Here is a 56332-nt window from a genome sequence, read left to right as displayed (position 1 = left end):
CAGCTCCATGACCCTCTTCAAGGGCAGCGTGACCTCGTGGAGCACGGCGCGCATCGAGACGTCCGCCTGCCAGACCTCGGTGGCGAGGTGGCTCTCCCAGATGTGGTCGCGGCCGAGCTTCTCGCCCATGAAGCTCTGCATGAGCAGTTCACGGATCGGCTCGATGGTCGCGTAGGGGAAGGCGATCTGGAGTAGGCCGCCGCGGCCGTCCATGTCGAGGCGCAGCCCGATCAGGATGGCGGCGTTGGCGGGCCGGGTGATGGTGGCGAAGCGCGGGTTCGTCTCGATGCGGTCGATGCCGAAGCGCACCGGCGAGATCGGCTGGAAGGACAGCTCGAGGTCGCCGAGGATGATCTCCACGAGGCGGCGCACGAGCTGCATCTCGATCGTGGTGAAGGGGCGCCCGTCGAGGCGGCTCGAGGAGCCGCCGCGCTTGCCCCCGAGCAGCAGGTCGAGGGTCGAGTAGGCGAGGTTCGACTCGACGGTGACGAGGCCCGAGTTCTCCCAGGCGTCCGCGCGGAACACGCCGAGCAGCGTCGGCAGCGGGATCGAGTTGAGGTAGTCGCCGAAGCGGACCGAGGTGATGTTGTCGAGGGTGACCTCGACGTTGTCCTGGAAGAAGTTGCGCAGCGAGGTCGACAGCAACCGGGTCATCCGGTCGAAGACGATCTCCAGCATCGGGAGGCGTTCGTACTGGACGACGCCCGAATCGACGATGGCGCGCACGCCGCCCGCGCCCGAGGCCGACAGCTCGCGCAGCGAGAAGCCGAGGACCCCGTCGATCTCCTCCTGGTTGAGGATGCGGTCGTTGCCGGCGAGCTCGGGGAGGTTCTCGGTCTCCCCGTCCTCGATCATCGTCGCCCATTCGGCGGCGACGTCGCTGGCGTTGCGCGTGGTGCCCTGCTCGGCGAGCGCCGCGCCCCACTCCTCGGCGAGCGACGCGTCGCCGCCCTCCGCCCCCTGCTCCAGCAGGGCGGCGGACCAGTCGTCCTCCATGTTCGGATCGTCGGGTTCCATGCCGGCCTCGCGTCCTTTTCCCCGCAGGGCGGCTACTGGACGATGACGTCCTTGAAGAGCACCGCCTCGACCTTGGCGGGGTAGAGGGCGACGTTGACGCGCTTCAAAAGCTCCTCGCGCAGGCGGTAGAGGCCGACGGAGCCCGCGAAGTCGCTGGCGCGCAGGTCGCGCAGGTAGACCTGCACCGCGTCCTCGACGCGGGGCATCAGGGGCTTCACCTCGCCCTCGACCTTCGCGTCCTTGAGCTCGAGCGTGATGCGGAGCTTGGCGAAACGGGCCTTCTCCTGCCCGAGGTCGGGCGTGAGGTTGAGGACCATCTCGCGCACGTCGAGGAATACGGATGGCTTCTTGACCTCGGCGACGGCGTGCTCGCCGTGCCCGTCTCCGGCGGCCGCCTTCTTCTTCATGAAGACGTAGCCGCCGCCCCCGCCCGCCGCGAGCAGCACCACGGCGGCGATGATGATGAGCTTCTTCTTGCTCTTGGGGGCCTCGCCTTCGGCGGCGCCCTCCTCGCCCTCGGCCTGCGCTTTCTTCTTGGCCATGTCTCGCGGTCCGTGCGCGTCGTCGGATGGCTCCGGGCAGGGCCGCGGAGCCGGCCTCCCAGATATCGGCCGACAGGGTTAACGGCCCGTTAAGCCGGCAATTCCTGCCGGGCCGGGATTGCCGACGGGCGCGAGCCTGCCGTGGCCGGCCATCGCAATCCCTCGGCCTATCGCATTGATCGAGAACGATGTTTCCGATCTCCGACGACTGGCACGGCCGATGCGCCAGGGTTAACGCCGCGCAGTCCAGCCGGCCGGGACCCGGGTGCGATGCAGAACGCCCTCTTCGTCGGAACGTCGAGCCAGATCGCGCTTCAGCGCGAGCTCGAGGTGATCGCCAACAACGTGGCCAACGCCTCGACCACCGGTTTCAAGGCGCGCAACAGCCGCTTCGAGGAGTACCTGATGCCGACGGCGAGCGCGGACTCGTTCCAGTCGCCCGACCGGCGCCTCTCCTACGTCATCGACAAGGGCACCACCCTCGACCTGACGCAGGGCTCCATCGAGCAGACGGGCAACCCGCTCCACGTCGCCGTGCGGGGCGAGGCCTTCCTCGCCGTGCAGACGCCGCAAGGGCCCCGCTACACCCGCAACGGCGCCTTCGAGATCGACGCGCAGGGCAACCTCGTGACGAGCGACGGCCACCAGGTCCAGGGCGAGGCGGGGCCGATCACCCTCAACCCGCAGGAGACCGGCGTCTCCATCGGGCCCGACGGCACGGTCTCGACGAATGTCGGCATCCGCGGCCGGCTTCGGCTCGTCACCTTCGCCCGGCCGCAGGCGCTGCGGAACGAGGGCGGCAACCTCTACTCGTCGCAGGACCAGCCGCAGCCCGCCGGGCTCGCCGGCCGCGTCGAATCCGGGGCGCTGGAGCGCTCCAACGTCCGCCCCGTTGTCGAGATGACCCGGCTGATGGACGTGAACCGCACCTACGCGATGGTCTCCAGCGTGATCTCGCGGCTCGACGACCTGCGGGGCACGGCGATCCGCCGCCTCGCCGACGTCGCCTGACGGATAGGAGGCGAACGATGCGCGCGCTCTACGCCGCCGCCACCGGCATGGCGGCCCAGGAACTCAACGTCCAGGTCATCTCCAACAACATCGCGAACCTTCGCACCAACGGCTACAAGCGCCAGCAGCCGCATTTCCAGGACCTGCTCTACCAGAACCTGCGCCGGGCCGGCTCCTCGACCTCCGACCAGAACACGCAGCTCCCCGCCGGGCTCGCCATCGGCTCGGGCGTGAAGACCACCTCGACCGCCCGCATCATGTCGCAGGGCACGCTGACCTCGACGCAGAAGGACTACGACGTCGCCATCCGCGGCGAGGGCTTCTTCCGCGTGACGCTGCCGGACGGGCGCACCGCCTACAGCCGCGACGGCTCCTTCGACCTGAGCGCCACGGGCCAGCTCGTGACCCGCGACGGCTACCTCGTCGATCCCGGCATCACCGTGCCGAACACCGCGACCCAGGTGACGATCAGCGCCACCGGCGCCGTGCAGGCGACGATCCCCGGCCAGACCGCCCCGCAGGCGCTCGGGCAGATGCAACTCTCCCGCTTCGTCAACAAGGTCGGCCTCGAGTCGATCGGCGACAACCTGTTCATGGAGACCGCGGCGTCCGGCGCCGCCATCACCGGCAATCCCGGCGCGGAGGGCTTCGGCAGCCTCCAGCAATCCTATCTCGAGGAGGCGAACGTGAACGCCGTCACCGAGATCTCGTCCCTGATCGCCGCGCAGCGCGCCTACGAGATGAACTCGAAGGTCGTGACCGCCGCCGACCAGATGCTCTCCACCACCTCGCAGATGTTCCGTAGCTGAGGGCCGCCATCGTGAGCGCGTACCGCCCCCTTCCCGGCCGCGACTTCGCCGACGGCCTCGAGGATTTCGACCCGATCGACATCGGGGGCGCCTTCGGGCCGCCCGCCCCGCGCCGGATCGCCCCGCTCGGGCCCGGCGCCATCCTGCGCACGCTCGCGGCGCTCTGCGTCGTGGTGGCGATCGGCTTCGCGGCCTATCCCGCCTTCGCCTCCGGCCTGCGCCTGAAGGGCGACGTCACGGCCCGCGGCGACGTGCTGACGCTGGGCGAGCTCGTGGAGGGGGCCGAGCCGGCGCTCGCCGGGCGGGCCCTGTTCCGCGCTCCCGCGCTCGGCGCCACCGGCACCATCCAGGCCCGGCGCATCGCGGAAGCGGTGGCGGCGCTCGGCCTCGGCACGGTCGAGACCGGCGGGCGCGTGCAGGTCGCCGTGCAGCGGGCCGCCCGCCGGGTCGGCCCGCCGGAGATCGAGGCCGCGCTCAAGCGATCGCTGGAGACCGGCTACGGCCTCGACGCGAGGACCCTCAGCGTGCGCCTCGACGGCGAGGGGCAGGCGCTGCTCGCGCCCCTCGACCTCAACGGTCAGGCGACCGCGCTCGACGTCACCTACGATCCGCGCTCGCGGCGGATCACGGGCCTGATCAGCCTCGGCGAGCGGCAGGCCTCCCTGCGGGTCTCCGGCGTCGTCCTCGAGATGCGGGAGGTGGCGGTGCTCGCCCGCACCCTCAACCGGGGCGAGCGGATCGAGGCCACCGACATCGCGATCGAGCGCCGTCCCCGCGAGGGCGTGCCGCCGGACGCGCAGGCCGCGGCCCCGGCGCCCGGCGAGGTCGCGCAGCGGACGCTCGGCGCCGGCTCGATGCTGCGCGCCGGCGACACCGCGCCGCCGGAGGTGGTGCTGCGCGGCGAGACCGTGACCATCGTCTACGAGACCCCCGGCGTCAGCCTCTCGATGCGCGGCCAGGCCAACGAGAGCGGCCGGCTCGGCGCCACGGTCTCCGTCCTCAACGTCGCCTCGAAGAAGGCCCTCCAGGCGACGGTGATCGGCCCGGGCCGCGTCTCCGTCGGGCCCGCCGCCCCGGTGCGGCAGGCGAGCGCCGCCCTCGACACCCCCTGACGCGCCTCCCGATCCGCCCCGAAACGCACCCTGCGGACTGAGCCATGACCTTCGCCCCCTTCGCGACGCGCCCTCTCCTCCTCGCCGTGCTCTGCGCGGGGCTCGGCGCCTGCAACACCGCCGACCGGCTCTCGCAGGTCGGGCTCCAGCCGAACCTCGCGGCGATCCAGGACCCGACCGCGCAGCCGGGCTACAAGCCGGTGCGGCTGCCGATGCCGGAGGTGCAGCCCGTCTCCTACGCGCCGAACTCCCTGTGGCGGACGGGCTCGCGCGCCTTCTTTAAGGACCAGCGCGCCGCCCGCGTCGGCGACCTCGTGACCGTGAAGGTCAACGTCACCGACAAGGCCAACCTCAACAACGAGACCAAGCGCTCCCGCTCGAACTCGGAGGGGTTCGGGCTGCCGAACGCCTTCGGCCTGGAGAACAACGCCGGGGTGAAGGCCGCCGGCATCACCCCCGACAAGCTCCTCAACGCCACCTCGACCAGCAGCAACGACGGCATCGGCTCGGTGCAGCGGGCCGAGCAGGTGACGACGAACGTCGCCGCCATCGTCACGCAGGTCCTGCCGAACGGGAACCTCGTGATCGAGGGCAAGCAGGAGATCCGGGTGAACTTCGAGATCCGCGAGCTGATCGTGGCCGGCGTGCTGCGGCCGGAGGACATCGAGTCCGACAACACCGTGGACTCGACCAAGATCGCCGAGGCCCGCATCGCCTATGGCGGCCGCGGCCAGATCACTGACGTGCAGCAGCCCCGCTACGGCCAGCAGCTCGTGGACATCCTGCTGCCGTTCTGAGCGCAGGCTCCGGCGCGGACGATCGGGTCCGCGCCAGGTTCCTCAATCGTCGCGGTAGACCCGCTCGCGGCGCTCGTGGCGCTCCTGCGCCTCCAGCGACAAGGTTGCGATGGGGCGGGCGTCGAGGCGCTTGAGGGAGATCGGCTCGCCGGTCTCCTCGCAGAAGCCGTAGGAGCCATCCTCGATCCGGGCCAGCGCCGCGTCGATCTTGCTCGTCAGCTTGCGCTGGCGGTCGCGGGCGCGGAGCTCGATGGCGCGGTCGGTCTCCGAGGAGGCGCGGTCGGCGATGTCGGGGTGGTTCTCGTTCTCGCTCTGGAGGGCGACGAGGGTGTCCTGTGCCTCGCGCAGGATCTCGCTCTTCCAGCCGATGAGCTTGCGGCGAAAGTATTCGCGCTGCCGCTCGTTCATGAAGGGCTCGCCGTCGGTCGGGACGTAACCGTCCTCGAGCGTTACTTTCGCCATCCCTGCCCTCGCGCGTCGTTACGGTCGGCGGCCCTGTCGGCGCCCGTATAGTCGAGGGCGGGGGCCGCTTCAACGCAGCCGTGAAACACCGCCGCAGCGGCCGTCGCCATGCGATAATTCCGCAACGTGCGCAATCGTTTGCTGGCATGCCAGAAGCGTCACGGGCGCGCTCCGAGCCCGGCGAGCGCGGCGGCGATGTCGGCCGTCACCCGGGCCGCGAGCGGGTGACGGTAATGCGTCTGGTCGAAGAACAGGCCGGATTCCGCGAGCTCTGGCCGGGACCGGCGCCAGTCGAGGGCCGCCGCCCGGGGCCGGCCGTCGAGGGCGCCGGCGATCGCCGCCTTGCAGGCCGCCTCCGCCGCCGCCCGGGGCGTACCCGGTGCGGGGAGGCCGGCGGCGTAGATCGGCGGGAAGACGAGGATCACCGGCGTCGCCTCGGGCACGTCCCGCAGCGCCCGCGCGAAGGCAACCGCCGCCGGGAACGGCCCGCCGCGATGGGGATCGGGCGTCGCGGGCGGCCGCTTCTCCCGGTCGGCGACGAGGCGGGGATCGTCGGCGTAGCCGAGGCGCAGGTAGTCGGGCTCATAGTCCCACCAGCCGTCCGGCCGCGCGGTCTTACGGTTCTTTCGCAGGAGCCAGCCGATGCGCTCCACCACCTCCTGCGCCACCGAGAAGGAGAGGAGTCCGCGCAGATATTCGGGCGTGCGATCGGCCAGCAGCCAGTAGGGGAAGGGCTTGGCGTTCGGCAGGGCCGGATCGTCGGTGCACCAGTACTCGTCGGCGGCGATCACCAGAGCCTCCGGGGCCGGATGGTGGCGCAGGAACCAGGCGAGCACCCGCATCTGCTCCCCGGGACCCGTCGCCGGCACGGAGAGCTGGACGAAGCGCAGGCCGGTCGCCTCCGAGAGCTTGTCCGGCGCGATGAGCTGGATGTGGGAGTTGCCGATCAGCGCCGCCGCGAAGGCCGGGTCGCGCCCCCGGCTCGCCAGGGCCGTACGCGGCCCCTGCGGACGCACGGCGCCGGCCGAGAACAGCGTCGAGCGGCCACTGTCGTAGGGGTCGAGCGCGTAGGCGAGGCCGAGATAGGCGGCGAGCACCGCGAGGCCCGCGCCGAGGAAGAGGCGCGCGAAGCGGCCCCAGGCATCGTTCGTCCTTGTCGAGGGGGAGACGGCCACGGGCTCAGTAGTATTTAGCGCCGAATGGGCTGCCAACTGTGTGTGTGAAACCACTCCAGCGTAACACGATTCGCCCCTGGCCGCCCAACGCGCCGTCAATTTCGCCTCTTCACCAGCCTCGGCGACCGCGCTTGCCTGCGACATCATCAACCAGGAACAGCGGCCGATGCCATGGCACATCCGAGCCCCGTCAGACGCCGATGGGCACTCGCCTCGGACTTCACCGCCTCCCCGAAAGCCTTGCGGTCGCCGAGCAGGACCACCTGCTCCCGTCCGCGCGTGACGGCGGTATAGATCAGCGAGCGGTCGAGCAACCGCGTCGGGGCAATTGGGACGACGACCCGACGGAATGCGGATCCCTGCGCTTTGTGCACGGTCACGGCGTAGGACAGCACGGTATCGTCTAGGTCCCTTCCCGTGAGTGCGTGGCGGACACCGTCGAACTCGGCTTCCAGAATATCGCTGGCGAACCCCGTGACGTGACCGAGGGAGCCGTTGCGCAAGCCGAGACGGTAGTCATTGCGCAAGAACATGACGGGCTCGCCCACGGCGAAGCCTGCCCCGGCCATACGGTCCTGGCCATGGGTCAGGTACTGATGGAAGCACTCGTTGATCGCGTCTGTGCCGACTGGGCCGCCCTTGGTTGGACAAAGGATGCGCATGTCATCGCTCCAGCCTCCGCATGTTGCGACCGCGTTCACGACGTCGTCGAGGGTGGCCTGACCACGCGCCGACCCATCGAGGAAAGCGACACCAACATCCGCCCCCGCCACCGTTCTCGCCATGACCGGCAGCGTCCCGGCACGAATGGCTGCGGCGACCTGCGGTATGCCTGTAGCGGCCGCCTGCCTATGCACCCGGACCAGGGTGACCTTCGGGATGAAGGGCGCCGCGACGAGCTCGTGGAAGACCAACCCGAAGCCGATGGGTGGCAGCTGGGCGTCATCGCCGACAAGCAGCAGACGGCAGCCCAACGGCATCCTCCGAAGCATGCGGTAAAATGTCGGCAGATCGACCATCGACGCCTCGTCGATGACCACCAGGACTTGCGGTCCCAGCGCGATCTCCCCCGATTCGAGGCGGCCGAGGAAGGCCGCGATGGTGGAGGCAGGGTATCCCGTCGCCTCGCTCATCCGGACGGCTGCCCGCCCGGCTAGGGCAATCAGATGGACTACGTGTCCATGGGTCATGGCCGCGTCGCAGACGGCCTTCAGCGCGGTCGTCTTTCCGACCCCTCCTCCGCCGACAAGCAGGCCCAAGGGCGCCTGCACGCCCATCCTCACGGCCTGCCGCTGCTCGGGATCAAGCACGAGCCCTTCGCCGTCCGCGTTCCTCCGGAGCCATGCGTCGATCTCGACATCCGTCACGGGCCGAGCGACGAGATCGCCGGTCGGCCCAGCACCCGCCATCGCCCGTAGGCGCTCGGCGACGTATCCCTCCATCATAAAGGCCCCGGCGGGCTGGTATCCGCCGAAGGCCTCAAACACGGCACCCTCCGCCAGGGCGAGCCGAACCGCCCGCACCGCCACGTCGACGTCGCCGTCGATCCGCGCCGCGACCTCGTCGATGAGGTCTTCGGGGCCGACCCAGGTATGGTGGTCGCCGAAGCGGTCGTAGAGGACACCCTCCACCGCCGCCACGAGCCGCGCCGGGTCGTCGACGGCCACGCCGAGACGTCGAGCAGCCGCATCGACCGTCTTCCAGGGCGCTAGGGCCATGAGGTCGTAGGGCCGCTCCCGAAGCCGCCGGGCAGCGCCGACGCCCCATAGGGCGAGGATGCGACCGGCGAGGCGGATGTCAAACTGGGCCTCGCCGAGCCAAACCACGATATCTCCGTGGGCCTGCCTTTCCCGCCAGGCGACCACCAGTGCGGCGGCGCGCTCCTCCCCGACGACGTCCGAGAAGACGCCGGCGTCTCCGTCGGCCAGGACCCTCGGGAGTTCGTCCCCGAACCTCTCCCACAGGCGTGCGGCGGAAGCAGGCCCGATCCCGACGAAGGCCGGATCCTGGGCGAGATGGCGCACGAGGGCTTCACCGACGAGGTTCAGCATAGGGAGCTTATCCGGACCCGCGGCGCCTGCCCCGCCGACCAGCTACCATCATGCCACCGTGCTCGGTCCGGGGAAGGGACGAGCGCAAGCGTCGCACTCCGCGCGATCCCTTCCCCTACCCTGCGCGCGATGCCCTGCTGTACGCAGGTCGGCTCCGAGGGACGGTCAGTCTTCGATCTCACCAAGGGACTGGACCTCACGGCGCGACGCGGCGCCCGGCCATCATCACCGCCTCGACGTGTTCCAGGCGACGCAGCCGTTCGCGCAGGCCGTAGTTCTCGGCACGAAGGGCGGCGTTGGCCTGTTCGAGCTGGTGGATGCGCCTGTCCCGCTTGTCGGAACGGGCGACGGGTTTGTCGTCGTCATCCTCTGCGCGCTCCAGGCCCACCATCAAGCCGGCCCCGGCGACGGCCTCGTCGAGTAGAGCCTTGGCTCCCTCGTTCACGTAGAGCACCTGCCGGTTGAAGCCGCAGGCCAGGGCGATGGCGGATCGGTTGACCTCACCGCCGCGCATCGGCAGCGGCACGCCCCTTTCCCGCAGATCGTCGAGGTAGGCGCGTAGCTTTTCAACATTCTCGGCGCCGGCCAGGGGACCCGACTTGCCGCCACCGCTCACTTGACGCCGCCCTTGAGCTTGGGGTCGGTCTGCCCGCGGTCCGTGGGCAGGAGCTTGGCGTCGAGTTCCCCTTCGGTCAGGCCTTTGAGCAGGAAGGCGTTGACCGCCCAGCGGGCGAACCGTTGCTCATAGGCCGCCAGCTTCTCCGCCAGCAGGCGGTTCTCCTCCTTGAGAGCCTCGACCTGTTTGGCGTAGAGCGCCATGGCGGCATCGCGAGGCGCCCGGCGGGCCTTGCGTGGGCCCTCCTCCTGGCGCTTCTGGAACGACTTCTTGATCGCGTCGTGGCCTTCGAGGGTCTGGCGTCTCCACCTGTGGCCGAACAGGCCTTCCGCGAAATTGATGACGGCGTCCCACGTCAGGGGCTCCCTGGCATAGTCCCACGTCCGGATCTCGCGGACGAGGTCGGCGATCTCTTCCGGCCTGAGCCGGCGGCGCCCGACGACCCGCTTTCGTCCAGGGCCAGTCGCCGTCCCCCGCGCCATGCCTAAGCGCCTCCTCGACCGATCCCGGCTGCCGGCGACGCGCATGGCGCGCCCCCCCCGTGCAGCCACCCTTGCGAGCAGCATGACCGTTCTCCGTTGGTGTTCGGTTAAGGATGTCGGGAGGACCTATCCGCCGGCTTCGCGTTGGCTAGGCCGGATCTGGCTCGCCGAGCATGCGTAGCGGGCCTCGCAGCGCCCCCCGCGGGTTCGCCTGGACCAACGTCCCGTCGGCGACGGCTGGGTCGTCATGTGCGGTTAGGACGGCCCTCAGGCCGGCCTGCATTCGCTCCTGGTGGGCGACCCAGTTGGATGCACCGAACGATTCCTCGGCCATCTCCTCCCGCGCCTTGCCGAGGAGGAACTCCGTCTCGGCGAGCAGTGTCTCCGCCCGGCCCCGTTGGATCGCATCTCCCTTCACGACCAGATGGTCGCAGCAGTCCGCGCAGGAGCCGTGGTGATGGCAGGGCGCAAGGGACCAATCGTTCACGCACACGCCGAGGTCGGTGGTATGGGCCGTGGCGATGCCCGCCTTCAGGAAGTCGGCCCTATCCATCGGCGGCAAACGGTCCGCCATGTCCGAGATGGGCCCCTTGACCGATCCAGCCTCCATCAGCTCGCGCGCCTTCTCGGCCAGTACGATCCCGCTGAGGTGGTTGTAGGCCGCGTTCTGCTCGACGCTCTTACGGCCCGACCAGCGCGCGATGTCGACCTGCGACGCCCCGCCGTCCTGAGCCAGGGTGTTCAGCCAATGGCGTAGGGCATGCGACGTCATGCGCAGCGGGGCACCCTCGGCATCGACGTGCCCAAAACGCTCGAAAATCGACGCGACGTTGGCACGCCCCGTCAGGCAGTTCTGGATCTCGTAGTACGCTAGGAAGCGCACGACCGTCGGACGCCGGAGCCATCGCGTTCCGAAGAACCCCGCGGGAAGGATCAAGAGATGATCCTCGCGCTGGACGCCCTCGTGGCCTTCGGGGATCTCGCCCATGCGGCTCAGGAGTTCAGCCTCGACGTCGCCCAAGCGAACCTCGTAGGCGACCCCGGACCGACGGTGGGGCAAGCGGTTCTTGACGATGAAGTCGCGGCCAGCGATGGGGTCCTTCTCGCCCTTGACGATGAGCGAGACCTCGTTCGTGCCGAGGATCATGTCCGGATCGGCGCCGGTCCAGGGTTCCGGCACCCAGGCCCGTCCTGGGTTCGCCGCGAGCCAGCGAGCGACGGCGCGAGAGGGCTCGGTGATGCGGCGCAGGTCGGCGATGGCGCGCTTCGCCACATCCACCATGGCGGTCGGGATCCACTTGATGTCCCAGCCGTGCCCCTTGCCCCCATGATAGCGCAGGCCGTATCCGACCACGGGCTTCCCGGAGGCGTCGATCAGGGGCTCGCCCTTCTCGGTGAGCGCCCGCGTCACCTCGCAGTCGGCGGGCATCGTAAGGACCTCGTGGATGCGCCAGGGGGCGCAGACCATCAGCTCGATGGTCCGCATCAGGACGACGTCGGTGTCGTCCACGACCCTGCTGGCGATGTCCGCCAACGCGTCCAACACGGCGTCGCTCGGAAGCTTGGCCGCTCGGACGGCCTCCATGTCCGCGCCGCCCTTCCCCTGGCCCGCCAAGACCTTGCCGGAAACCGGGTTCGGGAAATCGATGGGGACCAGTGAAATGCCGCGTCGCGTTACGAAGTTCGCGAGCCGCGAGAGGTGCGATCCCATCGCGTACCTCGCCGTGTCCCTTGCGCCTCCGGCCTCGAAGGCGGCGAAGGCCGCGGCGAAGTCTTCCGTGGTGAGGCGGCAGGGGTCGTGGTCCTTCGGCTCCAACACGTCGTGCAGCCAGCGGCCGGCGCGGATCATGTTGCCGTAGTCGCCGAGCATCTTGCGCGCCTTGTTCGCGTCGGCGAGCCTGACGTAAGCCTTCAGAAGGTCGCTGAACGGTTGCGCCAGGGGGCGATCCGTATCCGCACGCTTGGTGTGATGGACATGGGTACGCTTCCCGCCGGGCGGGTTGCGGCTGAAGTACAGCGCCCGCGCGTTGTTCATCGAGGGGTGCCGACCACGGTCGCGCGGCAAGGCCCAGATCATCGCGTCGAAGTCGAGGTCGGGCCCGAACGCTTGGCTGGCTCGGGCCTCCTCGATCACGTGCGCGAGGTTCGCCGCCGCGGTCCGCTGGCGGGCCGTGACAAGGACATGGACCGTCATGCGGCGTCTCCCTGCCTGAACTCGGCGACCTGTCGCACAACGGCGGCCACGGCGAGGATCGTGCGGTCCATGGTTCGGACCTGACCCTCGTCGACGCCCCGATCCATCATGTCCTGTCGACGGGCCACGTACGTCCGAAGTACCTCGTCGTGGGGCCCGTCCAGCCACGGCTGGAAGCGGACGCACTCGTAGCAGGCGGTCGGGGCGGTCAGGCCGCAGAAAGCGAACGAACCGCAGGTGCCCACCGGCTCGATGGCCCCACGGTCGCGCGCATGGTGGTAGACGCGGCTCGGCGCGCCAACGTCGCCCCGGACGGCCTCCGCCTCGGACCGTACCACCATGCCCATGAACGCCATGCCCATCGGCGCCATCTGCAAGGCGAGGGCCTCGTCCAGACGGGGCACCAGATCCCCCCGCAGGTTGACGTAGGTGATGACGGTCTGCGTGTCCGAATGGTCGGCCGCCTCGGCCGCCGCCTTTAGGCTGCCTCCCTCCCGCAGGAACCGGGTGATGAACGTGTAGCGCAGGCGCCGGGGGACCACGCGCAGCGGCTCCCCGGTCCGAGGGGAGATCACCCCGAGCTTGTCCACGGTGTTGATCAGGAGCGTCCGGACCTCGGTCGAATCGAGATGCATCGCGAAGGCCCGGTGGTCAGACTCCGCGACCGTCGATCGGGGCGACGCCCTCACGAACAGCGGCATTGCGAAGTCCCCATGGGGCCACCCGTCGCGCCGCGCCCGCTCCTCATTGGCCGCGACCAGGGCGGCGACCTTGGCGCCGATCTCCGGGTTCAGCTTCCGGGTCTTGAACGCGGTCCGGTACTTGGCGTGGCGCTTCTTGATACGGGGCACCTTCAGCCGATGGACGATGGCCCCCGTGCCCGGGTCGGACAAGGGCTGGTAATCGTCGGCGCGAAGCAATGCCAGGTTCAGGGGGTTTGAGCCGAGCGCCAGGAACAGCCACACGGCGACCGACTCCATCGGGCTCAACGTCCCGAGCTCATCGGCGGCGCGCAGAGCGTTTGCGAGCGCAGTGGTCTCCAGGTCCGTGAGCGGGCCGTCCCGGGGGTCGTCCGACAGGACCGCGCGGCCCTTTGGATCGTTGCCAATGGATACCTCGTCCAGGCGGTCGGCGACCGCGCGGTCGAAGCCGGGATAGTCGCGGCGGGCGCACCAGACGTACCACATCCGGTAATGGTGGAGGTACGTCGCACTCCAGCGACGGAGGATACGGATTTCCTCGAACGGCTCGAAGCCGATGGTCGTGCCCGGCATCGCCACCTGCCGTGGGAACGCGTCCGTGCCCATCATCCGCGACAACACGCCGAACGCCGTCGGCGCGTACACGGGCGCATGCGTGCGGATGAGCTCGACCAGATAGTCGGCCGTCGCCGAACGCACCTCGTCCCGAACGCCGGGCAGCCGCCCCCAGTCGATGCGGCTGCCCGCGCTCGCCAGGTCGTTCATCCGCCAGATCGGGCCGGTGCAGTCGACCTTCAGGCCTGCACGGTCGATCACGATGCCCCGCCCCTGCGTAAAGGGTTCGTTCGGGGAAGCTGTCGGAGCCGGACGTGTCACGCCTGCCATCGTCAGGCTTCCGGTACGAGGTCGTTCTGCATGGTAAGCATCAGTCGGTCGGCCTCCTCTTGTGTCGCTCTGCGGGCGTAGGACGCCCCCTGCTCGGAGGTTTCCTTCCAGCCCATAAGGAAGTTGCGCAGTTGCTTCTCGACCGCGTCCCGCAACTCCGCCTCGTCGGCCAGTCGTGAGAACCGGTCGTTCCAGGTATGCCGGAGCAGATGCGCGCTCATGTTCCCTGGAACGCCCTCGCACTTGCGCAACGTGCGGAAGATCGCCTCCACAGAACTTTTCGAGAGGCCTACCCCGCGGCGGGACACGAACACGTATTGGGATTTGCTGGCTTTCCCGTAGCGCTTCCTGTCCTTGCGATCCTTGATGATCCAGTCCCACAACACCCTGGCCAGCGCCTTGGCTACCGGCAGGGGACGAGCCTTCGTCTTCACCAATGGCTGTCGCTGGCGCGTGTCGGCGGGATCGTCGGCTCTGCGAACGACGAACAGTCTGGGGGCGGGTCCCTCCAAGCGCAGGTCGGTCGTCTTCAAGGCCAGGGCTTCGGACAACCTGAGGCCGAGCTGGTAATAGAGGAGCACCAGCACGAAGTTCCGGAACTGGTACTTGGCGGGGAACGGGTTCGACTCGGAACCCGGAACGATGGCGCGCAGGAGAGCTGCCTGCTGTTCCTCCGTCAGGCCCTCCCGGCTGATAGGCACGGGTGTAGGCAGGTCCGCCACGAGCCACGTCTGGCAATCGTGCAGCCGTTCGCGGGCTTCCTGGAACGAGACATTCGCGCGGTCGAGCTTCTGGATGCCGAAGCCGGCATGCCATTCGATGTATTTGGCGACGATCCGGCACCGCGTGAGCCACACGGCACTCGAAACCGTCGGATCGCCACGGCGCGAACCGACGCCGGCGGATCGAAGGGACTGCCGGAGGCCCTCGATCTCGAACGTCTGGAAGAAGCGGAGCCCCTGAAGCCGTTCGAGCAGGTCGATGCCGCTTCTCTCCGCCCAGGTGTGAAACTGGGCGATGACCCGAGCCTTGCCGATCATCGTGCCGGAGGAATGCCCCGGCGAACGCAGGCGTGTGACCGCGTAGAGAACGGGCCAGTATGCGCCGAGCCCGTCCGGGCCCTCGGTGAACGCGAAGCGCTCCCCGTTGTCCCAGATCGTTTCCTTAACCTTATAGGAGAATTCGTCGTTCAGTAGCAGAGGCTTACCCCGCTTATTGGACGACGAATTATAGAGGGAAATCGCTCCGTCGCATATCGCGGAGGATGCGCTCGGTTAACGGGCGAACCTGAGAAGGCGGTTTTGAAGCGGCAACGGGTGCTGAGCCCGGACAAGCCATAATTGACAGACTTTAGGACATTTTCCGTGAAAAATGTTCTGTCGCAATGGTTTAATGACGATATTTTACGTCCAATCGCACTGCGGGTATTAAGACGACCGCCGCCCAGAGACGTAAAAAACGCCGTCCGCTGAAAAGCGAACGGCGCCAATGTTTTAGACCATATAGTTTACTTCATATTACGTACGGTGATCTAGAACTGGAAGTAGATGAAGTCGTAGTTCGCGTCGTCCCCGATCTTGAGGAGGAGGACGACGAACAGCAGCGCGAAACCGAAGGCCAGCGTCCGACTCGGCGGCAGCCGGTGGACCGCCGCCCAAGCGGTCGGCCCGACCATGGCGACGAGGGCCGCGATCAGGATCGTGCGCCACTTGAAGCCGGAACCCATCGGCGCGAACCCGAACAGCGCCTTGTAGACCGCGAGCGCCGCCTCGAAGCTGGTTGCGCGGAACAGTACCCAGGTGAGCACCACGAAGCCCGCCGTCAGCGCCCAGCCGGCGATCCGCGGCATCCGGAGGCCGGCCCGCCGCGAGAGCACGCCGGCCCCGAGCCCCGCCCCGTGGGCCGCCCCCCAGGCGACGAAGGTCAGTCCCGCCCCGTGCCAGAGGCCGCCGAGGCTCATGGTCGCGAAGAGCGCGCCGAGCTGGACGGGCAGGCCGTGCCGGTTCCCGCCCATAGGAATGTAGAGGTAGTCGCGCAGGAAGCGCGACAGGGTCATGTGCCAGCGCCGCCAGAAGTCCGTCAGCGACGTGGCACGGTAGGGCACGTCGAAGTTCTGCGGCAGCACGATCCCGAAGAGCAGCGCGATGCCGAGCGCCATGTCGGTGTAGCCGGAGAAGTCGAAATAGATCTGGAAGGTGAAGCCCAGCACCGCCTGCCAGGCCTCGGCGACGCTCACCACCTTGCCGGCGGCGGCCGCCTGGAACACCGGGTTGACGTAGGCCGCCAGCGGATCGCCGAGAAAGACCTTCTTCGCCAGCCCGACGCAGAGCAGCATGATGCCCCGCCCCACCCGCTCGGCGGCGTCGGGCCGCGCGTAGGGCCGCTCCTCGAACTGGTGCATGATCTCGCTCCACCGCACGAGCGGGCCGGCGAGAACCTGCGGGAAGAAGGCGATGTAGAGGGCGTAGCGGGTGAGCCCGTAGCCCGGCGCGCGCCCGGCCCTCAGGTCCGTCAGGTACATGACGTGGTGGAAGGTGAAGAAGGAGATGCCGAGGGGCAGCACCCAGCCCGGCTTCGCGAGAACCACGCCCGGCAGCAGGCTCGCGAGATCGGCAAAGAAGTCGAGATACTTGAACAGCGCCAGCGCGGCGAGGTTGGCGACGATCGCCGCCGGGATCAGCCAGGACTGGTGCCCGCGGAGGTAGGCGCGGGCCACGAGCCAGTTGCCGAGGATCGAGGCCCCGAGCAGCGGCACGAAGCGCACGTCCCACCAGCCGTAGAAGACGAAGGACAGCACGACGAGGAGCGGCAGCCGCCAGTCCGGGCGGAAGCGCTCGGCCAGCGCGTGCAGCGTCAGCGCGGCCGGCAGGAAGGCGAGCAGGAAGACGAAGGAGTTGAACAGCATCCGCGCGGCAACCGGCGCGGAGGGGCAGGCCCGGCCGCGCCGGCCCGGGTCCGGGCGGGTTTTTCGAGGATCGCCCGGCCTGCGTCAATCACGGGATCGGACCCCGCGCAGGTCAGGCCGCGCCGCGCATCTCCAGCTTGGCGAGTTCGACGGCGGCGCGCAGCTCGATGTCGGCGACGAGCCCGTCGAGGCGCGGGTCGCCGCTCGCGCCGGCCTGCTCCGAGAGGCGTCCGGCGATGGCGCGCAGCTCCCCGGTCGGCACGCGGCCGGTCAGCAGCGCTGCCTTGAGACGGTCGAGACCGTCGAGAAGGTCGTGTCCGCGCCTGGCGTGGCGGCGGCGGCGCTCCTGGGGCGCCTCCTCGGCACCCTGGAGCGTCAGTACCGCGTCGAGACCGGCGAGGCTCGTCGCCGCGGCCGGCCCGCCCGTTGCAGCGGCCTCCGGGCCGGCCCCGAGGCTGAAGCCGCCCGGCGCGGCCGGACGGCGCGCGCCCGCGAGGGCGGCGTTGCCGGTGACGGGCGAGCGGGAATCGACGCGCATGGAACGAACCATCGGCACCCCTGCGGCGCCGAGGCCCAGACTCGGAGCCACGTGGTTAACCGCCGGTAAACGGCCCGGCAAAACCTGCCCGGCCGGCAGGGAGCGATAGAGCGATCTTGGGGACCGGCATTTCAGATTTTCGGAAAATCCAAGCGAATTCAGAAGCTTGTCGAAACCGCCCGTCTGGCACGGTGCTCGCGAGGCGGATGGCCGAACACGGTCCCGCCAGCATTCCGGCACCCATGCGCATCGACGGCCTCCTTCGGCGCCTCGCCCTGCTTCTCGGGCTCGCCGCCACCCTCGCCGGACAGGCCGCCCCGGCGCTCGCCCTGTCGCGGGTGAAGGACCTCGCCTCGATCGAGGGCGTGCGCCAGAACCAGCTCGTCGGCTACGGCATCGTGGTGGGTCTCAACGGCACCGGCGACACGCTCAACAACATCCCCTTCACCAAGCAGTCCCTCCAGGCGATGCTGGAGCGCCTCGGCGTCAACACCCGGGGCGCCACCATGCGCACGCAGAACCTCGCCGCGGTGATGGTGACGGCGAACCTCCCCCCCTTCGCGACGCAGGGCACCCGCATCGACGTGACCGTCTCCTCGCTGGGCGACGCCAAGTCGCTCCAGGGGGGCACGCTTCTCGTGACGCCGCTGCTCGGCGCCGACGGCGAGGTCTACGCCCTGGCGCAGGGCTCGGTGGCGATCGCCGGCTTCGCGGCGGAGGGGGACGCGGCCAAGATCACCCGCGGGGTGCCGACGAACGGGCGCATCTCCAACGGCGCCAACGTCGAGCGCGAGATCGCCTTCAAGCTCAACGACGCGCGCACGCTGCGCCTGTCGCTGCGCAACCCCGACTTCACCACCTCGAAGCGCGTGGCTTCCGCGATCAACGACTTCATGGGCGCCGACACCGCCGAGCCCACCGACCCGGCGACCGTGACGCTCCAGATCCCGGCCAAGTACCGGGGCAACATGATCCGCCTCGTCACCGAGGTGGAGCAGCTCAAGGTCGAGCCGGACCAGACCGCCCGCGTCATCGTCGACGAGCGCTCCGGCATCATCGTCATGGGCCGCGACGTGCGCATCTCCACGGTCGCCATCGCCCAGGGCAACCTGACGGTGACGATCACCGAGACCCCGCAGGTGAGCCAGCCCGGCCCGCTCTCGAACGGGCAGACCGCGGTGGTGCCGCGCACGGCGCTGAAGGTCGACACCGGCGACGGCAACAAGCTGGCGCTGGTGAAGGAGGGCGTCAGCCTGCGCGAGCTCGTCGACGGGCTCAACGCGCTCGGCGTCGGCCCCCGCGACCTGATCTCCATCCTCCAGGCCCTGAAGGCGGCGGGCGCCCTCCAGGCCGACATCGACCTGATGTAGCCGACAAAGGAGCCGACTGATGTTCCCACTCGCCACCATCGCGGCCAACGCCGCTCTCGGCGTCGGCAAGGCCCTCGTCGGGGAGGTCGCCGCCGCGGCCTCGAAGCCCGCGGTCTCCTCGGCGCAGACCGCCGACGCGAGCAAGCTGCGCAAGACCGCGACCGACTTCGAGAAGATGTTCCTGGAGCAGAGCTTCGACCGGATCGCCAAGTCCGAGGGCACCGAGGGGCCGCTCGGCGAGAACGGCACCGGCGGCGACGTCTGGCGCTCGATGCTCACCAAGGAGTACGCCAGCGAGGTCGTGAAGAGCGGCGGCGTCGGCATCAGCGACCAGATCTACAAGCAGATGCTCCAGATGCAGGAGGCCGGCGGTGCAAAGGCCTGAGACGGTGTGCATCGCCGACCGGGCCGGGGCCGAGGCCCTCGTCGCCGAGGTGCTCGGCGCGATGGCGGCGCTGGAGGCGGTGCTCGATGCCGAGAGCGGCCACGTCCGCGCCGGGCGCCTGCGGGAAGGCCTCGCGGAAGCCGAGCGCAAGGCCGCGCTCGCCGCCGCCTACATGCGCGGCCTGGAGACCGTGAAGGCGAACGCCGTCGCGCTCGCCCGCTTCGCGCCCCAGGGCATCGAGGCGCTGAAGACCGCCCATCGCCGCTTCGCGGAGGGCGTCGAGACCAACCAGGCGGTGCTCGCCACCGCGCGGACCGTCTCGGAGGGGCTGATCAAGGGGCTCGCCAAGCAGGTCGGCGAATCCCGCGCGCCGAGCGTCTACGGCCGGCCCGTGCACGCCCCCTCCCCCTACGGACGCGGCGCGGCGAGCGGGCCGCTGGTGCTGTCGCGCAACCTCTGAGGGGTGCCGCCATCGGCGGTCCGGGCTATCCTCGGCCCCCGTCCGCGCGAGCGGACGAAGGCAGGACACCATGATCGCCGTCATCTTCGAGGTCTGGCCCGCGGACGGGCGGACGCAGGACTATCTCGACCTCGCCGCGGCGCTGCGCGACGACCTCGCGCAGGTGGACGGATTCGTCTCCGTCGAGCGCTTCCGCAGCCTCACCGATCCGGACAAGCTGCTCTCGCTGTCCTTCTTCCGCGACGAGGCGGCGCTGGCGGCCTGGCGCAACCGGGACCGCCACCGGGCGACGCAGGCCAAGGGGCGCAGCGGCATCTTCCGGGACTACCGCCTGCGCATCGCCGGGGTGGTGCGCGACTACGGGCTGAACGAGCGGGACGAGGCCCCCGCCGACAGCCGGGCCGCCCACGGAGCCTGAGGGAGGGGCCGGCCTCAGCCGCGGGGATAGACGATGATCGACAGGTAGGTCATAGGCGTCCTGATGAGCCGCGCCGGGCCGTGCAGCCCGTGGGAATCGAACAGCAGCGAGTCGCCGGGCTGGAGGTGATAGTCCTCGCCGGAATGGTGATACATCACCTCGCCGCTGAGCATGTAGATGAACTCGGTGCCGGCGTGGCGGAAGCTCGTATAGGCCTCCGCCTGATCCTCCAGAGTGATGAGGTAGGGCTCGACCACGACCTCGCCGCGGATGCCCGCCCCGAGCAGCTCGTAGATGTGGCCGACCTTGGTGCCCCGCCGCTCGATCAGCACGCCCTGGCCCTGCTTCACGTAGGAGCAGTCGCGCGATTCCTCGAAGGCGCTGAACAGCGCCGTGATCGGCACGTTCAGCGCCGAGGCGATGGCGTTGATCGAGGCGAGCGAGGGCGAGATGGCGCCGTTCTCGATCTTCGAGATCATCCCCGGCGAGATGCCGGCGGCGCTGCCGAGATCGGCCACCGAGAGGTCGCGCTCCCGACGCAGCAGGCGGACCTGATGGCCCAGGGCCTTCTCGAGGGGCCTGTCCTCGACGACGGGCGCGTTCGACGCGGTGTTCAGCATCCGGTCCTTCGCCGTGCGCCACGACCGCGGCCGGCGATCGCGGCGCCGCGGGGGTCGTGCCCACTATGGAGGCGGCATCCGATCTTGACCAGAGAGCCTGCGGACGGACGGCGCGTCCATGATCCAAGCCGGATCGCCGAGCGGCTTCGAAAGGTGCGCGGCGTGAAACCTTCGCGGGCGCGGCATCGTACAGGTCTGTGGACGGCGTCTCCCGGTCGCGGCGGCGCGGCGGCCGCGAAGACGCGCGCCTCCAGCTAAGTATTTGATTTTATTTCTTTTTCTTGGAACGGTTGGAGAAGAATCCTGTTGTCAATCTATCCGTCCGGAGGATGGAATGAGACAGGGAGAGAATGCATGACGAGATTGAGCCTCACGCTCGCGGCCGCCACCGTGCTGGGCGGCCTCGCCCTCGGCGTCGGCAGCGCGACGGCGGCGCCGATGGGTCCCGGCGGCGTCCAGACCGAAGCCCCGGCCTACACGCAGGTCCGCATGACGCATCGCGAGCGGATGATGCATCGGAAGATGATGAAGCGCAAAATGATGAAGCGCAAAATGATGATGAACCGCATGTAAGGCACGCCGGACGGCCTGTCGGCGGACGATGAATCCTGCCGGCAGGCTCGGAGCCTTCGAGGCCGAGCGCCGTCGCGGAAGCGGGTCGTCGGCCGATGGGAACGGGAGCCGGGCCGAGACGCTTCTGCTCCCCGAGCGCGACATGCCCGCCTGTCGAGCCTTTCGCCGCGTGCCGGGCGGTCTTGGAGAGCACCATGACGTTTCCCGCGGTCACCGCCTTCCACGCCGGGCTGCTCGCTCTGATCTATCTCGGCCTCTCGGGCTGGGTGGTGGCCGGACGCCTCTCGATGGGCGTGCTCCACGGCGACGGCGGCCGGGAGGCGCTCGAGAAGCGCATCCGCTCGCAGGCGAATTTTGGCGAATACGTGCCCTTTGCCCTGCTCCTCATCGCCTTCGTGGAGGCGGGCGGCGGCAGCCTCACGCTGGTGCGGAGCCTGCTTATCGTGCTGCTGATCGCCCGGCTTCTGCACCCGATCGGCATGTTCGCCCCGCCGAACTCCCCCCGCCAGTTCGCCTGCCGGGGCGGCGGCGTCATCGCGACTTTCTCGGTGATCGCCGTGGCGGCTGTGACGCTGCTGGTGCGATAGCTCGCTGCGTGGCCACCGAGGCCCGCAAGCGAAAGGGGGAGGCGCGGGACGCCTCCCCATCTGTTCTCACGAGCAGCCGGTGGTGCTGCCGCAGGTGTCGCATTTCAGGCAGGTGCCGTTGCGGACGAGCGTGAAGTTCGCGCATTCCGGGCAGGCCTCGCCCACGTAACCCTTCATCTTCGCCTCGGCGCGGCGATCCGCGACGCTGCGCTCCGGCTTGGCGAACGGCAGGGTCTCCACCGCCGTCTCCGCCGAACCCTCGACCAGCGGCTCCACCTTCAGCGCCGTGGCGCCGTGGACCGCATGGACCGCGCCGCCCGCCGGGACCGTCTGACCACTGGCCGCCGAGGCGACGCCGATCGTGGCGCCCGCCGGGCCGCCCTGGATCAGGGTCAGCTTGTCGGCCGAGCCCCGGAGCAGGCCGCGGGAGACCACGGCGGCGACCGCGGTGCCCGGCTTGTCGCGGGTGGTGTCGCTCTCGCCGCCGCCGAGGGCGGTGTTGCCGATCTCGGACGGGTTGACGTGGGCGAGGTCGCTGCGGCCGAGATACGAGATCGCCAGCTCGCGGAACACGTAGTCGAGGAGCGAGGTGGCGTTCTTGATGGCGTCGTTGCCCTGCACGAAGCCCGCCGGCTCGAAGCGGGTGAAGGTGAAGGCCTCGACATACTCCTCCAGCGGCACGCCGTACTGGAGGCCGAGCGAGATCGCGATGGCGAAGTTGTTCATCAGGCTCCGGAAGGCGGCGCCCTCCTTGTGCATGTCGATGAAGATCTCGCCGAGGCGCCCGTCCTCGTACTCGCCGGTGCGCAGGTAGACCTTGTGGCCGCCGACCACCGCCTTCTGGGTGTAGCCCTTGCGGCGGTCCGGCATCTTCTCCCGCGACCGGATGCGCTCGACGCGCTCGATCACCCGCTCCACGATTTTTTCTGCGGCGATCGCCGCCTTGGCGGCGGCGGGCGCCTGGACGATCGCCTCGAGGGCGTCGTCGGTCTCGTCCTCCTCGTCACTGATCAGCGCCGCGTTGAGGGGCTGCGAGAGCTTCGAGCCGTCGCGGTAGAGGGCGTTGGCCTTCAGCGCCAGCGTCCAGGACAGGCGGTAGGCCGCCTTGCAGTCCTCGACGGTGGCGTCGTTCGGCATGTTGATGGTCTTGGAGATCGCTCCCGAGATGAAGGGCTGCGCCGCCGCCATCATGCGGATGTGGCTCTCGACCGAGAGGTAGCGCTTGCCGATGCGCCCGCAGGGGTTGGCGCAATCGAACACCGCGTAGTGCTCGGTCTTGAGGAACGGTGCGCCCTCCAGCGTCATCGCCCCGCAGACATGGGTGTTGGCCGCCTCGATCTCCTTCCGCGAGAAGCCGAGGAAGGAGAGCAGGTCGAAGCTCGGATCGGCGAGCTTCTCGGCCGGCACCTTGAGGGTGTTGGTGAGGAAGTCGTCGCCGAGCGTCCAGCGGTTGAGCACGAACTTGATGTCGAAGGCCGCCTTCAGCCCCGCCTCGACCGCCGCGATCTTCTCGTCGGTGAAGCCGCGGGCCCGCAGCGAGCCGGGGTTGACCGCAGGCGCCTGGCCCATGGAGCCGTGGCCGACGGCGTAGGCCTCGATCTCGGCGATCTCGCTCTCGCGGTAGCCGAGGGAGCGCAGGGCGTCCGGCACCGCGCGGTTGATGATCTTGAAGTAGCCGCCCCCGGCGAGCTTCTTGAACTTCACCAGCGCGAAGTCGGGCTCGATGCCGGTGGTGTCGCAGTCCATGACGAGGCCGATCGTGCCGGTCGGCGCGATGACGGTGGCCTGGGCGTTGCGGTAGCCGTGCTTCTCGCCGAGCGAGAGCGCCCGGTCCCAGGCGGCCTTGGCGCGCTCGGCGATGTCGGCCTGGGGGACGTTGGCAAGATCGAGGGGCACGGGGGCGATGGAGAGGCCCTCGTAGCCCTCGGCCTCGCCGTGGGCGGCGCGGCGGTGGTTGCGGATGACCCGCAGCATCGAGGCCTCGTTCCCGGCGTACTCCGCGAAGGGGCCGAGCTCGGCGGCCATCTCGGCCGACGTCGCGTAGGACACGCCGGTCATGATCGCGGTGAGCGCGCCGGCGAGCGCCCGGCCCTCCTTGGAGTCGTAGGGCAGGCCCATGGTCATCAGCAGGCCGCCGATATTGGCGTAGCCGAGCCCGAGCGTCCGGTAGCGGTAGGAGAGCTCGGCGATCTCCCGGCTCGGGAACTGCGCCATCATGACGGAGATCTCGAGCACCACCGTCCAGAGGCGGTTGAGGTGCTCGAAGGCGGCCGTGTCGAACCGCTTCGTCTCGCGGTCGTACATCGTCAGCAGGTTGGTCGAGGCGAGGTTACAGGCGGTATCGTCGAGGAACATGTACTCGGAGCACGGGTTCGAGGCCCGGATCCGCCCACCCGTCGGGCAGGTGTGCCAGTCGTTCATCGTGGTGTTGAAGTGCAGGCCCGGATCGGCCGACGCCCAGGCCGCCTCGCCGATTTTTTCCCACAAGTCGCGGGCATCGATCTCCTTGGTGACCTTGCCGGTCACGCGGGACGTCAGATGCCATTTCTCATTTGCATCGACCGCGCGCAAAAAGCTGTCGGTCAGCGAGACCGAGTTGTTGGAGTTCTGGCCGGCGACGGTGAGGTAGGCTTCCGAGTCCCAGTCGGTGTCGTAGACGGGGAACTCGATCTTGGTGAAGCCCTGCCGGGCGAACTGCATGACGCGCTTGATGTAGGCGTCCGGCACCATCGCCTTGCGGGCGGCGCGAACCTCGCGCTTGAGGGCGGGGTTGCGCTCGGGGTCGAAGCAGGCGTCCCCTTCGGCCTCGCACTGGGTGCAGGCCTTCATCACTGCGGTGAGGTGCTTCGAGACGACCTTCGAGCCGGTGACGAGGGCGGCGACCTTCTGCTCCTCCTTCACCTTCCAGTCGATGAAGGCCTCGATGTCCGGGTGGTCGATGTCGACGATGACCATCTTGGCGGCGCGCCGGGTGGTGCCGCCGGACTTGATGGCGCCCGCCGCCCGGTCGCCGATCTTGAGGAAGCTCATCAGGCCCGACGACTTGCCGCCGCCGCCCAGCCGCTCGTTCTCGCCGCGCAGCATCGAGAAGTTCGAGCCGGTGCCGGAGCCGTACTTGAACAGACGCGCCTCGCGCACCCAGAGGTCCATGATGCCGCCCTCGTTGACGAGGTCGTCCTGGACGGACTGGATGAAGCAGGCGTGGGGCTGGGGGTGCTCGTAGGCCGAGGCCGACTTCGTCAGCGCGCCCGTCTTCCAGTCGCAGTAGTAGTGGCCCTGGCCGGGGCCGTCGATGCCGTAGGCCCAGTGCAGGCCGGTGTTGAACCACTGCGGCGAGTTCGGCGCCACCATCTGCCGGGCGAGCATGAAGCGCAGCTCGTCCATGAAGGCCTGCGCGTCCTCCTCCGTGGTGAAGTAGCCGCCCTTCCAGCCCCAGTAGGTCCAGCAGCCGGCGAGCCGGTCGAAGACCTGGTTCGCGGAGGTCTCGGAGCCGGAGCGCTCCGTCTCGGGGAGCGCGGCGAGCGCCGCCTCGTCGGGCACCGAGCGCCACAGGAAGGACGGGACGTCGTTCTCCTCGACCTTCCTCAGGCGGGCGGGCACGCCGGCCTTGCGGAAGTACTTCTGTGCCAGCACGTCGGTGGCGACCTGGCTCCAGCTCTCGGGCACCTCGATGCCCTCGAGACGGAACACCACCGAGCCGTCCGGGTTGCGGATCTCGCTCAGCGCCTTGCGGAACGGGATCGCCGCGTAGGGCGAGGAGCCTTGCGTGGTGTAGCGACGCTCGATCCGCATGAAACACACCTCTCACGACGAGGCACGACACCTCGCCCCGCGCCCGCGCGGTCGTCCATGGTTTCCGGGGTGCCGATCCCGTCCGCGCCTGGGATGCGCGGGCCGGTTCAGCGGTCATTATCGATGATGCTCGCGAGGGGCGGGAAGCCCTGCCCGGCAGCCTCGAAGCATGTCCCGGAGAGTACCCAGGCTGGGCCCTCCGCGTCAACAACTGGTAGGCGGCGCCGGAGTTTCCGCCTAGATGTTGTGTCAGAGGACTCAATCCTGTGGACAAGTCTCAGACACCGGTAAGTGCGCTTGGGGCCGATCCGAATCCGGATCGGATTATTTTTCGTCAACGCCGATCCGGGCGTCCGGCTGTGACCCGCGGATCACAGAGGGGAGCCGACACGGCCGCTTGCGATGCTCCGCCCCTGCCGAGCGATCCTCATCCGTCCGCGCGGCCGATCCGGGTCTCGAAACGATGCGAACCCGCTTCCGGCTCCGGTGAGCGCACGGTGCCGGATGATGACCCAGGCTCGCTTGGCCCGATATCCCGATCGCAGTCTTGAGAATCACCATCGATCATGCAAATCGCGATCGAGCAACGAAGGGCGACTTATAGATTATAATACTTATAATCTAGTTTCTCGCTCGGCATATCTTGGCCGATCCATGTCCGATAAGCTGCACCATCTTCCAAGACTTGCTTCGATCGCGGTCATCGCGACAGGCCTATCGGCGATGTCGCATCCTGCGCGGGCACAGGCCGGGCGGACGCCCGCGGCGGAGGACGCGAGCGTCCAGCTCGACACGCTCTCGGTGGAGGGAACCGGCACGGCGCGCGGCGTGGTTCCGGCCTATGCCGGCGGGCAGGTGGCGCAGGGCGGCCGCCTCGGCCTGCTCGGCAACGCGGAGACGAAGAAGTCTCCCTTCAGCGTCAGCAGCTACACCGACCGCTTCATCCGCGACCGGCAAGCGTCGACGGCGTCCGAGGCGCTCGCCCTCGACCCCTCCGTGCGCGCCACGCAGACGACGGGCGCGCCGTTCGACTCGTTCTACATCCGCGGCTTTCCCATCAACGAGGGCACCAGCGGCGAGTTCGCCTTCGACGGCGTCTACGGCGTCGCCCCGAGCTTCCGCGTCTTCACCGATTACGCCGAGCGCATCGAGGTTCTGAAGGGCCCCTCCGCCGCGCTCTCGGGCGTCGCGCCCAACGGCGGCGTCGGCGGCGTCATCAACGTGGTCCCGAAGCGGGCCGGCGAGGACCTGACCCGCTTCACCCTCGACTACGGCTCGGCCGCGCGGGGCGGCGGCGGCTTCGACATCGCGCGGCGCTACGGCGCGAACCGGGAATGGGGCGCGCGGATCGTCGGCAGCCTGCGCGGCGGCGACACGCCCATCGACCGCCAGTCCGAGACGACGGGCGTCGGGGCGCTGGCCCTCGACTACCGGGGCGAGCGGTTCCGGGCCTGGCTCTACCTGCTGGCGCAGAAGGACCGCTTCGACGCGCCGCTGCGCCCGTTCCTGCTGCGGGCCGGAGTTCCCGTGCCAAGGGCGCCCGACGGCAGCCGGAACCTGACGCAGCCCTGGGAATACTCGGACATCGACGACCGCGGCGGCCTGCTGCGCCTGGAATACGACCTCGCCGATCAGGTCACGCTGTTCGGCGACGTCGGCGGCTCGCGGACCGGCGTCGAGCGCTACTTCGCCTCCGCTCCGACCATCACGAACCTGCGCGGCGACACCACCACGGCACCGCAGTTCTACAGCCTCGGCGTCGACCGCCTCACCGTCGACGGCGGCGTCCGGGCTCGGTTCGACACCGGATTCGTCCGCCATGCCTTTGTCGTCCAGGCCTCCCGCTACGACGAGGACACGGCCCGCCGTCTGCCCGCGGCGAACGGCAGCTACCTCTCGAACATCTACGCGCCGGTTCTGGCCCCCTTCATCGCGCCGACGGTGATCGACTCCCGGCCGCGCCTCTCCGACAGCACGCTGACGGGGGTCTCGGTCGCCGACACCCTGTCGGTGTTCGACGAGCGCATCCTCCTGACGCTGGGCGTGCGCCGGCAGGGCATCGAGGCCCACAACTACGTCTCGAACGTCGGCACCCTGGCCTCGTCCTACGACAAGAGCGCCACGAGCCCGCTCGTCGGCATCGTGGTGCGGCCGTGGGAGAACGTCTCGCTCTACGGCAACTACATCGAAGGTCTGAGCCGCGGCGACATCGCGCCGGTGACGGCGACCAATGCCGGCGAGATCCTCGCCCCCTACGTCGCCCATCAGGTCGAGGCCGGCGTCAGGGTGGACTGGGGCACGCTCGCCACCACGTTCAGCGCCTTCGAGATCACCCGGCCGATCGGCGAGCTCAGCCCGACGCGGCGCTTCGCCCAGACCGGCGAGCAGCGGGTCTCCGGGCTCGAATTCAGCGCCTATGGCGAGATCACGCCGGGGCTGCGCGTCCTCGGCGGCGCCACCCTGCTCGACGGCGTGCTCACGAGGACGGAGGTGGCCGCCAATGTCGGCCACGTGCCGATCGGCGTGCCCGGCGTGCAGCTCAATCTCGGCGCCGAGTGGGACCTGCCCTGGGTGCCGGGCTTCGCCCTCAACGGAGCGGTCGTCTACACGGGCCGCCAGTTCGTCGATGCCGCGAACACGCAGCCGCTCCCCGACTGGACGCGCCTCGACCTCGGCGCCCGCTACACCACCACGATCGAGGGGCGCCGGACGACGATCCGCGCCAACGTCGTCAACGTGACCGGCGCGAACTACTGGACGGGCGTGGCCTCCTTCGGGACGTTCTTCCAGGGCGCGCCGCGGACCTACCTGCTGTCGATGGCCGTCGATCTGTGAGGCCGTGCCGGGCGTCACCGGGCTCCGGTACCGCTGGACTTGGACGCCGCCCCTCTTCATAACGCCCGCGCGGGCGCGGCCGGCGCCGCCTGTCGAGGACGCGATGGCTCTCAAGGACACGCTGCTGCGGATCTTCACCTGGTGGAACGGGCAGACGATGTCGCTCGCCCTCTACACCGCGCGCAGCGGCCGCCTCGTCGGCACGGACGAGTTCGGCAACACCTACTACCGGGCGAACGGGCCGCTGATCGACCGCTCGGTCGGGCCGGAGCGGCGCTGGGTCGTCTACAACGGCTACGCCGACGCCTCGCGGGTGCCCCCCGGCTGGCGCGGCTGGCTCTGCCACGCCGTCGACGTGCCGCCGAGCGAGGAGAGCTACACCCCCCGCGAGTGGCAGAAGCCCCATGTCGAGAACATGACCGGCACCGCCGACGCCTACCGGCCGAAGGGCTCGCAGCTTTCCTGGGGCGCGCGCCCCGCCGCGACCGGCGACTACGTGGCCTGGACGCCGGGCGACTGACCCGGGTCCGGGCGACGGCTGCGGGCTCGGTGCAGGGGCGCGACGGACCGAAAATCCCGACCGCCCTTTTTCCACCACCGTTGCGGGCTTCAAGGCTCGCCGCGCCGGCCGTGCCGCGGCGCTGGCAAGGGGTCCGACCGTTGAGCCGATTCACCGCCGGCAGCCGCTCCGCCGCCCTCGGCCTCGCCGCGCTTCTGAGCGCGCTCGCGGGCCCGGCCGCCGCCGACAAGATCAAGAACCCGACCGCGGTGTTCTCCGGCCTCGACAAGATCACCGGCCGCATCGTCTCCTTCGAGGTGGCGGTGGACGAGACGGTGCAGTTCGGCGCCCTGCAGCTCACCCCGCGGGTCTGCTACACGCGGCCCCCGACTGAGAGCGCCAAGACCACGGCCTTCCTCGAGGTCGACGAGGTCACCCTCGACAACAAGTACCGGCGCATCTTCACGGGCTGGATGTTCGCCGCGAGCCCGGGGCTCCACGCCATCGAGCACCCGATCTACGACGTCTGGCTCGTCGACTGCAAAGGCGGCAGCGAGGTCGTGGTCGAGGCGAAGGAGCAGGAGGACATGCCCGCGCTCGCCGCCAAGCCGGAGAAGAAGCAGCGCCGCGAGGCGGCCAAGACCGCCCAGCAGGTCAACTCCGCCGGCCAAGTCGACGTCGAGGGCCCCCGCGGCGTGCCCGTGCAGCCGCGCCAGAAGCCCTCGCGAAAGTTCTTCCCCTCGAACGAGGGCCCGGCGCCGGCCCCCCCGCCGCAGCCGCAGAACTTCCTCGACGCCCTGTTCCGCTGAGCGGCGGCACCGTCACTCGGCGACGGCGAGCCGATCGAGGACGGCGGCGCCGGCTACGCCCGTGCGGGGCAGCGCTCCCCAGTCGCCCGTCTCGGACAGCGCCTCGGCGAGGCGGCGCCGGTAGATCTGCCGGGACACCGCCACGGCCCCGAACTGGGCGAGATGGTCGGTGACGAACTGCGTGTCGGCGAGCCGGTAGCCGCCCTCCCTGAGCCGCGCCATCAGATGCACCAGCGCGACCTTCGAGGCGTCGCGCGCCTCGTGGAACATGCTCTCCCCGAAGAAGGCGGCGCCGAGGGAGACGCCGTAGAGGCCGCCGACCAGCCGGCGCGGCGTGCCGGCGTAGACCTCGATCGTATGGGCGTGGCCCTGGTCGAACAGGGCGCCGTAGAGCTCGCGGATGCGGGCGTTGATCCAGGTGCGGGCGCCGTCGCGCCGGGGCGCCGCGCAGCCTGCGATGACCGCGTCGAAATCCGTGTCGCTGCGGACCTCGAACTGATCGGAGCGCACGGTCCGGGCGAGGCGGCGCGAGACCCGGAAGCCGTCCAGCGGCAGCACACCCCGCGCCCGCGGCTCGACCCAGTAGAGGGCCGGGTCGTCGGCGTCCTCCGCCATCGGGAAGATGCCGGCCGCGTAGGCCTTGAGCAGGATCTCGGGCGTGATCTCGACGCGGGGAACGTCATGCATGAGCGCATATCTGCCGCGCTCGGCCCCCGGCGACCAGGGCCGCCACGCTTGGAATCGCGAGGCACCGGCTCGACCCCGCGGAAGCATCACGGCGACGTGAACGGCGGAGGCGATAGCGGCACGAGCCGTCCCGGTCAGGTCGTGCCGGCCGTGCGCTGGCGCCGGGTCGGGTGGGTCATCGCCTCGAGCTCGAGGAGCTGGTCGAGCTGCTCGCGGGTCAGCAGGCCCTCCTCCAGCACCAGCTCGGCGACGGGGCGATTCTCGCGCAGCGCCCTCTGCGCCACCCGCGAGCTCGCCTCGTAGCCGAGCGTCGGCGCCAGCGCCGTGACGAGGCCGATCGAGCCTTGGACCAGGCTGCGGCAGCGCTCGCGGTCGGCCTCGATTCCCTCAACGCAGCGCTTGGTCAGCGTGTCGACGGCCGCCGTCAGCATCCGGAGGGAGGAGAGGGTGCAGTAGCCGATGGTCGGCTCGAAGGCATTGAGCTGGAGCTGGCCGCCCTCGGCGCAGAGCGTCACCGTGAGGTCCTGCCCGATCACCATGTAGGCGACCTGGTTCACGACCTCCGGGATCACCGGGTTGACCTTGCCCGGCATGATCGAGGAGCCGGCCTGAACGGCGGGCAGCCGGATCTCGCCGATCCCCGTGCGGGGGCCGGAGGAGAGCAGACGCAGGTCGTTGCAGATCTTCGAGAGCTTCACCGCGACGCGCTTGAGGACGCCGGAGAACAGCACGAAGGCCCCGAGGTCCGAGGTCGCCTCGATGAGGTTTCCGGCGAGCACCATGGGCTGGCCCGCGAGCCGCGACAGCTCCTCGACGGCGAGCGCCGCGTAGCGCGGATCGGCGTTGATGCCGGTGCCGATGGCGGTCGCCCCGAGATTGACCTCGCGGAACAGGGCGACGATCTCACCCAATCGCGCCACGTCCTCCTTGATCGTGGCGTGGAAGCCGTCGAACTCCTGGCCGAGCGTCATCGGCACCGCGTCCTGGAGCTGGGTGCGGCCCATCTTGAGCACGTCGGCGAACTCCACCGCCTTGCCCTTGAAGGCGTAGGCGAGGTCGTCGAGAGCGCGGATCAGGGGCTGAGTCGCGAAGATCACCGCGAGCCGGAGCGCCGTCGGGTAGGCGTCGTTGGTCGACTGCGCCATGTTGACGTCGTCGTTGGGGTGGAGCGTCTCGTAGGCGCCCGGCGTCTTGCCCATCAGCCCGAGGGCGACGTTGGCGATGACCTCGTTGGCGTTCATGTTGGTCGAGGTGCCGGCCCCGCCCTGGATCGCGTCGACGACGAAGGCCTCGGTGTAGCTCTTGTCGGTGGCGACCAGCGCGCAGGCTCGGTCGATGGCGTCGGCCTTCTTCAAATCGAGGTAGCCGAGGCGGCGGTTGGCGCGGGCGGCTGCCTGCTTCACCAGCGCCAGCGCCCGGACGAACTCGGGAAAGTGCCCGACCGGCACGCCGGTGATCGGAAAGTTCGCCACCGCGCGCTTGGTGTGGATGCCCCAGAGCGCGTCCGCCGGGACGTCCCCGTAGCCGAGAAGGTCGTGCTCGGAGCGGACCCGCTCGCCCTGCATCTCGACGGTGCGCACCGTCGCCACGGCGAGGTTGCCGTCCGGAGGCTCGGCAACGGGAGCGGGCGTCGACTCGGGTTCCATCGCGAAACCTCCTCGCGGGCGCGGGCTCAGTCCTGAAGGCCGATCACCTGGAAGCTGGTGCGCAGCTCGTCGGACATCGGCACGTTCAGGCGTTCGCCGTTCGGCAGACGCTTGAGGAACCACTTCTCGTAGGTCCAGCGCAACTCGCGGGACTCCGCGAGCCGGGAGAAGGTGCCCGAGACGACCGCTGCGAGCTCGAGATCGTTCTTGCGGAACATGATCGCGTAGGGCTCGAAGGAGAGCTTGTCGGCGAGGACCGTGTAGTCCTTCGCATCCGGCCCGCCGCCGGCGATCAGCCCGTAGAGAAGCACGTCGTCGAGGGCGAGGGCGTCGGCGCGCCCGTCGCGGACCATCGCGAAGGACTCGGCGTGGTCGCGGCCGGTGACGATCTCCGCCTGGATGCCGAGCCGGGCGAGCTGGGTTCGCACCACGCTCTCGTTGGTGGTGCCGGCCGTCACCGCGACGCGGCGGCCGCCGAGATCGCGGTAGGAGGCGACCGGCGACCCCTTGCGCACGAGGAGCTTCGTGGCGCTGATGAAGGTCACCGGCGAGAACGAGACGCTCTGGCGGCGCTCGGCGTTGGCCGTGGTCGAGCCGCATTCGAGGTCGATTCGGCCGGAGGTGACAGCCTCGATCCGGGAGGCGGAGGTCACGGGCTCGTAGACGACCTTCAGGTTGTCCTGGCCGATCTCGCGTTCGATGTCCTCGACGATCTCCTGGCACAGGTCGATGGCGTAGCCGATCGGCCGCTTCGCGCCCGCGGGCGCGGCGTCCGGCGAGGCGGGCGGGGCCGCACCGGCGGCGCCCTCGACGAAGGAGAAGGGCAGCGAGCTCGTGCGGTAGCCGATGACGACGGTGTGGGTCCGGGCGACCTTGCCGAGCGTACCCGTCAGCACCTCGATCGCGCCCGCGTCAGGCGCGCCGGCGGCGAGCAGCAGGAGCGCGGCGAGGAAGCCGGAGCGGAGCATGGGCGCCTACTCCGCCGGTTCCGGCACGGGGTCGGTGTCCCGGTCGAGGCGCTGGTCGGCCGCCGCGAGCTGGCCCTCCCACTTCGCCACCGCGACCGTGGCGACGCTGTTGCCGAGCACGTTCGTGGCCGAGCGGCCCATGTCGAGGAACTGGTCGATGCCGATGATGAGCAACAGGCCGGCCTCCGGGATGTGGAAGGTCGAGAGCGTCGCCGAGATCACCACGAGCGAGGCACGCGGCACGCCGGCCATGCCCTTCGAGGTGACCATCAGTAGGAGCAGCATGGTCATCTGCTGCCCGAGGCTCAAGGGGACGTTGTAGGCCTGCGCGATGAACATCACCGCGAAGGTGCAGTACATCATCGATCCGTCGAGGTTGAACGAGTAGCCCATCGGCAACACGAAGGAGGTGATGCGGTTGGGCACGCCGAAGCGCTCGAGGTTCGAGAGCGTCTTCGGGTAGGCCGCCTCGCTCGAGGCCGTCGAGAAGGCCAGCACGAAGGGCTCCTTGATCAGGTTCAGGAGCCGGCGGATGCCGGGGCCGCCGAGCAGGACGAAGCCCGCGAAGGCGAGCAGGCACCAGAGCATGCCGAGGCTGAAGTAGAACTCGACCATGAACTTGCCGTAGGTGACGAGCACCCCGAGTCCCTGGGTGGTGATGGTCGCCGCGATCGCCGCGAACACGGCGACGGGGGCGAAGTTCATCACGTAGCCGGTGACCTTAAGCATCACCTCGGCCAGCCCCTCGATGCCCTGCGCGAGGAAGCGGCCCTTCTCGCCGAGCGCAGCGAGCCCGACCCCGAAGAACACCGAGAACACCACGATCTGCAGGATCTCGTTGTTGGCCATCGCCTCGACGGCGCTCTTGGGCACGAGGTGGGTGACGAACTCCTTCAGGGAGAGCGAGGCGGCCTTGAGGTTGGTGCTCGCCCCCGCATCCGGCAGCGGCAGGTTCAGCGCGTCGCCGGGGCGCAGCAGGTTGACCATCACCAACCCGAGCAGAAGCGAGCAGAAGGAGGCGCCCACGAACCAGAGCAGCGCCTTGCCGCCGACCCGGCCGACGGAGGCCGTGTCGCCCATGTGCGCGATGCCGACGACGAGCGTCGAGAACACCAGCGGCGCGATGATCATCTTGATGAGCCGCAGGAACACGTCGCTGATGAGCGAGATGTAGCCGGCGATCTCCTTGGCCGTCTGCGGATCGGGCCAGGTGATGCTGCACAGGTAGCCGACGACGATGCCGAGGATCATGCCGATGAAGATCAGCGTCGTGAGGCGATTGGATCGCATCCTGTCCTCCGCGGGCCCGGTGGGCACGAATACGGGCATCATCCCTGTTTGACGGATGTGGTGCATGTTCCAGGCCACATGTCCAGGCGAGACGCACCGCGTCCGGGATGAAGAGGTGACATCCGAACGTGCTTCCCCCACCGGCACGGGAGATGCTTGCGTTCGGCCCCCGGCGGCGGCAAGCCGTTCGACGGCCAGCCTTTCCCTGGCGGTCCGGCTATGCTTCAACCGCCTTCGTACCCGCCCTCCGGCGGGCCGCGCGGACATCTCGAGGGCCGATGGACGTCTTCGTACAGCAGCTCATCAACGGCCTGACGCTAGGCTCGATCTACGGACTGATCGCCATCGGCTACACGATGGTCTTCGGCATCATCGGCATGGTGAACTTCGCCCATGGCGACGTCTTCATGGTGTCGAGCTTCGTCGCGCTGATCCTGTTCCTGCTCGTGACGACCTGGCTCGGCGTCTCCTCGATCGCGCTGGCGCTTCTCTTCGTGCTCGTCGCGACGATGCTGCTCACCGCGCTCTGGGGCTACGCGATCGAGCGCGTCGCCTACCGGCCCCTGCGGGGCTCCTTCCGGCTGGCGCCGCTGATCTCGGCGATCGGCGTCTCGATCTTCCTGGCGAACTTCGTGCAGGTGGCGCAGGGCGCGCGCAACAAGCCGACGCCGCCGATGCTGGGGGGCGCCTTCACCCTGTTCGAGCGCGACGGCTACGCCGTCAGCCTCTCCTACAAGCAGTGCGCGATCATGCTCGTCACCGCGGTGCTGCTCGCGGGCTTCTGGTACCTCGTGCAGAAGACCTCGTTCGGGCGGGCGCAGCGCGCCTGCGAGCAGGACCGGCGCATGGCCGCGCTTCTCGGCATCGACGTCGACCGCACGATCTCGCTGACCTTCGTGCTCGGCGCGGCGCTCGCGGCGGTCGCGGGCGTGCTCTACCTCGTCTACTACGGCGTGGTCTCGTTCTCGGACGGCTTCGTGCCCGGCGTGAAGGCGTTCACCGCGGCCGTCCTCGGGGGTATCGGCTCGCTGCCGGGCGCCGTGCTCGGCGGGCTGATCATCGGCCTCGTCGAGACGTTCTGGTCGGCCTATTTCTCCATCGAGTACAAGGACGTAGCCGCCTTCTCGATCCTGGCGATCGTGCTGATCTTCATGCCCTCCGGCCTGCTCGGTCGGGCCGAGGTCGAGAAGGTCTGAGGGGGATGGGCGAGGCGAACGCGGTGCGGGGCTCGTCGACCGCGGCCATCCTCGGCGACGCGGCGCTCTGGGCGCTGGCGACGCTCGGCCTCTGCATCCCCATCGTCAGCTACCGCACCGATCTCAGCCAGACGAGCGCCCTCGACCTCACCCCCCGCTGGGGTCTCGTCGCCGCCTTCTGCGCGGCGGCCTTCGCCCTGCGCGTGGCCCAGCGCCTCTGGCTCGCCCGCCGGGAGGCCCGGCGCAGCGCCGCCGTGCTCCCGAAGGGGACGGACGGGCGCGTCGCGGTCGCGAGGCGCCGGCCTTCCCTCGGCGTGCCGCTCTTCGTCGGCTTCGCCCTGGCGATGCCGCTCGTCGCGACGCTCGCCACGGGCAGCCTCGGGGCGTCGCGCTACTGGATCGACCTCGGAATCCTGATCCTCACCTACGTGATGCTCGGCTGGGGGCTGAACATCGTCGTCGGGCTCGCCGGCCTCCTCGACCTCGGCTACGTCGCCTTCTACGCGGTCGGCGCCTACAGCTACGCACTGCTCTCCACGACCTTCGGCCTGTCCTTCTGGGTCTGCCTGCCGCTCGCGGGCCTGTTCGCCGGGCTCTGGGGCATCCTGCTCGGCTTCCCCGTGCTGCGGCTTCGGGGCGACTACCTCGCCATCGTGACGCTGGCCTTCGGCGAGATCATCCGCCTCGTTCTCATCAACTGGACGGACCTCACCAACGGCTCGGCCGGCATCGACTCGATCCCGCGGGCGACCTTCTTCGGCATCCCCTTCACGGCGGGCGAGGACGGCTTCGCGAAGACCTTCGGCCTCAGCTTCGACGCCATGCACCGGATCGTCTTCCTCTACTACCTGATCCTCGCACTGGCCTTGCTCACCAACCTCGTGACGCTCCGCCTGCGCCGCCTGCCGATCGGGCGGGCCTGGGAGGCGCTGCGAGAGGACGAGATCGCCTGCCGCTCGCTCGGGATCGACACCACGGTCACCAAGCTCACCGCCTTCGCGCTCGGCGCCATGTTCGGGGGCTTCGCCGGCTCGTTCTTCGCCGTGCGCCAGGGCTTTGTCAGCCCGGAGAGCTTCAACTTCCTGGAGAGCGCCATCATCCTCGCCATCGTGGTGCTCGGCGGCATGGGCAGCCAGGTCGGCGTGGCGATCGCGGCGGTGGCGATGGTCGGCGGGCCGGAGCTCCTGCGCAACCTCGGCTTCCTCAAGTCCGTCTTCGGAGAAGGCTTCGACCCGAACGAGTACCGCCTGCTCCTGTTCGGGCTCGCCATGGTGGCGATGATGGTCTGGCGGCCCCGCGGCCTCGTCTCGCAGCGCACGCCCTCTGCGACGCTTGGGCAGCGCAAGGCGATCTCCGGCGCCTTCGTGCGCGAGGGCCACGGCTGATGGCGGCTCGGGATGCGGTCCTCACCGTCGAGCACCTGACCATGCGGTTCGGCGGGCTGACCGCCGTCAACGACGTATCCTTCAGCGTGCGCCGCGGCGACATCACCGCGCTGATCGGCCCGAACGGGGCCGGCAAGACCACGCTGTTCAACTGCGTGACCGGCTTCTACCGCCCGAGCGAGGGCCGCCTGAGGCTGCGCCACGCCGACGGGGCCGAGCATCTCCTGGAGCGGATGCCGAACCACGCCGTCAACCGCCGGGCGCGGGTGGCGCGCACCTTCCAGAACATCCGCCTGTTTCCCGGCATGACCGTGCTGGAAAACCTGCTCGTCGCCCAGCACGCGCCGCTGATGCGCGCCTCCGGCTTCAGCCTGCTCGGGCTGATCGGGAGCCCCGGCTACCGGGCGGCGCAGGGAGAGGCGATCGCGCGGGCGAAGGCGTGGCTCGACCGGATCGGCCTCACCCCCCGCGCCGACGATCCGGCGGGCGACCTGCCCTACGGCGACCAGCGCCGGCTCGAGATCGCCCGGGCCATGTGCACGCGCCCCGTCCTGCTCTGCCTCGACGAGCCCGCCGCCGGCCTCAACCCCCGCGAATCGGCGGAGCTGAACGGGCTCCTGCGCCACATCCGCGAGGCGGAGGGCACCTCGATCCTGCTCATCGAGCACGACATGGCCGTGGTGATGGAGATCTCCGACCACGTCGTCGTGCTCGACTACGGCGTGAAGATCGCCGACGGCACGCCGGCCGAGATCCGCGCCGACCCGCGCGTCATCGCCGCCTATCTCGGCGTCGAGGACGACGAGGTCGAGGCCGTGGAGGCCGAGGTCGGCATCGAGCATGCCGCGATGGAGGCGGGGCGGTGAGCGTCGCCGGCATCAACGTCCTCGTCGAGGAGACGCGGGAGGCGCAGCGGCGGGCGGCCGAACCGCTCCTCGACGTGTCCGGTGTCTCGGCCTTCTACGGCAGCGTCGCCGCGCTCCGCGAGGTCGACCTCAGCGTGCGCGCCGGCGAGATCGTCACGCTGATCGGCGCCAACGGGGCCGGCAAGTCGACCCTGATGATGACGATCTTCGGCACGCCCCAGGCGCGCTCGGGCCGCATCACCTTCGAGGGCCGCGACATCACCCGGATGCCGACCCACGAGATCGCCCGGCTCGGGCTCGCCCAGTCGCCGGAGGGTCGCCGCGTCTTCCCGCGCATGAGCGTGCAGGAGAACCTCCAGATGGGCGCGGCGCTCCACGGCGGGCGCCATTTCGGCGAGGACCTCGAGACGGTCTGCGCCCTGTTCCCTCGCCTTAAGGAGCGGCTCGGGCAGCGGGCGGGCACCATGTCGGGGGGCGAGCAGCAGATGCTCGCCATCGCCCGCGCCCTGATGAGCCGGCCGAGGCTGCTGCTCCTCGACGAGCCCTCGCTCGGCCTCGCGCCGCTGGTCGTGAAGGGGATCTTCTCCGCGATCCGGGAGCTCAACCGGGCGCAGGGGATGACGATCTTCCTCGTGGAGCAGAACGCCTATCACGCCCTCAAGCTGGCGCATCGCGGCTACGTGCTCGTCAACGGGCGCATCACCATGAGCGGCGAGGCCCGCGCGCTCCTCGACGACCCGGCCGTGAAGGCCGCCTATCTCGAAGGCGGCGCCGGGGGCCATGCCGTGTCCACTGGGGAGGAGGCGTCGTGAGCCTCGGCCAGGGCCTGCTCTTCGAGGAGGATTCGCTCGGCGTCTTCCTGCTCGTCACCGTGGCGATGGGCGGCTGGGCCGCCTGGATGACGGCCGGCGCCATCGCCCGGACCTGGCGGCCGTTCTGGCAGTGCCTGCCGGCGCTGCTCGCGGTGGCGGCGGCGGTGCGCTTCATCCATTTCGCCCTGTTCGAGGGCACGCTGCTCTCGGCGCACTACTTCCTCGTCGACGCGGCCTTCGTGCTGATCGTCGGGGCGGTGGGCTTTCGCGCGACGCGGGCGCGGCAGATGGTGACGCAGTACCGCTGGCTCTACGAGCGCGCCGGCCCCTTGAGCTGGCGGCCGCGCTCTCCGGCGGGCGGAGAGCCGTGACGCCACCCCGCGACCGGGCGGGAAACTTGCACGCGTGACTTGCAAACCCATGCGGCCCCGGGCCGCGCGACGGGACATCGAGGGAAGGGGAACGGACATGAAGGCATCGCTGCTCGCTGGACTCGCCCTCGGGCTTCTCATGGCCGGGGGCGCGCAGGCGCAGATCAAGATCGGCGTCGCGAGCCCGGTCACCGGCGGCAGCGCGGCCTTCGGCGCCCAGATCCGCAACGGCGTCACCCAGGCCGTCGAGGACATCAACAAGGCCGGCGGCGTGAAGGGCCAGAAGTTCGAGCTGTCGAGCGGCGACGACGCCTCCGACCCGAAGCAGGGCGTCTCGGTCGCCAACAAGTTCGCCGCCGACGGCGTGAAGATGGTCGTCGGCGACTTCAACTCCGGCGTCTCGATCCCGTCCTCCGACGTCTATCAGGACGCCGGCATCATCCAGATCACGCCGGCCTCGACGGCGGTGAAGTTCACCGAGCGCGGCAACTGGAACACCTTCCGCACCTGCGGCCGCGACGACCAGCAGGGGGCGGTGGCCGGCGAGTATCTCGCCAAGCATTTCCAGGGCAAGAAGGTCGCCTTCGTCCACGACAAGACGCCCTACGGCCGGGGGCTGGCCGACGAGACCCGCAAGGTCTACCGCGCCAAGGGCGGCAAGGACGTGATCTACGAGGGCATCAACCCCGGCGAGAAGGACTATTCGGCCCTCGTCTCGAAGCTGAAGCAGGCCAATGTCGACGTGGTCTACTACGGCGGCATCCACACGGAGGCGGGCCTTCTCGTGCGCCAGATGCGCGACCAGGGCCTGAAGGCGCCGCTGATGGGCGGCGACGGCATCACCGACAAGGAGTTCGTGCAGATCGCCGGCCCCGGCGCCGAGGGCACGCTGATGACCTTCTCGCCGGACGCCCGCAAGAACCCGAACGCCAAGGACGTGGTCGCCGCCTTCCAGAAGAAGGGCATCGATCCGGAGGCCTACACCCTCTACTCCTACGCCGCCGTGCAGATCCTGAAGGCTGCCATCGAGGCGACGGGCTCGACCGACGGCAAGGCGCTGGCCGACTACCTCCACCAGGGCAAGCCGACCGCGACGGTGATCGGCGAGATCGCCTACGATAAGAAGGGCGACATCACCCGGCCGGACTACGTGATGTATGTCTGGAAGAAGAACGCCTCCGGTGCCATCGACTACGCCGGAAACGAGGTCGGCCAGTAATCGAGCCGGCCCGTCGGCAAGCCAGCGCCAGGATTGCAGAAAAGACACATGTCACGGCGGCGTCGAGTTGTAACACGACGTTTGCCGGGATGTGTCGCTTCGTATCTTGCACAGGACGGTTTTCCCGTTACCCATAGCGTCAACCGACAGTAGATCGGCGCCTGCCCAAAGAAGAAACTTGGGCGCACAAAGAATGTGCACGCGGCCGGGGCCGCATCGGCGAAATGCTTGGGCTTGGGGCTGGTACGATGACGACGATCCGATCTGTTCTTCTCGGCACGGCGGCCGGGCTTGCTGCGGCGACCGCGGGGCAGGCGGCCGACCTTCCCGTCAAGAAGGCGATCCCGATCGAGTACGTGCGGGTCTGCGGCGCCTACGGCGCGGGCTTCTTCTACATCCCCGGCACCGATACCTGCCTGCGCGTCGGCGGCCGCGCCCGCTTCGAGGCCGGCTACATCCCGAACCCGAACCGCAACCAGAGCCAGGGCGACAGCTCGCAGTTCCGCGGGCTGGCCCGCCTGAACGTCGATGCCCGCACGCAGACCGGCTACGGCACGCTCCGCGCCTTCCTGCGCCTGGAGTTCGCGAGCCGCACGGGCATCTTCATGGCGTCCGGGACGCAGCAGCGCATCGCCAACGCCTTCCCGGCCACGGGCCAGGACGCCTTCGGCCGCGTGCAGAACTTCGTCGTCGCCGACAAGGCCTTCGTGCAGTTCGCCGGTCTCACCGCCGGTCGCGCCTCGTCCTTCTTCGATTTCTACGCCCACGACTACGAGCTGATCGGCACCACCGGCGGCTCCGACGTGCCCTCCACGAACCTGCTGGCCTACACGGCGAAGTTCGGCGAGGGCTGGTCGGCCACCCTGTCGATGGAAGACCCGAACTTCCGCAAGAACCCGGTCTACTCCGCCGCCGTCGCCGCGGCGCTGGGAGCCGGCCTGCCGACGCAGTTCGCCGTCACCACCACGGCCCCGACCCCGATCATCCTGGCGACGAACGCCGCCGGCAACGCCACCGCGGTCGCCTTCGTCGATGCCGTGCAGCGCTCGCGCATGCCCGACTTCGTCGGCGCCCTGCGCTACGACGCGGCCTGGGGCTCGGCCCAGCTCTCCGCGGCGGTCAAGGACGTGAACACCGGCGGCTTCATCGGCGGCGCCGTGCTGCCGGCCGGCACCAACGGCGCGGCGCTGCTTGCCACGCGCGGCATCACCAGCGGCTCGCAGACGGCCTATGGCTGGGCGGTGCAGGGCGGCGTGAAGGTCAACACGCCCTTCGTGGCGCCGGGCGACGGCCTCTACCTCCAGGGCGCCTACGGCGTCGGCGCAATCGTCTACACCGGCTTCACCTATTTCACCGGCACCTACGGCAGCAACCTGACCCCGACGCAGGGCGCGCCCTTCCAACACTACCTGTCGGACGCGGTGGTCAATCCGCTGACCGGCCGCCTCGACCTCTCGAACAGCTTCACGGTCTCGGCTGCCTACCTCCACTACTGGACGCCGGAGTGGCGCTCGGCCTTCTTCGGCGGCTACGGCGAGGTCGGGTTCGGCCGCGGCACGCGGGCGGCCTTCAGCCTGACGAACGGCCTCGTCGGCTCGGCCACGCCCCCGTCGGTGGTGACGAACGCCGCCGCCTTCGCGGTGAGCCCGGTGCTGCGCGACAACGCTCAGGTCACCGCCGGCGCCAGCCTGATCTGGTCCCCGGTCAAGGACCTCGATATCGGCGTCGAGGGCACCTACATCGGCACCTCGGTGCTCAGCGGCCGGGTCGCCGACCAGACGCGGCCCGTCACCGACGCCAGCGGGCTGCCGGTCTACACGGTGCGGCGCCACGACGTGACCCAGATCCGCATGCGCGTGCAGCGCGATTTCTGAGGACGAGCGGGGCCTGGCGCGACGCTTGGCCCCGGATGTGCCTGTGCGCGGGTGACACGCACGTCCCGCCGCCCCAGTATGAGCGAGACCGGGGCCCGCCCGCGGCGCGGCCCGCAACAAGGATGATCCTCGCATGCGTCTCCCCCTCGCGCTGGCCTCGATCCCCCTCAGCCTGGCCCTCGTGGCGATGCCGGCGGCCGCCCAGGACCTCACCGGCACGCTGAAGAAGGTGAAGGACACCGGCGCGATCACCATCGGCTACCGCGATTCGTCGGTGCCCTTCTCCTATCTCGACGGCGACCAGAAGCCGGTCGGCTACGCGATGGACATCTGCCTGAAGATCACCGAGGCGGTGAAGACCCACTTGAAGCTCGACAAGCTCGAGGTGAAGCTCAACCCGGTGACCTCGGCGACGCGCATCCCGCTGATCGCCAACGGCACCATCGACCTCGAGTGCGGTTCGACCACCAACAACGCCGACCGGCAGAAGCAGGCTGGCTTCACCAACAGCCACTTCCTCACCGCGACGCGCTACGTCTCCAAGAAGGAGAAGAAGCTCGACAAGATCGAGGACCTCAAGGGCCGCACCGTGGTCTCGACCTCGGGCACCACCAACATCCGCCAGATCAACGAGGCGAACGCCGCCCGCAGCCTCGGGCTGACCATCCTCCCGGCCAAGGACCACGCCGAGGCCTTCCTGATGGTCGAGACCGGCCGGGCCGACGCCTTCGTTATGGACGACGTGCTGCTGGCCTCCCTCGCCGCGGGCTCCAAGACGCCTGACGCCTACGTGATCTCCTCCGAGGCGCTCTCGAAGCCCGAGCCCTACGGCATCATGCTGCGCAAGGACGACGCGCCCTTCAAGGCGGTCGCGGACGCGGCGACGAAGGCGCTCTACGGCAGCCCGGACGGCAAGGCCCTCTACGAGAAGTGGTTCACGAAGCCGATCCCGCCGCGGGGCATCAACCTCAAGCTGCCGATGACCGAGGCGATGCAGAAGCAGTTCGCCAACCCGAGCGACAGCCCGGACCCGGCCGCCTACTGATTCGCAGCGGCAGGGACATGGGCGGGGACGCGAGGCGGTGAACTACACCTGGAACTGGGGCATCTTCCTCGAGCCCTCGCCTGAGGGCACCGGCACGTATGCCGACATGCTCCTCTCCGGCCTGAGCTGGACCATCGCCACGGCGCTCTCGTCCTGGGTGATCGCCTTCTGCCTCGGCTCGCTGATCGGGGTGCTGCGCACCCTGCCCTCGAAGGCGGCGCGCGCGGTCGGCACGGCCTATGTCGAGCTGTTCCGCAACGTGCCGCTGCTCGTGCAGATGTTCCTCTGGTACTTCGTGCTGCCCGAGGTGCTGCCGGGCTCCCTGGGCTCCTGGATCAAGCAGTTGCCGAACGCGCCCTTCTATACGGCGGTGGCGTGCCTCGGCTTCTTCACCGCCTCGCGGGTCGCCGAGCAGGTGCGCGCCGGTATCGAATCTCTGCCCCGCGGGCAGCGGATGGCGGGCACCGCCATGGGCTTCACCGTCGCCCAGACCTACCGCTACGTGCTGCTGCCGAACGCCTACCGCATCATCCTGCCGCCGCTGACCTCGGAGTTCCTGAACAACCTGAAGAACACCTCGGTCGCGCTGACCATCGGCCTCCTGGAGCTGACCGGCCGCGCGCGCTCGATGCAGGAGTTCTCGTTCCAGGTGTTCGAGGCCTTCACCGCCGCCACGATCCTCTACGTGCTCGTGAACCTCGTCGTCATCGCCGCCGCGACCCTGATCGAGCGGCGGGTGGCCGTGCCGGGGCAGCGCTGATGTTCCAGAACTTCGACTTCGGCGTCGTCGCGAGCTCCCTGCCCTACCTGTTCGGGCAGGGCATGGTGTTCACGCTGACCCTCACGGCGCTCGCCGCCACGGGGGGCGTGGTGTTCGGCACGCTGCTCGCCATGATGCGGCTCTCGGGCGTGCCGGGCCTGTGGCACGCGGCCAAGCTCTACGTCGAGCTGATGCGCTCTCTGCCCCTCGTGCTGGTGATCTTCTGGTTCTACTTCCTGGTGCCCTACATCGGCGCCTGGATGACGGGCTCCCCGAACCCGATCCAGGTCGGCGCCTTCACCTCGGCGCTCATCACCTTCACGCTGTTCGAGGCGGCCTACTTCGCCGAGATCATGCGCGCGGGCATCCAGTCGATCCCGAAGGGCCAGACGGCGGCCGCCCAGGCGCTCGGCATGGGCTACGCGCAGACCATGCGCCTCGTGGTGCTGCCGCAGGCCTTCCGCAACATGCTGCCGCTGCTGCTGACCCAGACCATCGTGCTCTTCCAGGACACCTCCCTCGTCTACGTGCTCTCGCTGACGGACTTCTTGGGCGCGGCCTCGAAGGTCGCCCAGCGCGACGGGCGGCTCGTGGAGATGTACCTGTTCGCGGCGCTCGTCTACTTCGCGGTCTGCCTCGCGGCCTCCTTCCTGGTGCGGCGCCTTCAGGCCCGCGTCGCCATCATCCGCTGACTCCGGGAGCCCGAGAGGCATGACCGACTCGCCCATCACCGGATCGACGGCGACGCCCGCGCCCGCCGCCGCGGCCCAGGCGGCGCCAAGCGATTCCGGCCTCCAGCCGGGGACGCTCATCGAGCCGGCACGCCAGCGGGCGCCCGGCACGGCGATGATCGCCATCGACGCGATCAGCAAGTGGTACGGCGACTTCCGCGTGCTCCACGAATGCACCACGGCGGTGGCAAAGGGCGAGGTCGTGGTGGTCTGCGGCCCCTCGGGCTCGGGCAAGTCGACGCTGATCAAGTGCGTGAACGCGCTCGAGCCCTTCCAGAAGGGTCAGATCACCGTCGACGGCACCAAGATCGCCGACAAGGCGACGAACCTGCCGAAGCTCCGCTCGCGGGTCGGCATGGTCTTCCAGCACTTCGAGCTGTTCCCGCACCTGTCGATCACCGACAACCTCACCATCGCCCAGCGCAAGGTGCTCGGGCGCCCGAAGGAGGAGGCCCACAAGCGCGGGCTCGACCTGCTCGCCCGCGTCGGTCTCTCGGCGCACGCGAAGAAGTTTCCGGGCCAGCTCTCCGGTGGCCAGCAGCAGCGGGTGGCGATCGCCCGCGCGCTCGCCATGAACCCGGTGGTGATGCTCTTCGACGAGCCGACCTCGGCGCTGGACCCCGAGATGGTCGGCGAGGTCCTCGACGTGATGGTCGAGCTCGCCCGCGAGGGCATGACCATGATGGTCGTGACCCACGAGATGGGCTTCGCCCGCAAGGTCGCCGACCGGGTGATCTTCATGGACCAGGGCGAGATCGTCGAGGACGCCGGCAAGGACGACTTCTTCGGCAAGCCGCGCTCGGAGCGGGCACAGACCTTCCTGTCGAAGATCCTTCAGCATTGATGCCGGCTCGCCGAGTCCCTCGAACCGACCGTTCGAGGGACTCGGCGGTACAGCGCTTCGGCTCTCAAGCCTTCTTCACCCAGCGTCCGCCCTCGTCCTGCTGCCAGTAGGCGACCGCGTGGCCGGCCTCCTTGGCCTCGCGCCACTGCTCGCGGGCCTTGAGGAGGGCGTCCTGGTCGGTACCGTCGAAGAGGATGCAGATGCGCTCGTAGCTGCCCGCATCCGCCGGGAGCGCCGCGCCCTCGACGAGGAAGCGGATCGAGGCGGCGTTGGGGTTGTGCTCGCGCAGCGTCAGCAGCACGGGCTGCGTCGCCGCATCCGCCTCCCGGTCGGTGCCGTGGGGCAGGAAGCTCTCGTCGCTGTAGGTCCAGAGCCCGTCGTCCAGCGCCTGGAGGCGCTCCTCGCTCGAGGCCTGGATCGTCGCCCGCCACTGCCGCGCCAGGGAGCGCTCGACCAGCGTCGGCAGCACCGTCTCCAGGGGCTGGCGCTGGAGGTGGTAGAACAGGATCTCGGTCACGGGCCGCCTCTCTTCACGGCTCGATGAAGTGGGGCACGAACAGCGCCGCGTCACCCGTCACCGGGCCGCTGCTCTCGCGGATGCACAGGCCCGCCGCCGCGTCGCCGACGACCCAGGAGCCGATGAGGGGCCGGCGCCCGTCTAGATCGGGCAATTCCGCGAGGCCCTGGCGGATGGTTCCCTCCTCGCCGTAGGGACCCTCGGCGCGTGCCAGCACCGCGCCGTCACGCACGATCAGGATGTTGGCGCCCTCCCGCGAGAACAGGGGCTTGCGCACGAAGGACCGGCCGAGGCTTGCCTTCGCCGGGTCCTCCTCGAAGAAGGCCGGCAGCAGGTTCGGGTGCCCCGGCGCCATCGCCCAGAGATGCGGCAGCAAGCCCTTGTTCGAGAGCAGCATCTTCCAGGGCGGCTCGAGGAAGCGGGTCGGCGTGCGCGCCACCGCCGAGCCGAAGGCGTCACCGAGCGCCCACTCCCACGGGTAGAGCTTGAACAGGGTGTCGATGCCGCGCCCGTCGCGGGTGCAGAGGCGCGCGTCGGCATCGAGCCCGATGTCGGGCAGGTCGAGGAAGGTGGTGTCGCGCCCCGCCTGCACGGCGCAATCCTGAAGGTAGGCGACGGTGCCCCGGTCCTCCGGCGCCTCGGCGTAGGCCGCGAGAGCGAGGAGCCCGTCCACGGGAAGCTCCCGGAACCGGGCCACGAGCCGCTCGTGGACGGAGTTGAACTGGTCGCTCCCCGCCGGCAACCGGCCCGAGGCAAGCGCCTGCTCCAGCCAGAGCCACTGGAAGACGCCGGTCTCGTAGAGCGCCGTCGGAGTGTCGGCGTTGTATTCGAGGAGCTTCGCCGGCCCGTTTCCTCCGTAGGCGAAATCGAGCCTTCCGTAGAGGCTCGGGTCGCCCCGCCGCCAGCTGTCGCGGACGGCGTCCCAGGCTCTCTCGGGGATGCGCAGCGAGGCGAGGATGCGCTCGTCCGCGACGGCGCGGGCGGCGAACTCCAGGCAGAGGGCGTGAAGCTCGCCCGTCGGCCCTTCGATGTCCCGCTCGATCTCCTCCAGGGTGAAGCCGTAGGCGTGGCTCTCGTCCCAGTAGGGGGCGCCGTCGAGGGTGTGGAAGACGAAGCTGTTGGCCGCGGCGGTCTCCCGCCAGTCCGGGCGCTCGCCGGTCGCGACGCGGCGCATCAGCCGCTCGCGGAGCCGTGCGAGGACGAGCCCGACGAGAAGGAGCGCCCCGTCGCCCCGAAGCCGCCGAAGGAGGCTTTGTGCACGGCGGACGAGGCGACCCGCGCCGTCGAGGCCCGGCCGCCGCTCGACGTGACGATCCGTGCCCCGGAACCGGTGCAGTAGCCGGCGGAGCCGTGCCGCTCGGCCTTCGGCTCGTGCTCGAACAGGGGCTGGGGCTCGATGCCCTGCTCCGGCCGGCGTCCGATCAGGAAGGCGGCCATGCGCGGCTGCGCCTGGCCCGCGAGCAGCGTCGGCACCCGGCCGCCGGAGAGGCAGTGGCCGGCGCCGTGATGGCGCTCGCAGTCGGATTCGCTCGCGTAGCGGGGCGCCGCGCCCTGATAGGTGGCCACGGCCCGCGCGTGGTCCCGGCGGCAATCCTCCTCGCTGCGAACGCCCGCGGCGGCGCAGGCCTCGGCGTCGGCGTAGATGAGCACATCCTCCTCTCGCTGCGACAGGTCGATGCGCCCGAGGCCGAGGGCCGCCGCGCCGGCGCCGGCCAGGAGCACGAGCGACACGGTCTGCGAGCGCTTGCCGCGCTTCGCCAGCGGGCCGGCGGTCTTCTCCCCGTCCGTGCCGGCGGGGGTCTGGTCCGATGCCAAGACGGCGCCTCCCCGGGCTCGACTCCCTCAGTAGGTCATGGAGGCGGCGTTGATGACGCCGCCGGCGAGCGAGGCCGAGGCCAGCAGCACCGCGGCCGCGACCTCGCCCTCCGCGATTCGCCGGGAGAGATCGGGCAGCAGGAGCCGCACCAGCCAGTAGATCAGCACCTGGACGACGAGGGCGACGAGCCCCCAGACGATGCAGTCGAGGATCGACTGCGCGTTGTAGATCGAGACCGCGAGCGGCAGGGCGTAGCCGATCAGGCTCGCCCCGAGCGCGATGGCTGCCGCGACGTTGCCGGCCCGGATCAGCGCGATCTCCCGGTGAGGCGTCGCGGTGAGATACACGGCGAGGAAGAGTCCGACGAGGCCGAGCGCCGTCGCGTAGTAGGCGAGGAAGGCCGGCAGGCCCGAGATCGAGACCATGCCGGGCGCTCCCTCAGACCAGCCGGCTCTGCTCGATCGCCGCGGCGACGAAGCTCCGGAACAGCGGGTGCGGCTCGAAGGGGCGCGATTTCAGCTCCGGGTGGAACTGCACGCCGATGAACCAGGGGTGGCCGACATGCTCGACCGTCTCGGGCAGCAGCCCGTCCGGCGAGGTGCCGGAGAAGCACAGCCCCGCCGCCTCCAGCCGCTCGCGATAGGCCATGTTGACCTCGTAGCGGTGGCGGTGGCGCTCGGAGATCTCGGTGTCGCCGTAGATCTCGGCGATGCGGGTGCCCTCGCGCAGCGTCGCGCCGTAGGCGCCGAGCCGCATGGTGCCCCCGAGGTCGCCGGCCTGGGCGCGACGCTCCAGCTCGTTGCCCTTGAGCCATTCCGTGAGGAGGCCGACCACTGGCTCCCGGGTCTCGCCGAACTCGGTGGAGTTCGCCGCGTCGATGCCGGCGAGCGAGCGGGCCGCTTCGATCACCGCCATCTGCATGCCGAAGCAGATGCCGAAATAGGGGATGCGCCGCTCGCGGGCGTAGCGGGCCGCGCGGATCTTGCCCTCGGCGCCGCGCTGGCCGAAGCCGCCGGGCACGAGGATGCCGTGGATGCCCTCGAGGAAGGGCGCCGGGTCCTCCCGTTCGAAGACCTCGGACTCGATCCACTCGAGGTTGACCCGCACCCGGTTGGCGATGCCGCCATGGGTGAGCGCCTCGCTCAGCGACTTGTAGGCGTCCTTGAGGCCGGTGTACTTGCCGACGATGGCGATGGAGACCTCGCCCTCGGGGTTGCGCACCCGCTCGGAGATGGTCCGCCACTTGTCGAGGCGGGGCTCCTCCTCCGGCGCGATGCCGAAATGGGCGAGCACCTCCCGGTCGAGACCCGCCGCCCGGTAGGAGAGCGGCACGTCGTAGATCGAGTCGACGTCGCGGGCCTCGATCACCGCGCTCTCGCGCACGTTGCAGAACAGGCCGAGCTTGCGCCGCTCCTCCTCCGGGATCGGGCGGTCGCAGCGGCAGAGCAGGATATCGGGCTGGATGCCGATGGAGCGCAGCTCCTTGACGGAGTGCTGCGTCGGCTTGGTCTTCAGCTCCCCGGCGGAGGGGATGTAGGGCAAGAGCGTCAGGTGCATGAAGAGGGTGGCGCCCCGCGGCATCTCCTGGCCGAGCTGGCGGATCGCCTCGAAGAAGGGCAGGCCCTCGATGTCGCCGACCGTGCCGCCGATCTCGACGAGCACGAAGTCGAAGGCGTCGTTGCCGTCGAGGACGAAGGCCTTGATGGCGTTGGTGACGTGGGGGATCACCTGGATGGTGGCGCCGAGATAGTCGCCCCGCCGCTCCTTGGCGATGATGTCCTGGTAGATGCGGCCGGTGGTGATGTTGTCCGCCCGCGTCGCCGGCAGGCCGGTGAAGCGCTCGTAATGCCCGAGGTCGAGGTCGGTCTCGGCGCCGTCGTCGGTGACGAAGACCTCGCCGTGCTGGGTCGGGCTCATCGTGCCCGGATCGACGTTCAGGTAAGGGTCGAGCTTGCGCAGTCGGACCCGGTATCCGCGGGCCTGGAGCACGGCCGCGAGCGCCGCCGAGGCGAGGCCCTTGCCGAGAGACGAGACCACGCCGCCGGTGATGAAGACGTACCGCGTGGATGTCCCGTCAGTCATGGGCCTCGGTCCATAAGGGAAGGGGAGCGATTCGCCAAACCGGCGCGCTCTCGGAGATTGCTGGATGCGCCGCGCGGGGTCTGGCCCGCGCGGATCGGATCGGGTGGAGGAGGCAGGCTCGCGCCCCGGCCTCAGCGCGACTGCGGCGCCTCGGGGACGGCGGGCTGGGCCGGAGCCGGAGCCGGAGCGGCCGGAGCCGCGGGGGCCTGCCCGCTCTGCTGGCCGCCCTGCTGGCGGAGCGTGTCGAGGAGGTTGTCGGCGCCGCCGGGCCGGGCGGGCTGCGCGGTGCCGACCCCGTCAAGGATCGACTTCGGCGCCACGCTCCGGTGCGACATCACGGCGAGCGTCATGCTGGTGGCGAAGAACATCGCCGCCAGGATCGCGGTGGCGCGGGTGAGCGCGTTGGCCTGGCCGCGGCCGGTCATGAAGCCCGAGACGCCGCCGCTCCCGCCGCCGCCGAGGCCGAGGCCGCCCTCGGAGCGCTGCAGCAGCACCACGGCGATGAGCCCGAGCACGATGAGAAGGTGGACGACGATCAGGACGGTCTGCATCGGATTTCCAGCAAGGCGCCCGCCTCGGCCGGCGGGACCGTGCGGGCAGAACCGGCCACGTCGAACGCCACCGGACCCCGCGAAGTGCGGGGCCTTACACCAATCCGCGGGCGAAGGCCAACGCGGCGCGGAGGCCGGCGACCAGAAGAAGCGCTTCGCTCAATCCGCGTAGGCCGCGGCGATCCCCAGGAAGTCGTCGGCCACGAGGCTGGCGCCGCCGACGAGGGCGCCGTCGACGTTCTCGACCGCCATCAGCTCGCGGGCGTTGCCGGGCTTCACCGAGCCGCCGTAGAGGATGCGCACAGCCTGCGCCTCCGCGCCGATGAGCTGGCCGAGCATCTCGCGCAGCGACGCATGGACCTCGGCGACGTCGGCGGGCGTCGGCGTCAGGCCGGTGCCGATCGCCCAGACCGGCTCATAGGCGATCACCGTGTCGGCGCCGGTCGCGCCCTTCGGCACACCGATGGCGAGCTGGGCGCGCACGATGTCGAGGGTGCGGCCCTCCTCGCGCTCCTCGCGGGTCTCGCCGACGCAGATGATGCCGCACAGGCCCGCGCGGCGGGCGGCCAGCGCCTTGGCGTGGACGCCGTCGTCGGTCTCGTTGTGGTAGGCGCGGCGCTCGGAATGGCCGACGATGACGTAGCGGGCCCCGAGATCGGCGAGCATCTCCGCCGAGATCGAGCCGGTGAAGGCGCCGCTGGGCTTGGCGTGCAGGTTCTGGCCGCCGATGGCGATGCTCGAGCCCTCGGCCGCCGCGACGCAGGAGGCGATCAGGGTCGAGGGCGGGCAGATCAGAACGTCGATGCGCTCGGCGAGCTGCGGGGACAGCGCCCGCCGGACCGCCTCGACAGTGCCGACCGACTCCCGCAGGCCGTTCATCTTCCAGTTGCCCGCAACCAGCGGCCGCCGACCCTGACTCGCCATCAACCCCTCACGCGCACGCGATCAACCTTGAGCGGCGAGGTAGCAGGCGGGGCAGGCCCGCGCAAACGCCGCGCCGGGGCGCGCCGGGCTTTGCCTTGAGGGTCGGTTCGGTCTATCGCGGGGACCCCGACGAGACCGGTCGGGCGCCCTCCCCCCCGCGCGAGGGCTCCCCGCGAGGACGGACACCCCGGCGCCGATGCTCCAGAACATGCGCAACGCCAGCCAGCACTGGCTCGGCAAGATCGTGCTGACGATCGTGTTCACGTTTCTCATCGCCGGTGTGGCGATCTTCGGCGTCGAGGAATTCTTCCGGGGCGGATCGAGCACGGCGGTCGCCACCGTCGGCAAGACGCAGATCAGCGCCGAGCAGGTCCGCTCCGCCTACCAGAACCAGCTTCAGCGCTACCAGCAGCAGCTCCGCCGCAACCTGACGCCCGACCAGGCCCGCTCGCTCGGCCTCGACCGGCAGGTGCTCTCGCAGCTCGTGTCGGAGGCCTCCCTCGACCAGAAGGCCCGCGACCTCGGGCTCGCCGTCTCCGACGCCGCGGTGCTGCGGGCCATCCACGACGAGAAGAGCTTCCAGAACGCGGAAGGCCGCTTCGAGTCGACCCTGTTCTATCAGGCGCTCCAGCGCGCGGGCCTGAACGAGGCCCTGTTCGTGCGCGAGCAGCGCTCCGTCATCGCCCGCCTCCAGATCGCCGAGGCGGTCGCCGGAGAGATCGCGGTGCCCCAGGCGCTGCGCGCGGCCGTCCACCGCTACGCGACGGAGCGCCGGGCCGCCGACTACCTGATCCTGCCGCCGTCCGCCGCCGGCGACGTGCCGGCCCCGACCGAGGACGAGCTGAAGGCCTATTACGAGGCGAACCGCGGCACGTTCCGGGCGCCTGAGACCCGCGCCGTCGCGCTCCTGGTGCTCGACCCCGCGACCGTCGCCAAGCCCGATGCCGTGAGCGAGGACGAGGTCCGCAAGGTCTACGAGCGGGAGAAGTCCCGCTTCGGCGACCCAGAGCGCCGGACGATCCAGCAGATCGTCTTCCCCGACGAGGAGGCCGCCAAGGCCGCCCGCACCCGCATCGAGAGCGGCGAGGCGCCCTTCGAGACCGTGGCCGGCGAGCGCGGCGTCGATCCGAAGGAGCTGTCGCTCGGCACTCTCGCCAAGTCCGAGATCTTCGATCCGGCCGTGGCGGGGGCCGCCTTCGCCCTGGAGCAGGGCAAGGTGAGCGAACCGGTGAAGGGCCGCTTCGGCACCGTGCTCCTGCGCGTCACTGCGATCACGCCGGGCACCATGAAGCCGCTGGCCGAGGTCGCGCCCGAGATCCGCAAGGCCATCGCCCTCGAGCGGGCCCGGACGGAGGTCGACACGATCCACGAGGCGATCGAGGACCTGCGGGCCGGCGCCAAGCCGCTCGCCGACATCGCCAAGGAGAAGGGCCTGCCCCTCGTCACGGTCGAGGCGATCGACGCGCAGGGGCGCGACCCCTCCGGCACCAAGGCCGCCGGTATCCCGGACGCGGACACCACCCTGCCGGCGGTGTTCCGCTCGGAGGTCGGCAGCGATAACGAGGCCCTGCGCACCAAGGCCGGCGGCTACGTCTGGTTCGACGTGACCAAGGTCGAGCCGGCCCACGACAAGCCCCTCGACGCGGTGCGCGACGCGGCGGGCTCCGCCTGGCGGACCGCCGAGGTCAACAAGCGCCTCATCGCCAAGAGCCGCAGCTTCGCCGAGCGGCTCGACAAGGGCGAGCCCCTCGATTCCATCGCGCAGGAGGCGGGCGTCAACGCCCATCACGCGGAGGCGCTCGCCCGCAACCAGCCGAAGGACGAGCTCACCGCCGACGTCGTCAACCGGATCTTCGCCACCGCCGTCGGCAAGGCGGGCTCCGCGCCCTCTGGCGAGGGCCGGGCGGTGTTCCTCGTGAAATCGGCCTCGGTGCCGGCCTACGTGCCGGGCGCGCAGAGCGACAAGACCGTCGAGACGCAGTTCCGGACCGCCCTCGTCGACGACGTGCTCGGCGAGTACATCGCCGACGTGCAGAAGAACGCCGGCGTCAGCGTCAACCAGGCCGCGCTCCGCCGGGCAATCGGCGGCGAGTACTGAGGGTCCGATGACCGCGTCGATGCCGGGCCCGACGGACGAGGCCGTCTTCCGCGCCGCCTACGAGGCCGGCCGCGCGAGCCTCGTCTCGCTGACCCTGGTGGCCGACCTCGAGACGCCGGTCGCGGCCTTCCTGAAGCTGCGCGCGGGACATTCCGGCACCGCCTTCCTGCTCGAATCCGTCGAGGGCGGGGCGGTGCGCGGGCGCTACTCGATGATCGGCCTCGACCCCGACCTGATCTGGCGCTCCAGCGACGGCCGCGCCGAGATCGCCCGAGCCCCGGAGCTCGGCCGCTTCGAGGCGGACGGGCGCGCGCCCCTCGACAGCCTGCGCGCGCTCATCGCGGAGAGCGCCATCGGCACCGACTCCGCGGAGGCGCTGCCGCCCATGGCCGCGGGCCTGTTCGGCTATCTCGGCTACGACATGGTCCGCGCCATGGAGACCCTCCCGGAGCCGAACCCCGACCCGCTCGGCGTGCCGGACGCGGTGCTGGTGCGACCCCGGACCATGGTGGTGTTCGACGCGGTGCGCGACCTCATCACCGTGGTGAGCCCCGTCCGCCCGGAGCCGGGAATGACGGCCGGGGCCGCCTGGGAGGCCGCGCAGGAGCGCCTGGAGCGGGTGGCGGAGGCGCTGGAGGGCCCCCTGCCCATCGAGGCGCGGGCCGACCTCTCCGGCATCGCCCATCCGGAGCCCGTCTCGAACACGACGCCCGCCGCGTACGCCGCCATGGTGGCGCGGGCGAAGGAGTACATCGTCGCCGGCGACGTCTTCCAGGTTGTGCTCTCGCAGCGCTTCGAGGCGCCCTTCACGCTGCCGGCCTTCGCGCTCTACCGCTCGCTCCGGCGGACCAACCCCGCGCCCTTCCTCTGCTACCTCGATTTCGAGGGCTTCCAGGTCGTCTGCTCCTCGCCCGAGATCCTGGTGCGCCTGCGGGACGGCAAGGTGACGATCCGGCCGATCGCCGGCACGCGGCGGCGCGGCGCCACGCCCGCCGAGGACAAGGCGCTCGCCGACGAGCTTCTCGCCGACCCGAAGGAGCGCTCCGAGCACCTGATGCTGCTCGATCTCGGCCGCAACGACGTCGGCCGTGTCTCGCGGATCGGCAGCGTCCGGGTGACGGGATCGTTCTTCCTCGAGTTCTACAGCCAGGTCATGCACATCGTCTCGAACGTCGAGGGCGAGATCGATCCCCGCCACGACGGCCTCGACGCGCTCGCCGCGGGGTTCCCCGCCGGCACCGTCTCCGGCGCGCCGAAGGTGCGGGCCATGGAGATCATCGACGAGCTGGAGCGGGAGAAGCGCGGCCCCTACGGCGGCTGCATCGGCTATTTCGGGGCCGGCGGCGAGATGGACACCTGCATCGTGCTCCGCACCGCCATCGTGAAGGACGGCCGCATGCACGTGCAGGCGGGCGCCGGCATCGTGCACGATTCCGATCCGGCCTCCGAGCAGCAGGAATGCGTCAACAAGGCCAAGGCCCTGTTCCGCGCCGCCGAGGAGGCGGTCCGCTTCGCCGCCCAGGCCAAGCGAGGGCAGTAGGCCCCTATCCGAGCGCCCGCAGGGAGGCACGGAGCGCATCGGCATCGAGCCCGTCCAGGCCCGCCTCGACGGCGCCGTGGGTCTCCCGCCAGATCGGCACCGCCGCGGCGAGGCGCGCCCGGCCCTCTACGGTCAGTTCCAGGCGCCGGCCGCGCCGGTCCTTCGGGTCGACGCTCACCTGGACGAGCCCGCGCCGCTCCAGCACCTTGAGGGCGGCGGTCAGCGTCGTGCGGTCCATGGCCAGCAGCCCCGCGACGGAGCCCATGCTCGCCGGCTCCGGGCGGTTCAGCGACATCAGCATCGAGAACTGCCCATGGGTCAGCTCTACGGGCCGCAGCCGCTCGTCGAACAGCCGCGCCAGCGCCCGCGCCGCCCGCTGCGCGTGTAGGCAGAGGCAGGTGTCCCGCACCAGGGCGGTCGTCTCAAACGGCACCGTCTTTGACATGCTGCATTTACGTTGATATCAACTCTAAAGTCAAGGGAATCGGCCGCACGGCGGTGGTTGGGAGGGGAGAGGCGGAGATGGGCAGTTTCGTCTGGCACGAGCTTCTGACGAGCGATCTCGACGGCGCGCGCGAGTTCTACGCGGCGGTCGCCGGCTGGAGGGTCGAGGATTCCGGCATGCCGGGGATGCGCTATCTCCTCGGCCATGCCGGTGCGGTGCCGGTCTGCGGCCTGATGGCCTTTCCGGAGGGATGCCTCGAGGCCTCGCCGGACGAGGGCGAGCGGACGGGCTGGCTCGGCTATGTCGGCGTGCCGGACGTGGAGGCGGCGGCCGAGCAGGTCAGGCAGGCCGGCGGCGCCATCCGCCGGGAGCCCGACGACATTCCCGGCATCGGCCGCTTCGCGATCGCGGCCGATCCGGAGGGCACCGTCTTCATCCTGTTCAGGCCCTCCGCACCCCCGCCCGGCGAGCGCCCGGCGCCCGGGACGCCCGGCCTGTTCGCCTGGAACGAGCTGCACACCCGCGACGGGGAGACGGCGCTCGCCTTCTACGCGGGCCTCCTCGGCTGGCAGAAGATGGAGGCCGTCGACATGGGGGCGATGGGCACCTACCAGTGCTTCGGTCTCGACGGCGTCGCCATCGGCGGCGCCTTCAGCGACCCCTCCGCCGCGAAGCCCCACTGGCTGCACTACGTCGCGGTCGAGGACATCGACGCCGGCGCCGCGCGGGTCACGAAGGCCGGTGGCACGGTCGCGGCCGGCCCGCATCCGGTGCCGGGGGGCGCCTGGATCATCCACGCCCGCGATCCGCAGGGCGGCGCCTTCGCCCTCGTCGGCCCCCGCGCCGCCGGCTGACGCGCGAAGGGTAGTCTCACCGGGTCCCGGCCGAGCGGGAGCGGCCATCCGTGCCGCTCCCGCTCGTCTCAGGCAGCGCGGATCGTGGCGAGGAAGTGGGACACCTGCGCGCGCAGCTGCTCGGACTGCCGTGAGAGTTCGGAGGCGGCCGAGAGCACCTGGGAGG

53 protein-coding genes (1 of these 53 cut by a window edge) are annotated in these 56332 nt (G+C 70.0%); 27 read left to right on the top strand and 26 right to left on the bottom strand.

All coding sequences use genetic code 11. From position 1 onward, the window contains the following. Window positions 1–1017, bottom strand: the 5' portion of a protein-coding gene (gene fliM / locus MFF04_RS11525) for a flagellar motor switch protein FliM (protein ID WP_238275892.1). 198 nt of this gene lie to the left of the window's left edge; only the first 1017 of its 1215 coding nucleotides appear in the window; it begins with the start codon at window positions 1015–1017; its stop codon lies beyond the left edge, outside the window. Window positions 1018–1049: 32 nt separating this feature from the next. After that, complete coding sequence (fliL, locus tag MFF04_RS11520) at window positions 1050–1559, bottom strand: flagellar basal body-associated protein FliL (protein ID WP_238275891.1); 510 nt, start codon at window positions 1557–1559, stop codon at window positions 1050–1052. 270 nt (window positions 1560–1829) lie between these two features. Here fliL and flgF point away from each other — a divergent pair, with 270 nt between their 5' ends. From flgF to flgH, 4 genes are all read left to right on the top strand, one after another. After that, complete coding sequence (gene flgF, locus MFF04_RS11515; RefSeq protein ID WP_238275890.1) at window positions 1830–2570, top strand: flagellar basal-body rod protein FlgF; 741 nt, start codon at window positions 1830–1832, stop codon at window positions 2568–2570. A gap of 17 nt (window positions 2571–2587) precedes the next feature. Continuing rightward, complete coding sequence (gene flgG, locus MFF04_RS11510) at window positions 2588–3379, top strand: flagellar basal-body rod protein FlgG (protein ID WP_238275889.1); 792 nt, start codon at window positions 2588–2590, stop codon at window positions 3377–3379. A gap of 74 nt (window positions 3380–3453) precedes the next feature. Continuing rightward, the gene (gene flgA / locus MFF04_RS11505; RefSeq protein ID WP_238275958.1) at window positions 3454–4491 is read left to right on the top strand and encodes a flagellar basal body P-ring formation chaperone FlgA; all 1038 of its coding nucleotides are present in this window, start codon (window positions 3454–3456) and stop codon (window positions 4489–4491) included. 44 nt (window positions 4492–4535) lie between these two features. Then, on the top strand, window positions 4536–5288 hold the full coding sequence (gene flgH, locus MFF04_RS11500) for a flagellar basal body L-ring protein FlgH (RefSeq protein WP_238275888.1): 753 nt from the start codon (window positions 4536–4538) through the stop codon (window positions 5286–5288). Between the two features lie 42 nt (window positions 5289–5330). Here flgH and dksA read toward each other — a convergent pair whose 3' ends face one another. From dksA to MFF04_RS11450, 10 genes are all read right to left on the bottom strand, one after another. Further along, window positions 5331–5750: an RNA polymerase-binding protein DksA gene (gene dksA / locus MFF04_RS11495; protein WP_238275887.1), complete on the bottom strand. Its 420-nt coding sequence runs from the start codon at window positions 5748–5750 to the stop codon at window positions 5331–5333. A gap of 158 nt (window positions 5751–5908) precedes the next feature. Beyond that, on the bottom strand, window positions 5909–6925 hold the full coding sequence (locus MFF04_RS11490; protein ID WP_238275886.1) for a hypothetical protein: 1017 nt from the start codon (window positions 6923–6925) through the stop codon (window positions 5909–5911). 146 nt (window positions 6926–7071) lie between these two features. Continuing rightward, complete coding sequence (locus tag MFF04_RS11485) at window positions 7072–8976, bottom strand: AAA family ATPase (protein WP_238275885.1); 1905 nt, start codon at window positions 8974–8976, stop codon at window positions 7072–7074. A gap of 196 nt (window positions 8977–9172) precedes the next feature. Continuing rightward, the gene (locus MFF04_RS11480; RefSeq protein ID WP_238275884.1) at window positions 9173–9592 is read right to left on the bottom strand and encodes a VPA1267 family protein; all 420 of its coding nucleotides are present in this window, start codon (window positions 9590–9592) and stop codon (window positions 9173–9175) included. Further along, on the bottom strand, window positions 9589–10074 hold the full coding sequence (locus tag MFF04_RS11475) for a hypothetical protein (RefSeq protein WP_238275882.1): 486 nt from the start codon (window positions 10072–10074) through the stop codon (window positions 9589–9591). Before MFF04_RS11475 ends, MFF04_RS11480 begins: the two co-directional genes overlap by 4 nt. A 148-nt stretch (window positions 10075–10222) precedes the next feature. Further along, on the bottom strand, window positions 10223–12208 hold the full coding sequence (locus tag MFF04_RS11470) for a hypothetical protein (RefSeq protein WP_238275880.1): 1986 nt from the start codon (window positions 12206–12208) through the stop codon (window positions 10223–10225). A 56-nt stretch (window positions 12209–12264) separates the two neighbouring features. Further along, entirely contained in the window at window positions 12265–13785 is a 1521-nt protein-coding gene (locus tag MFF04_RS11465) for a site-specific integrase (protein WP_238275878.1), read from the bottom strand. Window positions 13786–13856: 71 nt separating this feature from the next. Further along, window positions 13857–14894 (bottom strand): tyrosine-type recombinase/integrase, encoded by a 1038-nt coding sequence (locus tag MFF04_RS11460; protein WP_238275877.1) that lies wholly within the window; start codon window positions 14892–14894, stop codon window positions 13857–13859. Between the two features lie 491 nt (window positions 14895–15385). Next, window positions 15386–16759, bottom strand: coding sequence for an MBOAT family O-acyltransferase (locus MFF04_RS11455; protein ID WP_238275875.1), 1374 nt, complete (start codon window positions 16757–16759; stop codon window positions 15386–15388). Window positions 16760–16871: 112 nt separating this feature from the next. Continuing rightward, window positions 16872–17297, bottom strand: a complete 426-nt coding sequence (locus MFF04_RS11450; RefSeq protein ID WP_238275873.1) for a flagellar assembly protein FliX — start codon at window positions 17295–17297, stop codon at window positions 16872–16874. Between the two features lie 242 nt (window positions 17298–17539). On the opposite strand from MFF04_RS11450, the gene MFF04_RS11445 reads away from it, so the two are divergent. The 4 genes from MFF04_RS11445 (at window position 17540) to MFF04_RS11430 (ending at window position 19930) form a co-directional block, all read left to right on the top strand. Then, window positions 17540–18667: a flagellar basal body P-ring protein FlgI gene (locus MFF04_RS11445; RefSeq protein ID WP_238275956.1), complete on the top strand. Its 1128-nt coding sequence runs from the start codon at window positions 17540–17542 to the stop codon at window positions 18665–18667. Between the two features lie 19 nt (window positions 18668–18686). Next, window positions 18687–19052 carry a rod-binding protein gene (locus MFF04_RS11440; RefSeq protein ID WP_238275871.1) on the top strand — a complete coding sequence of 122 codons (366 nt, stop codon included), beginning with the start codon at window positions 18687–18689 and terminating at the stop codon, window positions 19050–19052. Then, on the top strand, window positions 19039–19512 hold the full coding sequence (locus MFF04_RS11435; RefSeq protein WP_238275870.1) for a hypothetical protein: 474 nt from the start codon (window positions 19039–19041) through the stop codon (window positions 19510–19512). Before MFF04_RS11440 ends, MFF04_RS11435 begins: the two co-directional genes overlap by 14 nt. Before the next feature lie 70 nt (window positions 19513–19582). Next, window positions 19583–19930, top strand: coding sequence for an antibiotic biosynthesis monooxygenase family protein (locus MFF04_RS11430; protein ID WP_238275868.1), 348 nt, complete (start codon window positions 19583–19585; stop codon window positions 19928–19930). A gap of 14 nt (window positions 19931–19944) precedes the next feature. Here MFF04_RS11430 and MFF04_RS11425 read toward each other — a convergent pair whose 3' ends face one another. Further along, window positions 19945–20550, bottom strand: a complete 606-nt coding sequence (locus MFF04_RS11425; RefSeq protein WP_238275866.1) for a helix-turn-helix domain-containing protein — start codon at window positions 20548–20550, stop codon at window positions 19945–19947. Between the two features lie 354 nt (window positions 20551–20904). Between MFF04_RS11425 and MFF04_RS11420 the strand changes: the two genes are divergently transcribed. Together MFF04_RS11420 and MFF04_RS11415 are read left to right on the top strand one after the other, a co-directional pair. Further along, complete coding sequence (locus tag MFF04_RS11420; protein ID WP_238275864.1) at window positions 20905–21123, top strand: hypothetical protein; 219 nt, start codon at window positions 20905–20907, stop codon at window positions 21121–21123. 194 nt (window positions 21124–21317) lie between these two features. After that, window positions 21318–21710, top strand: a complete 393-nt coding sequence (locus MFF04_RS11415; RefSeq protein ID WP_238275862.1) for an MAPEG family protein — start codon at window positions 21318–21320, stop codon at window positions 21708–21710. Between the two features lie 66 nt (window positions 21711–21776). Here the strand turns inward: MFF04_RS11415 and MFF04_RS11410 are convergent, their stop codons facing one another. Further along, window positions 21777–25502: a vitamin B12-dependent ribonucleotide reductase gene (locus MFF04_RS11410; protein ID WP_238275860.1), complete on the bottom strand. Its 3726-nt coding sequence runs from the start codon at window positions 25500–25502 to the stop codon at window positions 21777–21779. A 723-nt stretch (window positions 25503–26225) separates the two neighbouring features. On the opposite strand from MFF04_RS11410, the gene MFF04_RS11405 reads away from it, so the two are divergent. The 3 genes from MFF04_RS11405 to MFF04_RS11395 all read left to right on the top strand — a co-directional run bounded on the left by MFF04_RS11405 (window position 26226) and on the right by MFF04_RS11395 (window position 29645). After that, window positions 26226–28337: a TonB-dependent receptor gene (locus tag MFF04_RS11405; RefSeq protein WP_238275858.1), complete on the top strand. Its 2112-nt coding sequence runs from the start codon at window positions 26226–26228 to the stop codon at window positions 28335–28337. A gap of 103 nt (window positions 28338–28440) precedes the next feature. Beyond that, on the top strand, window positions 28441–28857 hold the full coding sequence (locus MFF04_RS11400) for an NADH:ubiquinone oxidoreductase subunit NDUFA12 (RefSeq protein WP_238275856.1): 417 nt from the start codon (window positions 28441–28443) through the stop codon (window positions 28855–28857). A gap of 140 nt (window positions 28858–28997) precedes the next feature. Further along, on the top strand, window positions 28998–29645 hold the full coding sequence (locus tag MFF04_RS11395) for a DUF2155 domain-containing protein (RefSeq protein WP_238275855.1): 648 nt from the start codon (window positions 28998–29000) through the stop codon (window positions 29643–29645). Window positions 29646–29657: 12 nt separating this feature from the next. Here MFF04_RS11395 and aat read toward each other — a convergent pair whose 3' ends face one another. From aat to MFF04_RS11375, 4 genes are all read right to left on the bottom strand, one after another. Next, entirely contained in the window at window positions 29658–30332 is a 675-nt protein-coding gene (gene aat, locus MFF04_RS11390) for a leucyl/phenylalanyl-tRNA--protein transferase (RefSeq protein ID WP_238275853.1), read from the bottom strand. Window positions 30333–30466: 134 nt separating this feature from the next. After that, on the bottom strand, window positions 30467–31978 hold the full coding sequence (locus MFF04_RS11385; protein ID WP_238275852.1) for an aspartate ammonia-lyase: 1512 nt from the start codon (window positions 31976–31978) through the stop codon (window positions 30467–30469). Window positions 31979–32004: 26 nt separating this feature from the next. Next, window positions 32005–32946, bottom strand: a complete 942-nt coding sequence (locus tag MFF04_RS11380; RefSeq protein WP_238275851.1) for an amino acid ABC transporter substrate-binding protein — start codon at window positions 32944–32946, stop codon at window positions 32005–32007. Between the two features lie 6 nt (window positions 32947–32952). Next, the gene (locus MFF04_RS11375) at window positions 32953–34236 is read right to left on the bottom strand and encodes a dicarboxylate/amino acid:cation symporter (protein WP_238275850.1); all 1284 of its coding nucleotides are present in this window, start codon (window positions 34234–34236) and stop codon (window positions 32953–32955) included. Window positions 34237–34514: 278 nt separating this feature from the next. Here MFF04_RS11375 and MFF04_RS11370 point away from each other — a divergent pair, with 278 nt between their 5' ends. From MFF04_RS11370 to MFF04_RS11320, 11 genes are all read left to right on the top strand, one after another. Continuing rightward, a complete protein-coding gene (locus tag MFF04_RS11370; RefSeq protein WP_238275849.1) occupies window positions 34515–35432 on the top strand; it encodes a branched-chain amino acid ABC transporter permease in 918 nt (305 codons plus the stop codon). Window positions 35433–35437: 5 nt separating this feature from the next. Further along, on the top strand, window positions 35438–36817 hold the full coding sequence (livM, locus tag MFF04_RS11365; RefSeq protein WP_238275848.1) for a high-affinity branched-chain amino acid ABC transporter permease LivM: 1380 nt from the start codon (window positions 35438–35440) through the stop codon (window positions 36815–36817). After that, a complete protein-coding gene (locus tag MFF04_RS11360; protein WP_238275847.1) occupies window positions 36817–37683 on the top strand; it encodes an ABC transporter ATP-binding protein in 867 nt (288 codons plus the stop codon). Before livM ends, MFF04_RS11360 begins: the two co-directional genes overlap by 1 nt. Then, window positions 37680–38495 (top strand): ABC transporter ATP-binding protein, encoded by an 816-nt coding sequence (locus MFF04_RS11355; protein ID WP_238275846.1) that lies wholly within the window; start codon window positions 37680–37682, stop codon window positions 38493–38495. The genes MFF04_RS11360 and MFF04_RS11355 overlap by 4 nt, the downstream gene beginning before the upstream one ends. Further along, a complete protein-coding gene (locus MFF04_RS11350; RefSeq protein WP_238275845.1) occupies window positions 38492–38866 on the top strand; it encodes a DUF6867 family protein in 375 nt (124 codons plus the stop codon). Before MFF04_RS11355 ends, MFF04_RS11350 begins: the two co-directional genes overlap by 4 nt. Window positions 38867–38963: 97 nt before the next feature. Then, window positions 38964–40085, top strand: coding sequence for a branched-chain amino acid ABC transporter substrate-binding protein (locus MFF04_RS11345; protein WP_238275844.1), 1122 nt, complete (start codon window positions 38964–38966; stop codon window positions 40083–40085). 248 nt (window positions 40086–40333) lie between these two features. Next, window positions 40334–41959 carry a porin gene (locus MFF04_RS11340; protein WP_238275843.1) on the top strand — a complete coding sequence of 542 codons (1626 nt, stop codon included), beginning with the start codon at window positions 40334–40336 and terminating at the stop codon, window positions 41957–41959. 133 nt (window positions 41960–42092) lie between these two features. Next, window positions 42093–43004 (top strand): amino acid ABC transporter substrate-binding protein, encoded by a 912-nt coding sequence (locus MFF04_RS11335; protein WP_373320016.1) that lies wholly within the window; start codon window positions 42093–42095, stop codon window positions 43002–43004. Between the two features lie 37 nt (window positions 43005–43041). Further along, window positions 43042–43764, top strand: coding sequence for an amino acid ABC transporter permease (locus MFF04_RS11330; RefSeq protein ID WP_238275842.1), 723 nt, complete (start codon window positions 43042–43044; stop codon window positions 43762–43764). Next, window positions 43764–44456, top strand: a complete 693-nt coding sequence (locus MFF04_RS11325) for an amino acid ABC transporter permease (protein WP_238275841.1) — start codon at window positions 43764–43766, stop codon at window positions 44454–44456. Before MFF04_RS11330 ends, MFF04_RS11325 begins: the two co-directional genes overlap by 1 nt. Before the next feature lie 154 nt (window positions 44457–44610). Then, entirely contained in the window at window positions 44611–45339 is a 729-nt protein-coding gene (locus MFF04_RS11320; RefSeq protein ID WP_238275951.1) for an amino acid ABC transporter ATP-binding protein, read from the top strand. A gap of 64 nt (window positions 45340–45403) precedes the next feature. On the opposite strand, the gene MFF04_RS11315 is transcribed toward MFF04_RS11320, so the two are convergent. From MFF04_RS11315 to tpiA, 7 genes are all read right to left on the bottom strand, one after another. Further along, the gene (locus MFF04_RS11315) at window positions 45404–45856 is read right to left on the bottom strand and encodes a DNA polymerase III subunit chi (RefSeq protein WP_238275840.1); all 453 of its coding nucleotides are present in this window, start codon (window positions 45854–45856) and stop codon (window positions 45404–45406) included. Between the two features lie 13 nt (window positions 45857–45869). Continuing rightward, window positions 45870–47030 (bottom strand): glutathionylspermidine synthase family protein, encoded by a 1161-nt coding sequence (locus tag MFF04_RS11310; protein ID WP_238275839.1) that lies wholly within the window; start codon window positions 47028–47030, stop codon window positions 45870–45872. Next, window positions 47030–47671, bottom strand: a complete 642-nt coding sequence (locus MFF04_RS11305) for a DUF1190 domain-containing protein (RefSeq protein ID WP_238275838.1) — start codon at window positions 47669–47671, stop codon at window positions 47030–47032. The genes MFF04_RS11310 and MFF04_RS11305 overlap by 1 nt, the downstream gene beginning before the upstream one ends. A 27-nt stretch (window positions 47672–47698) precedes the next feature. Further along, window positions 47699–48097 (bottom strand): DUF350 domain-containing protein, encoded by a 399-nt coding sequence (locus MFF04_RS11300; protein WP_238275837.1) that lies wholly within the window; start codon window positions 48095–48097, stop codon window positions 47699–47701. A 13-nt stretch (window positions 48098–48110) separates the two neighbouring features. After that, window positions 48111–49754, bottom strand: a complete 1644-nt coding sequence (pyrG, locus tag MFF04_RS11295) for a CTP synthase (RefSeq protein WP_238275836.1) — start codon at window positions 49752–49754, stop codon at window positions 48111–48113. Window positions 49755–49885: 131 nt separating this feature from the next. Beyond that, window positions 49886–50305, bottom strand: a complete 420-nt coding sequence (gene secG, locus MFF04_RS11290; protein ID WP_238275834.1) for a preprotein translocase subunit SecG — start codon at window positions 50303–50305, stop codon at window positions 49886–49888. A gap of 159 nt (window positions 50306–50464) precedes the next feature. Further along, the gene (gene tpiA, locus MFF04_RS11285) at window positions 50465–51229 is read right to left on the bottom strand and encodes a triose-phosphate isomerase (RefSeq protein ID WP_238275832.1); all 765 of its coding nucleotides are present in this window, start codon (window positions 51227–51229) and stop codon (window positions 50465–50467) included. Window positions 51230–51425: 196 nt separating this feature from the next. On the opposite strand from tpiA, the gene MFF04_RS11280 reads away from it, so the two are divergent. Together MFF04_RS11280 and trpE are read left to right on the top strand one after the other, a co-directional pair. Next, window positions 51426–53327, top strand: a complete 1902-nt coding sequence (locus MFF04_RS11280) for a SurA N-terminal domain-containing protein (RefSeq protein ID WP_238275830.1) — start codon at window positions 51426–51428, stop codon at window positions 53325–53327. Window positions 53328–53346: 19 nt separating this feature from the next. After that, window positions 53347–54867 carry an anthranilate synthase component I gene (gene trpE / locus MFF04_RS11275; RefSeq protein ID WP_373320020.1) on the top strand — a complete coding sequence of 507 codons (1521 nt, stop codon included), beginning with the start codon at window positions 53347–53349 and terminating at the stop codon, window positions 54865–54867. A gap of 4 nt (window positions 54868–54871) precedes the next feature. Here trpE and MFF04_RS11270 read toward each other — a convergent pair whose 3' ends face one another. Further along, entirely contained in the window at window positions 54872–55312 is a 441-nt protein-coding gene (locus tag MFF04_RS11270) for a MarR family winged helix-turn-helix transcriptional regulator (protein ID WP_238275825.1), read from the bottom strand. 77 nt (window positions 55313–55389) lie between these two features. Between MFF04_RS11270 and MFF04_RS11265 the strand changes: the two genes are divergently transcribed. After that, entirely contained in the window at window positions 55390–56166 is a 777-nt protein-coding gene (locus tag MFF04_RS11265) for a VOC family protein (RefSeq protein WP_238275823.1), read from the top strand. Window positions 56167–56332 lie beyond the last annotated feature (166 nt).

The sequence above is a fragment of the Methylobacterium jeotgali genome (assembly GCF_022179345.1).
Lineage (GTDB): Bacteria > Pseudomonadota > Alphaproteobacteria > Rhizobiales > Beijerinckiaceae > Methylobacterium > Methylobacterium jeotgali.
The sequence above is the reverse complement of the archived record's forward strand: the minus strand, read 5'-3'. Positions and strand labels throughout refer to the sequence as shown.

Excerpts from the sequence above, each read along its gene's own strand:
- MFF04_RS11325 (WP_238275841.1), top strand. The coding sequence starts at position 43,764 with ATGTTCCAGAACTTCGACTTCGGCGTCGTCGCGAGCTCCCTGCCCTAC.
- MFF04_RS11400 (WP_238275856.1), top strand. The coding sequence starts at position 28,441 with ATGGCTCTCAAGGACACGCTGCTGCGGATCTTCACCTGGTGGAACGGG.
- MFF04_RS11415 (WP_238275862.1), top strand. The coding sequence starts at position 21,318 with ATGACGTTTCCCGCGGTCACCGCCTTCCACGCCGGGCTGCTCGCTCTG.
- livM (WP_238275848.1), top strand. The coding sequence starts at position 35,438 with ATGGGCGAGGCGAACGCGGTGCGGGGCTCGTCGACCGCGGCCATCCTC.
- pyrG (WP_238275836.1), bottom strand. The coding sequence starts at position 49,754 with ATGACTGACGGGACATCCACGCGGTACGTCTTCATCACCGGCGGCGTG.
- MFF04_RS11265 (WP_238275823.1), top strand. The coding sequence starts at position 55,390 with ATGGGCAGTTTCGTCTGGCACGAGCTTCTGACGAGCGATCTCGACGGC.
- MFF04_RS11310 (WP_238275839.1), bottom strand. The coding sequence starts at position 47,030 with ATGCGCCGCGTCGCGACCGGCGAGCGCCCGGACTGGCGGGAGACCGCC.
- MFF04_RS11440 (WP_238275871.1), top strand. The coding sequence starts at position 18,687 with ATGTTCCCACTCGCCACCATCGCGGCCAACGCCGCTCTCGGCGTCGGC.
- MFF04_RS11300 (WP_238275837.1), bottom strand. The coding sequence starts at position 48,097 with ATGGTCTCGATCTCGGGCCTGCCGGCCTTCCTCGCCTACTACGCGACG.
- MFF04_RS11410 (WP_238275860.1), bottom strand. The coding sequence starts at position 25,502 with ATGCGGATCGAGCGTCGCTACACCACGCAAGGCTCCTCGCCCTACGCG.
- flgG (WP_238275889.1), top strand. The coding sequence starts at position 2,588 with ATGCGCGCGCTCTACGCCGCCGCCACCGGCATGGCGGCCCAGGAACTC.
- aat (WP_238275853.1), bottom strand. The coding sequence starts at position 30,332 with ATGCATGACGTTCCCCGCGTCGAGATCACGCCCGAGATCCTGCTCAAG.
- trpE (WP_373320020.1), top strand. The coding sequence starts at position 53,347 with ATGCCGGGCCCGACGGACGAGGCCGTCTTCCGCGCCGCCTACGAGGCC.
- MFF04_RS11370 (WP_238275849.1), top strand. The coding sequence starts at position 34,515 with ATGGACGTCTTCGTACAGCAGCTCATCAACGGCCTGACGCTAGGCTCG.
- MFF04_RS11385 (WP_238275852.1), bottom strand. The coding sequence starts at position 31,978 with ATGGAACCCGAGTCGACGCCCGCTCCCGTTGCCGAGCCTCCGGACGGC.
- flgF (WP_238275890.1), top strand. The coding sequence starts at position 1,830 with ATGCAGAACGCCCTCTTCGTCGGAACGTCGAGCCAGATCGCGCTTCAG.
- MFF04_RS11445 (WP_238275956.1), top strand. The coding sequence starts at position 17,540 with ATGCGCATCGACGGCCTCCTTCGGCGCCTCGCCCTGCTTCTCGGGCTC.
- MFF04_RS11425 (WP_238275866.1), bottom strand. The coding sequence starts at position 20,550 with ATGCTGAACACCGCGTCGAACGCGCCCGTCGTCGAGGACAGGCCCCTC.
- MFF04_RS11460 (WP_238275877.1), bottom strand. The coding sequence starts at position 14,894 with ATGATCGGCAAGGCTCGGGTCATCGCCCAGTTTCACACCTGGGCGGAG.
- MFF04_RS11430 (WP_238275868.1), top strand. The coding sequence starts at position 19,583 with ATGATCGCCGTCATCTTCGAGGTCTGGCCCGCGGACGGGCGGACGCAG.
- dksA (WP_238275887.1), bottom strand. The coding sequence starts at position 5,750 with ATGGCGAAAGTAACGCTCGAGGACGGTTACGTCCCGACCGACGGCGAG.
- MFF04_RS11420 (WP_238275864.1), top strand. The coding sequence starts at position 20,905 with ATGACGAGATTGAGCCTCACGCTCGCGGCCGCCACCGTGCTGGGCGGC.
- MFF04_RS11270 (WP_238275825.1), bottom strand. The coding sequence starts at position 55,312 with ATGTCAAAGACGGTGCCGTTTGAGACGACCGCCCTGGTGCGGGACACC.
- MFF04_RS11485 (WP_238275885.1), bottom strand. The coding sequence starts at position 8,976 with ATGCTGAACCTCGTCGGTGAAGCCCTCGTGCGCCATCTCGCCCAGGAT.
- MFF04_RS11455 (WP_238275875.1), bottom strand. The coding sequence starts at position 16,759 with ATGCTGTTCAACTCCTTCGTCTTCCTGCTCGCCTTCCTGCCGGCCGCG.
- flgH (WP_238275888.1), top strand. The coding sequence starts at position 4,536 with ATGACCTTCGCCCCCTTCGCGACGCGCCCTCTCCTCCTCGCCGTGCTC.
- MFF04_RS11475 (WP_238275882.1), bottom strand. The coding sequence starts at position 10,074 with ATGGCGCGGGGGACGGCGACTGGCCCTGGACGAAAGCGGGTCGTCGGG.
- fliL (WP_238275891.1), bottom strand. The coding sequence starts at position 1,559 with ATGGCCAAGAAGAAAGCGCAGGCCGAGGGCGAGGAGGGCGCCGCCGAA.
- MFF04_RS11405 (WP_238275858.1), top strand. The coding sequence starts at position 26,226 with ATGTCGCATCCTGCGCGGGCACAGGCCGGGCGGACGCCCGCGGCGGAG.
- MFF04_RS11340 (WP_238275843.1), top strand. The coding sequence starts at position 40,334 with ATGACGACGATCCGATCTGTTCTTCTCGGCACGGCGGCCGGGCTTGCT.
- MFF04_RS11280 (WP_238275830.1), top strand. The coding sequence starts at position 51,426 with ATGCTCCAGAACATGCGCAACGCCAGCCAGCACTGGCTCGGCAAGATC.
- MFF04_RS11380 (WP_238275851.1), bottom strand. The coding sequence starts at position 32,946 with ATGCTCCGCTCCGGCTTCCTCGCCGCGCTCCTGCTGCTCGCCGCCGGC.
- MFF04_RS11335 (WP_373320016.1), top strand. The coding sequence starts at position 42,093 with ATGCGTCTCCCCCTCGCGCTGGCCTCGATCCCCCTCAGCCTGGCCCTC.
- MFF04_RS11320 (WP_238275951.1), top strand. The coding sequence starts at position 44,611 with ATGATCGCCATCGACGCGATCAGCAAGTGGTACGGCGACTTCCGCGTG.
- tpiA (WP_238275832.1), bottom strand. The coding sequence starts at position 51,229 with ATGGCGAGTCAGGGTCGGCGGCCGCTGGTTGCGGGCAACTGGAAGATG.
- MFF04_RS11375 (WP_238275850.1), bottom strand. The coding sequence starts at position 34,236 with ATGCGATCCAATCGCCTCACGACGCTGATCTTCATCGGCATGATCCTC.
- MFF04_RS11345 (WP_238275844.1), top strand. The coding sequence starts at position 38,964 with ATGAAGGCATCGCTGCTCGCTGGACTCGCCCTCGGGCTTCTCATGGCC.
- MFF04_RS11360 (WP_238275847.1), top strand. The coding sequence starts at position 36,817 with ATGGCGGCTCGGGATGCGGTCCTCACCGTCGAGCACCTGACCATGCGG.
- secG (WP_238275834.1), bottom strand. The coding sequence starts at position 50,305 with ATGCAGACCGTCCTGATCGTCGTCCACCTTCTCATCGTGCTCGGGCTC.
- MFF04_RS11450 (WP_238275873.1), bottom strand. The coding sequence starts at position 17,297 with ATGCGCGTCGATTCCCGCTCGCCCGTCACCGGCAACGCCGCCCTCGCG.